General features: G+C 36.8%; 38 protein-coding genes (1 of these 38 only partly in view). 29 read left to right on the top strand and 9 right to left on the bottom strand.

Annotation, left to right across the window (positions count from 1 at the left end):
• The 6 genes from BMW36_RS07745 to BMW36_RS07770 form a co-directional block, all read left to right on the top strand.
• Positions 1–409: the final stretch of a protein adenylyltransferase SelO gene (locus BMW36_RS07745; RefSeq protein ID WP_089740295.1), read on the top strand. It extends 1,049 nt beyond the left edge of the window; the window shows 409 of its 1,458 coding nt (coding positions 1,050–1,458); the start codon falls outside the window, past its left edge; the stop codon is at positions 407–409.
• A 176-nt stretch (positions 410–585) separates the two neighbouring features.
• Positions 586–1,278 carry an ABC transporter ATP-binding protein gene (locus BMW36_RS07750; protein ID WP_089740296.1) on the top strand — a complete coding sequence of 231 codons (693 nt, stop codon included), beginning with the start codon at positions 586–588 and terminating at the stop codon, positions 1,276–1,278.
• A 61-nt stretch (positions 1,279–1,339) separates the two neighbouring features.
• Positions 1,340–2,284, top strand: a complete 945-nt coding sequence (locus BMW36_RS07755; RefSeq protein ID WP_175480379.1) for an efflux RND transporter periplasmic adaptor subunit — start codon at positions 1,340–1,342, stop codon at positions 2,282–2,284.
• A 20-nt stretch (positions 2,285–2,304) separates the two neighbouring features.
• Positions 2,305–5,121 (top strand): FtsX-like permease family protein, encoded by a 2,817-nt coding sequence (locus tag BMW36_RS07760; protein ID WP_089740298.1) that lies wholly within the window; start codon positions 2,305–2,307, stop codon positions 5,119–5,121.
• A gap of 16 nt (positions 5,122–5,137) precedes the next feature.
• Positions 5,138–6,019: an ABC transporter ATP-binding protein gene (locus BMW36_RS07765; RefSeq protein WP_089740299.1), complete on the top strand. Its 882-nt coding sequence runs from the start codon at positions 5,138–5,140 to the stop codon at positions 6,017–6,019.
• Positions 6,020–6,052: 33 nt separating this feature from the next.
• The gene (locus BMW36_RS07770) at positions 6,053–7,066 is read left to right on the top strand and encodes a LacI family DNA-binding transcriptional regulator (protein WP_089740300.1); all 1,014 of its coding nucleotides are present in this window, start codon (positions 6,053–6,055) and stop codon (positions 7,064–7,066) included.
• Between the two features lie 43 nt (positions 7,067–7,109).
• Here the strand turns inward: BMW36_RS07770 and BMW36_RS07775 are convergent, their stop codons facing one another.
• Positions 7,110–7,427 carry a hypothetical protein gene (locus BMW36_RS07775; protein WP_089740301.1) on the bottom strand — a complete coding sequence of 106 codons (318 nt, stop codon included), beginning with the start codon at positions 7,425–7,427 and terminating at the stop codon, positions 7,110–7,112.
• Between the two features lie 191 nt (positions 7,428–7,618).
• On the opposite strand from BMW36_RS07775, the gene BMW36_RS07780 reads away from it, so the two are divergent.
• The 5 genes from BMW36_RS07780 (at position 7,619) to BMW36_RS07800 (ending at position 12,767) form a co-directional block, all read left to right on the top strand.
• Positions 7,619–8,734: an ABC transporter ATP-binding protein gene (locus tag BMW36_RS07780; RefSeq protein WP_089740302.1), complete on the top strand. Its 1,116-nt coding sequence runs from the start codon at positions 7,619–7,621 to the stop codon at positions 8,732–8,734.
• Complete coding sequence (locus tag BMW36_RS07785) at positions 8,731–9,669, top strand: carbohydrate ABC transporter permease (RefSeq protein ID WP_089740303.1); 939 nt, start codon at positions 8,731–8,733, stop codon at positions 9,667–9,669. Before BMW36_RS07780 ends, BMW36_RS07785 begins: the two co-directional genes overlap by 4 nt.
• Positions 9,666–10,484, top strand: coding sequence for a carbohydrate ABC transporter permease (locus BMW36_RS07790; RefSeq protein WP_089740304.1), 819 nt, complete (start codon positions 9,666–9,668; stop codon positions 10,482–10,484). Before BMW36_RS07785 ends, BMW36_RS07790 begins: the two co-directional genes overlap by 4 nt.
• A gap of 28 nt (positions 10,485–10,512) precedes the next feature.
• The gene (locus BMW36_RS07795; RefSeq protein WP_425431928.1) at positions 10,513–11,901 is read left to right on the top strand and encodes an ABC transporter substrate-binding protein; all 1,389 of its coding nucleotides are present in this window, start codon (positions 10,513–10,515) and stop codon (positions 11,899–11,901) included.
• Positions 11,902–12,014: 113 nt separating this feature from the next.
• The gene (locus tag BMW36_RS07800) at positions 12,015–12,767 is read left to right on the top strand and encodes a glycerophosphodiester phosphodiesterase (protein WP_245711628.1); all 753 of its coding nucleotides are present in this window, start codon (positions 12,015–12,017) and stop codon (positions 12,765–12,767) included.
• A gap of 67 nt (positions 12,768–12,834) precedes the next feature.
• On the opposite strand, the gene BMW36_RS07805 is transcribed toward BMW36_RS07800, so the two are convergent.
• The gene (locus BMW36_RS07805; protein ID WP_089740305.1) at positions 12,835–14,373 is read right to left on the bottom strand and encodes an extracellular solute-binding protein; all 1,539 of its coding nucleotides are present in this window, start codon (positions 14,371–14,373) and stop codon (positions 12,835–12,837) included.
• 406 nt (positions 14,374–14,779) lie between these two features.
• On the opposite strand from BMW36_RS07805, the gene BMW36_RS07810 reads away from it, so the two are divergent.
• From BMW36_RS07810 to fabI, 3 genes are read left to right on the top strand one after another with little or no spacing between them, the layout of a single operon-like run.
• A complete protein-coding gene (locus tag BMW36_RS07810) occupies positions 14,780–16,255 on the top strand; it encodes a DUF1538 domain-containing protein (protein WP_089740306.1) in 1,476 nt (491 codons plus the stop codon).
• A 5-nt stretch (positions 16,256–16,260) separates the two neighbouring features.
• Complete coding sequence (locus BMW36_RS07815) at positions 16,261–16,926, top strand: P-II family nitrogen regulator (RefSeq protein ID WP_089740307.1); 666 nt, start codon at positions 16,261–16,263, stop codon at positions 16,924–16,926.
• Between the two features lie 15 nt (positions 16,927–16,941).
• The gene (gene fabI / locus BMW36_RS07820; protein WP_089740308.1) at positions 16,942–17,724 is read left to right on the top strand and encodes an enoyl-ACP reductase FabI; all 783 of its coding nucleotides are present in this window, start codon (positions 16,942–16,944) and stop codon (positions 17,722–17,724) included.
• A 74-nt stretch (positions 17,725–17,798) separates the two neighbouring features.
• On the opposite strand, the gene BMW36_RS07825 is transcribed toward fabI, so the two are convergent.
• The 3 genes from BMW36_RS07825 to BMW36_RS07835 all read right to left on the bottom strand — a co-directional run bounded on the left by BMW36_RS07825 (position 17,799) and on the right by BMW36_RS07835 (position 23,362).
• Positions 17,799–18,779, bottom strand: coding sequence for an alpha/beta fold hydrolase (locus BMW36_RS07825; RefSeq protein ID WP_089740309.1), 981 nt, complete (start codon positions 18,777–18,779; stop codon positions 17,799–17,801).
• A gap of 49 nt (positions 18,780–18,828) precedes the next feature.
• Positions 18,829–21,870: an efflux RND transporter permease subunit gene (locus BMW36_RS07830; protein ID WP_089740310.1), complete on the bottom strand. Its 3,042-nt coding sequence runs from the start codon at positions 21,868–21,870 to the stop codon at positions 18,829–18,831.
• 166 nt (positions 21,871–22,036) lie between these two features.
• Complete coding sequence (locus BMW36_RS07835; protein WP_089740410.1) at positions 22,037–23,362, bottom strand: multi antimicrobial extrusion protein MatE; 1,326 nt, start codon at positions 23,360–23,362, stop codon at positions 22,037–22,039.
• A 269-nt stretch (positions 23,363–23,631) separates the two neighbouring features.
• On the opposite strand from BMW36_RS07835, the gene BMW36_RS07840 reads away from it, so the two are divergent.
• The 13 genes from BMW36_RS07840 to BMW36_RS07900 all read left to right on the top strand — a co-directional run bounded on the left by BMW36_RS07840 (position 23,632) and on the right by BMW36_RS07900 (position 36,297).
• Entirely contained in the window at positions 23,632–23,961 is a 330-nt protein-coding gene (locus BMW36_RS07840; protein WP_089740311.1) for a PadR family transcriptional regulator, read from the top strand.
• Positions 23,948–24,505 (top strand): HAAS signaling domain-containing protein, encoded by a 558-nt coding sequence (locus BMW36_RS07845; RefSeq protein WP_089740312.1) that lies wholly within the window; start codon positions 23,948–23,950, stop codon positions 24,503–24,505. Before BMW36_RS07840 ends, BMW36_RS07845 begins: the two co-directional genes overlap by 14 nt.
• Entirely contained in the window at positions 24,502–25,356 is an 855-nt protein-coding gene (locus BMW36_RS07850) for a DUF4097 family beta strand repeat-containing protein (protein WP_089740313.1), read from the top strand. Before BMW36_RS07845 ends, BMW36_RS07850 begins: the two co-directional genes overlap by 4 nt.
• Before the next feature lie 281 nt (positions 25,357–25,637).
• Positions 25,638–26,675, top strand: a complete 1,038-nt coding sequence (locus tag BMW36_RS07855) for a PstS family phosphate ABC transporter substrate-binding protein (protein ID WP_089740314.1) — start codon at positions 25,638–25,640, stop codon at positions 26,673–26,675.
• 92 nt (positions 26,676–26,767) lie between these two features.
• Positions 26,768–27,730, top strand: coding sequence for a phosphate ABC transporter permease subunit PstC (pstC, locus tag BMW36_RS07860; RefSeq protein ID WP_089740315.1), 963 nt, complete (start codon positions 26,768–26,770; stop codon positions 27,728–27,730).
• Positions 27,730–28,614 carry a phosphate ABC transporter permease PstA gene (gene pstA, locus BMW36_RS07865; protein ID WP_089740316.1) on the top strand — a complete coding sequence of 295 codons (885 nt, stop codon included), beginning with the start codon at positions 27,730–27,732 and terminating at the stop codon, positions 28,612–28,614. Before pstC ends, pstA begins: the two co-directional genes overlap by 1 nt.
• 39 nt (positions 28,615–28,653) lie before the next feature.
• Entirely contained in the window at positions 28,654–29,505 is an 852-nt protein-coding gene (pstB, locus tag BMW36_RS07870; RefSeq protein ID WP_089740317.1) for a phosphate ABC transporter ATP-binding protein PstB, read from the top strand.
• An 86-nt stretch (positions 29,506–29,591) separates the two neighbouring features.
• Positions 29,592–30,251: a phosphate signaling complex protein PhoU gene (gene phoU, locus BMW36_RS07875; RefSeq protein WP_089740318.1), complete on the top strand. Its 660-nt coding sequence runs from the start codon at positions 29,592–29,594 to the stop codon at positions 30,249–30,251.
• Positions 30,252–30,582: 331 nt separating this feature from the next.
• Positions 30,583–31,689 (top strand): ABC transporter ATP-binding protein, encoded by a 1,107-nt coding sequence (locus tag BMW36_RS07880; protein ID WP_089740319.1) that lies wholly within the window; start codon positions 30,583–30,585, stop codon positions 31,687–31,689.
• Entirely contained in the window at positions 31,655–32,548 is an 894-nt protein-coding gene (locus BMW36_RS07885) for a carbohydrate ABC transporter permease (RefSeq protein ID WP_089740320.1), read from the top strand. Before BMW36_RS07880 ends, BMW36_RS07885 begins: the two co-directional genes overlap by 35 nt.
• Before the next feature lie 16 nt (positions 32,549–32,564).
• On the top strand, positions 32,565–33,389 hold the full coding sequence (locus tag BMW36_RS07890) for a carbohydrate ABC transporter permease (protein WP_245711630.1): 825 nt from the start codon (positions 32,565–32,567) through the stop codon (positions 33,387–33,389).
• A 124-nt stretch (positions 33,390–33,513) separates the two neighbouring features.
• Positions 33,514–34,860 (top strand): ABC transporter substrate-binding protein, encoded by a 1,347-nt coding sequence (locus BMW36_RS07895; protein WP_245711631.1) that lies wholly within the window; start codon positions 33,514–33,516, stop codon positions 34,858–34,860.
• 75 nt (positions 34,861–34,935) lie between these two features.
• Complete coding sequence (locus BMW36_RS07900) at positions 34,936–36,297, top strand: MBL fold metallo-hydrolase (RefSeq protein WP_089740322.1); 1,362 nt, start codon at positions 34,936–34,938, stop codon at positions 36,295–36,297.
• Between the two features lie 68 nt (positions 36,298–36,365).
• On the opposite strand, the gene BMW36_RS07905 is transcribed toward BMW36_RS07900, so the two are convergent.
• The 4 genes from BMW36_RS07905 to BMW36_RS07920 all read right to left on the bottom strand — a co-directional run bounded on the left by BMW36_RS07905 (position 36,366) and on the right by BMW36_RS07920 (position 41,999).
• Positions 36,366–37,043: a serine/threonine protein kinase gene (locus BMW36_RS07905; RefSeq protein WP_089740323.1), complete on the bottom strand. Its 678-nt coding sequence runs from the start codon at positions 37,041–37,043 to the stop codon at positions 36,366–36,368.
• 54 nt (positions 37,044–37,097) lie between these two features.
• Positions 37,098–38,819: an ABC transporter ATP-binding protein gene (locus BMW36_RS07910; RefSeq protein WP_089740324.1), complete on the bottom strand. Its 1,722-nt coding sequence runs from the start codon at positions 38,817–38,819 to the stop codon at positions 37,098–37,100.
• A 123-nt stretch (positions 38,820–38,942) separates the two neighbouring features.
• Positions 38,943–41,381 carry a bifunctional diguanylate cyclase/phosphodiesterase gene (locus BMW36_RS07915; protein ID WP_089740325.1) on the bottom strand — a complete coding sequence of 813 codons (2,439 nt, stop codon included), beginning with the start codon at positions 41,379–41,381 and terminating at the stop codon, positions 38,943–38,945.
• 33 nt (positions 41,382–41,414) lie between these two features.
• Complete coding sequence (locus BMW36_RS07920) at positions 41,415–41,999, bottom strand: TetR/AcrR family transcriptional regulator (RefSeq protein WP_089740326.1); 585 nt, start codon at positions 41,997–41,999, stop codon at positions 41,415–41,417.
• A gap of 191 nt (positions 42,000–42,190) precedes the next feature.
• Here BMW36_RS07920 and BMW36_RS07925 point away from each other — a divergent pair, with 191 nt between their 5' ends.
• A complete protein-coding gene (locus BMW36_RS07925) occupies positions 42,191–43,069 on the top strand; it encodes an ABC transporter ATP-binding protein (protein WP_089740327.1) in 879 nt (292 codons plus the stop codon).
• Between the two features lie 16 nt (positions 43,070–43,085).
• Positions 43,086–44,681 (top strand): ABC transporter permease, encoded by a 1,596-nt coding sequence (locus BMW36_RS07930; RefSeq protein WP_089740328.1) that lies wholly within the window; start codon positions 43,086–43,088, stop codon positions 44,679–44,681.
• Positions 44,682–44,813 lie beyond the last annotated feature (132 nt).

Genomic DNA, 44,813 nt, shown 5'->3' on the forward strand with positions numbered 1-44,813 from the left:
ATCAGATGAAGAGCTTATTAAGGAGCTGCTCGAATTAATGAGCCAATTCGAAGCAGACTTTACCAATACCTTTAGAGCCCTGACTTTTGAAGATAGAAAAAGTCTTGTAATGTTTGGTACAGAACCTTTTCAATTATGGGAGAATAAATGGCAAGAGCGTCTGAAGCGGCAGAAAGAATCAATGAGTCAGTCTGTGGATTTGATGAAAGATAACAACCCGGCAATTATCCCAAGAAACCATCGTGTAGAAGAAGCGATAAATGCGGCAGTGATGGATGATGACTATTCTAAATTGTTTCAATTGCTTAACGTCTTATTTAAACCTTATGCACATTCAAGTGATCAATTGGAGTACGCTTCATTACCACCTAAATCGGAAAGACCGCAACAGACGTTTTGCGGAACATAATTTGAAGGAAGAGATTAATGACAAGTTAATCTCTTTCTTTTTTTGTTAGAAATAATCAATAATCATTATATTAGTTTTTGCAAACGTTTCCGAAAATTCCTTTACATCATAAAATGGATAATTTATACTTTTTACTGTAAGTGCTTACATTAATAAGAAAATTAGGAGGGGGAAAATTGGATACAGAAAATGCACCAATATTAATATCAGAACAGGTTAGCAGGGATTATGGCTCTGGCAAAAATATAGTCCGTGCGCTAAGGGACGCATCCATTAAAGTTGACCAGGGACAATTAGTAATACTAAGGGGTAGATCAGGTTCCGGAAAAACAACTTTACTAAATATTCTCGCAGGTCTGGATCAGCCAACTTCCGGAAAAGTTATATTTAATCATAAGGATCTCTACGCATTATCCTCAGAACAACGTGATGAATTTAGACAGAAAGATATAAGTATAATTTTTCAGTCACATGCTCTTATTCCATTCATGTCAGCATATGAAAATGTTGAATTTGGATTGAGGATTGCGAAGATACCTGTACAGGAAAGAAGAAAATATGCAGAGGAAGCTCTCACTTTTGTTGGATTAAAAGAACGGATGCACCATCGTCCAGATGAAATGTCGGGTGGTGAACAACAGAGAACATCCATTGCAAGGGCAATTGCCTGCAAGCCTAAAGTCATTCTCGCAGATGAACCAACAGCAGAACTTGACACCAAAATGGGGCTGCAAATAATGAAGTTATTTAAAGATTTAATAGAAAAAGAACAAGTTGGAATTATTATGACGAGTCACGACCCGGCAATGCTTGATATTGCTGATCAAGTTTATACCTTAGAGGATGGTGAAATTATTGAAGCGGTCTAATAAAATTTTCATGTACAGTTTCAGTGGGATACTACTCTCACTATTAATGGGATGTTCTCTTTTGCCCAAAGAAGAATCAACATTAGCACCACCTCTGGAAAAACCAGCAAGTGAAGAGATAGCGACAGTAGAGGCAAGTGTTGGAACAATTGAAAGAAGCTTATCAGGGAATGGAATATTCGAGTCAACAGAAATGGCTTATCATCAGTTTACCCAGACATCTGGAAGAGTGGAAGAGGTTTATTTTACAGCTGGAGACACAGTAAAGAAAGGTGATGTTCTTTTGCAGCTGGAAAGCAATGGAGAAGATCTTGAGGTATTAAAAAAAGAACTGGAATTGGAAAAGAAACAATTAGCACTTGATGAAGCAAAATATTCCGGGAATTCAAAAAAAATCCGTATTGCACAACTAGAAAGGGACATTGCCCAAAAGGAATATGATGCAGTCAACAATGAGCTGACAGACAAAGCTTTAAAAGCAAAAATGGATGGAGTGATTGTATTCGATGGAGGCATCAAAGCTGGAGATACAATCGAATCATACCAGATGCTTTATACGGTGGCGAATCCTGCGGAGGCACGATTAGCGTTCAGTGGTACATCTGATGCTTATTTAAAAGAAGTCACTGTTGGTATGTCTGCTGATGTTATTTTCAGAAACAAGACATATAAAGGGAAAGTTGTGCAGACACCTGCTACTGCCCCATCTGTTGAGGATGAAGAATTAAAAGAGAAGTACAGTCAGCAATTATATATCGAATTACCTGAAGCACCTGAAGATATTCAAATCGGCGAAAAGGCAACAGTGAAAATTGTCTTGGATAAAAAAGAAAACGTTGTTATTGTTCCTAAAAATGCCATACGTGAGATGTTAAACGAACAGTATATCCATGTACTGGAAGACGGTGTGCGTATAGAGAAGAATGTGGAAGTGGGAATTAGTAATACAACAGAAACTGAAATAATAAGAGGAATAGAAGCCGGTGATCAGGTGATTGTAAAGTGATCAATAGGAGGATCTGACAAATGACCATCTTTATGATGTTATTTAGAAAAATGAATAAAAATCGCTGGCTTGTTATTAGCTTGTTAAGCGGCATGATGATAAGCACGATGCTAACAAGCAGTCTTCCCATTTACAAAGAATCCATTCTTCAAAGAATGTTAATCAAAGAATTAGATCAGTTCTATATGGATACATGGAAATACCCTGGCAGCTTATCAGCAAAGTTATCTTTAAGTTTACATGATGACGAAGAGGTTACAAGGTATGAACTGCTGCAGCAATTAGATGAGTACTGGGAGCAGCAAATTATAGAGGAGAGAAGCTTTGAAATCCACGAATTTATCAGGGAACGAAGCACAAGACATTTTAGTGTCCGGCCGGTTACTGACAAGGAAAGTAATTCAGATAGTCACCAGGTAGATATGGTGATGCGGACAAATATTGAGGAGCATGTCGATCTGGTTGAAGGCAAATACCCTTCAGCTGCCCCGGTAGACGGTGTATATGAAGGAATGGTTACAGAAGCCTTACTTGTCCAGTATGACATGGAACTCGGCGATACGTTTATAAGTGAAAATAGTATTGCAGATGGTGTGAAGGTGAAAATAGTCGGCATAATAGAACAGAAAGATCTAAATGACCGGTATTGGACTGAACCGCTAAGCGAGTACAGCAAATCTATTATTATAAATGAACAGTTATTTAATGAGATTGTACAACAGGAAATTATTCCCCTTAGTTCCGCAAGCTGGCTGGCAAACGTTGATTACACCAAGTTATCAGTTGCATCAGCCGATTTATTTCTGCAGAAGAAACAGCAAATAGACAATTATTACAAACAAACAATTCAGGGTTTCACACCAACTTTATTAGCAGCAATGGATATATTTTCACAGTATAAAGAGAAAGAAGAAAGACTCAGCCTGTTATTACTGTCTTTAAATATTCCTTTATTAGTTTTAGTAATATTCTATGTTTACATGGTGTCAGGTTTATTAGTAGAAAGACAGTTACCTGAAATGGCTGTTCTCCGAAGCAGAGGAGCATCCAGAAAACAAATATTTTTATTATATTTAATAGAATCTGTGATACTGGCTTGTATTGCTTTTACCACTGGTCCATTCTTAGGAGCTTTTGTGACCAAAATATTAGGTTCGAGTGACAGTTTTCTAAGTTTTGTGAACAGAGGGGATTTAAATGTTTCCTTAAGTTTCACCAGTTTTGCGTATTCAGGGATTGCAGCTGTTTTTGTTATCATTGTTAATCTTGTTCCAATGCTTCTCTCTATGCGGGTAAGTATTGTAGATCAGAAGCGTGATAAAGCCAGGGAAAGAAAGTTATCGTTCTGGTTCCGTTATGGAATTGACTTTATACTGCTGGGACTTGGTTGCTATGGCCTTTATCACCTTAACAGAAAACTTGAAACACTGCTTGCTTTAGAAACAGAAGGGTTGGAAATGAACATTGACCCGATTTTGTTTGTTATACCGTTTGTATTCATTACAGGTCTGGGCCTAGTTCTTTTGAGGTTGTATCCATATGCGCTTCATTTAGTTTACCGAATCGGAAAAAATGCCTGGACACCGCCTTTTTATTCTTCATTATTACAGGTAAGCAGACGAACTAAGCAATATCAATTACTCATGTTATTTCTAATCTTAACAGTAGCCATTGGTATATTCAGTACAAGTGCTGCCAGAACATTAAATGATAATATGGAAGAACAAATCTGGTATCGTAATGGCAGTGAGATTGTACTGAGCCAGCAATGGACGGTTGATCCTGCAAGCCTTCAGGATGAAGAAGAACAAGTACGCTATATTGAACCACCCTATGAAACATTCAGTAAGCTGGAGGGAATTGACAGCAGTGCTCGCGTGTTTTCTAAGGAAGATGCTTACTTCTGGGCTGAAGAAGGTAATGGGAGAGCAGAACTGATGGGGATTGTTACAGATGAATTTGGCAGGACTTCATGGATGAAGGATGGTTTGCTACCACATCATTTTTATGAATATCTGAATGTAATGGCGACAGATCCTTATGCTGTTCTGATTTCCGATACGCTGGCGAAAAGTTTAAATGTCTCTGAAGGTGATAAGATTGAAGTAGGTTGGGTAGGTACGGAGAAATTGCAAGTAACTGTCTACGGTATTTTGGACTATTTTCCGTCTTTTAACCCGAATATCCCTAACCCATCACAGGAAAATGCAGATTCTATGCTTATTGTTGGGCATTTAGAAACTATACAAAATGAATTAGGTTTAGAACCTTATGATGTATGGGTTAAACTTAATAAAGGTATGAATAAGCAAGCTTTTATTGACCAGCTTACAGAAAAAGATATTCATTTAGTTGGCTATAAAGATACAGCAGCAGAAATCATTCAAAGCCGTAATGATCCATTCCGGTTGGCGATGAATGGTGTGATGAGTTTCGGTTTTATATTATCATTATGTGTTACATTCTTCGGGTTTTTATTATATTGGATATTGTCATTACAGCGTCGCATCTTACAATTTGGCATTCTGAGGGCGATGGGAATTACATTCAGACAAATGATTGCAATGTTAACTTTAGAACAATTACTGACATCAGGTGTTGGTATTTTTGTTGGAATGATCACTGGTGCTGTTACAAGTTTTCTTTTTGTACCAATGTTTCAAACAGTATTTAACCCGAGTCAGATAGTGCCTCCATTTGAAGTTATGATTAAAGGAATGGATATATTGATTCTCTCTATATTCATATTATTAATGATGATGATTGCGCTATTAACACTAGGTTATTATTTAAAACGAATTAAGATCCACCAGGCGCTTCGTCTTGGTGAGGACTAATCAGGAGGTGTAGATATTGATCCAATGTGAAAACTTAGTAAAAATCTATCAGGCCTCAGGTTTAGAAGTAGTAGCATTGCAAGGTTTAGACTTAATGATAGAAAAAGGAGAGTTTACAGCTATTATCGGAAACTCAGGAAGCGGCAAATCTACATTATTAAATATGTTGGGCGGGCTTGACCGTCCTTCGGCAGGCAAGTTGTTTATTGATGGAAAGGATATGCTAAAATTCAATGAAAAAGAATTAACAGAATATAAACGTGATACAGTTGGATTTATCTGGCAGAATAATGCTCGCAATCTGATTCCGTATTTAACTGCTGTAGAAAATATAGAAATACCGATGTTGCTGAATAAACGGCTGCGGAGGGAACGGGCTTTGGAATTACTGGATGCTGTCGGTCTCTACCATCGTAAAGACAATTTATTGCACCAACTCTCAGGTGGTGAACAGCAGCGAGTGGCGATAGGGATAGCACTAGCTAATCAGCCGAAATTACTGTTGGCAGATGAACCAACAGGTGCTGTCGATACGAAAACTGCAGACCAGATTATGCAATTATTTAATCGTCTGAATAGAGAACTAGGCTTAACTGTTGTAATAGTGACACATGATCAGCGTTTAGCCAAGAGAGTAGACCGGGTAATTGCGATAAGAGACGGGAGAACATCTTCGGAAATGATTAGAAGGAAATCTTATGCAGAAGAAATGGCAGTGCTTGAAGAATCACTTGATCTGGAAGAGGATTCACATGATGAATATGTTGTAATGGATCAGTCGGGAAGAATTCAGATTCCCTCAAACTATTTAGAAGAATTGGAATTAGCAGGCTTAAACAAATTGCAACTGCATCTGGAAGGTAAGGAGATCGTAATTCGGGCTCCATCAGATGATTAGTTTTATCATTAAGAGCAGAAAGGATGTACACAAGTGAAAGTGACAATAAAGGATATCGCAAAAGAATTAGGGCTGGCTGTAAGTACTGTATCACGTGCCTTAAACGGGAGTTATGGTGTACATCCAAATACGATCGAACAAGTGAAGAAGAAGGCAAAAGAATTGGGGTATATTCCTAACCTCGGAGCACAGCAAATGGCAGGAAAATCAAGTCAATTAATAGGTATCTTCTTTCCTGAATTTGATATAGAAGGAGTAAACCCTGATTTTTTTGAACTGTTACCATCCATTCAGGAGGTTCTCAGAGAAGGCGGGAAGGATGTCATCATTTTTCCGGTAAAATTAGCAGATTACAGGAATAATCTTTTAACAGAGTGGGTAAGAAAGCGTAACTTGGAGGGATGTATTTTCTTACCAGGAATCACGAGAGAAGATAATATTCTTAGGGAAGCTCAGTCAATTAATATTCCTGCTGTAAACTTTGGCAAGGTTGTTGGCGATAAGTGTTCGGCAATCGGGTCCAATAGTCGTGAAGGCGGGAGAATGATTACAGAACTTTTAATTAGAAATGGTCATAAAATAATTGGTTTTATTAACGGACCAGATCATTTATTCATCTGTAAGGAACGCTATGCAGGGTTTTATGAAGTATTACAGGAAAATGGTATCACCCATAATACCTCTCAAGTCATCCATGGAAATTTTAATGGGAAAAGCGGGGAAGATGCTGCCATCCGGTTAATCAACGAAAATCCTGATCTAACAGCAATTGTCTGTGCCAACGACTTAATGGCAATGGGGGCCATTTCTGCATTAGCCGGAAAAGGGGCCAAGGTACCAGCCGACGTATCTGTTACTGGTTTTGACGGGCTATATTATACAGCATATATGAATCCACCATTAACAACGGTTAACCATTCAAGTGAGAGAATTGGGACAAAGGCTGCCGAAATGCTGTTAGAGCTATTGAATGATAGACATGGCTATCATCATACGGTTACTCCCATCCTCATAGAAAGGAAATCTGTTTCAGACATAAGACAATAAAAATAAGATAAAAAAACTCAAGTAGCCACTTGAGTTTTTTTGATTACCAGTATCCAGGATACGCAGGATATGGTGGAAAGAGAAATGGATACAGCAAAAGTCCGCTTAATAAACCTAACGGGTATCTATATGGATAATAACGACGGTAAAATCTGCGTGGGTACCCATATCCAAATTGACGCTGTTCCTCATCTGCCTCAATATTTTCCGGTACCAGCATTGTTACACTGTTTTGATCAACACTTTGAATGATTCCTTCAATTTTTTCTCCATTTGTTAATTCACCAACTACATAATAATTCTGATATTGCTCACAAAGATTTTTCATTTGATGACCCTGATAAGAATTTTGATGATGCATTTTCAATCCCTCCTCTTTTTTAGGTTATTCACCCAGTTAACAGAATGTGACGGAGTAAAATATTAATTTTGTTAATAGATTGTTAGATTTGTTATTAGTATTTATAAAAACGGTTTAATTATTGTAAAAAATGTCAATTGCAATGAAAAATATGATTTAATGTCTGTAGTCTCAGTAGGGAGGTAGTCAAATTGCAACATGTGGAAATGATAGATCTTGAAAAATCTTATGATAATCAAAAGAATGTCCTCAATGGGATAAATCTAGCAATTGAAGAAGGCGAATTTTTTGTATTAGTAGGCCCTTCGGGATCTGGAAAAAGTACTCTGCTTAGAATGATTGCGGGACTTGAAGATATAACGGGAGGAATATTGAAAATTAATGACAAAGTCGTTAATCATTTAAGGCCTAAGGACCGTAACCTGTCAATGGTTTTTCAAAACTATGCCTTATACCCGCACTTAACGGTGGAACAGAATATTTTATTTGGTCTTCATGCAAAAAAAGTAGAGAAGAAAGAGCAGCAAAAGCGGTTAATAGAAACAGCTGAGATGATGGGGCTGACTGAATTATTAAAGCGTAAACCAAAGCAGCTGTCTGGAGGGCAGAGACAGCGAGTTGCCTTAGCGAGGTCGGTTGTAAGTCATGCTCCATTATGTTTAATGGATGAGCCGTTATCTAACTTAGATGCAAAACTGCGTGCCCATATGAGAATCGAAATTAGAAGGCTTCAGAAAAAATTAGGGTTAACAATGATCTATGTGACACATGACCAGGTGGAAGCAATGACGATGGGTGATCGAATTATGGTCTTAAATGATGGAAAGATTCAGCAGGTTGGTGATCCGATTACTCTCTATAATGAACCAGCTAATTTGTTTGTTGCTTCATTTATTGGTTCACCTAAGATTAACCTAGGCACAGCAGTGATAAGGGATCATCACTTGATTATTGAAGACTCGATACATATCCCGATCACTACTTCTGATATCGGTAATATTATCCAAAAAGATGATTTAACAATTGGAATACGTGCAGAGCATATTTTTCATGGTGAGGAAGATAAGAAGACACATGAACTAGAAGTCATCAATGTCGAACATTTAGGAAATGAAACATTGTTAACTTTTGAGATTGGAAAAGAACTTTGGACAGCGAAATGGCTTGGGCAATGGAGAGCTCGGGTTGGAGATAAAGTTCCTGTGAAAATTTCTGTTGAGCATATGAGCTTTTTTGACTCAAAAACTACAGAATTGATCAAACCGGCAAGTAATACAGCAAAAGAACAAGAGGTAGTTGCGATATGAGTGATTTATTAATTGAAGCGGAAAAAGATTACACAGGTGAATTTTTGAAGGCAAAAAAAGTACAAAGAACGAAATCTTTTTTGAAAGGTGTCTTATTCTTACTGCCTTCAATCATTCTATTTAGTGTTTTCTTATTTTATCCATTGTTTAAAACAATTTATTTAAGTTTCTTTTTAACTGACAGTAGTGGAGCAACAACCGTATTTGTGGGAATGAACAATTTTAAGGCCATATTTACTTCTCCATTATTTTTAAAAAGTTTAGAGGTAACTTTTTTATTTGTTTTATACACGGTGCCTGGAACTGTAATTGTTAGTCTTTTTTTAGCAGTACTTGCTAATGAAAAATTGAGAGGTATTGGTATATTCCGAACAATCTTCTCTTCAACAATGGGAATATCAGTCGCAGCAGCTTCCGTATTCTGGATGTTTCTATTCCATCCTACTATCGGCTGGCTTAATCAAATATTGGAGTTATTCGGTGTAGAGGCGATTGGATGGTTAACAGACCCGGACTGGGCCCTGATTTCCGTATCGTTATCAACCATATGGATGAATGTAGGTTTTACTTTTCTGATTTTATTGGGCGGATTACAATCAATAGATTCCTATTTATATGAAAGTGCTGATATAGATGGTGCCAGTTATTTTTATAAGCTTAGAAGAATTACCATACCTATGCTGTCTCCAACTTTATTCTTTGTAATTACAGTATCTTTTATCAACGCATTCCAAACTTTTGGGCAGGTTGACATGCTAACACGCGGGGGACCGCAAAATGAAACAAATGTGATTGTTTATTCGATCTATCAGGAAGCATTTATGAATTATCAGCATGGTGCAGCAAGTGCACAGGCGATTATATTATTTGTCATCATATTATTGTTGACACTTGTCCAATTTAAGCTTGGAGAAAGGAAGGTGCATTATCAATGACAGTACCAGCATACCAGAAAATTGTATTTTATTTATTATTGACTGTATCATCTGTATTAATATTTGCACCAGCCATTATTGCATTCTCCATGAGTTTTATGTCAAACCAGGATATTATGACAGGAAAAATAATTCCGACTTCTTTCACGTTAGATAACTATGTCCAGGTATTTGATCGATTTCCATTATTTAATTTTCTGTTAAATAGTTTAATAGTATCGATTGTCATTATGATTGGCCAGCTTGTTTTATCCAGTTTAGCTGCATATGCTTTTGTGTTCCTGGAATTTAAAGGAAGAGACATCTTGTTTTTTGTTTTTATCGCAACAATGATGGTACCTTTTGAAGCCTCCATCATTCCTAACTTTCAAACGATTCGTGATATGGGATGGATAAACACTTATACAGGTTTAACATTGCCTTTCTTTGCAATGGCGTTTGGGACATTTCTGCTTAGACAAAGCTTTAAGCAAATACCGAAAGAACTAAAGGAAGCAAGTGAAATTGCAGGAATTGGAGATTTTAAGTTTTATTTAACTGTTGTCCTGCCAATGGCTAGAACGAGTCTTGTTACATTAGGTGTATACGGATTTTTAACTTCATGGAACATGTATTTATGGCCATTGCTTTCAACAACAGATGATACAACCCGGACAGTACAGATTGGTTTGCGCCAACTGCAATCCCAGGAGCAATTAAATGAATGGGGGGTCATTATGGCAGGAGCGATTATTGTTGTTTTACCGACACTAATTCTTCTGTTCCTTGGACAAAAAAAGCTTCAAAAAGGACTGGCAGAAGGTGCACTAAAATAAAATATTTAAATAAAGAGGAGTGTTCACATTGAGAAAATGGTTACTAGGTTTGATAATTATGATGGTTGTGTTCATTGCTGCAGGGTGTAATTCAAATGATGCAGATGCAAGTGGAGGCGAAGATGCGTCAAATGAAGAAAATACTAGCAATGATTCAAACGCTGAGGAAAGTGAAGCAGATGATGAGAAACAGGTAGTAACTTTCTGGCATGCAATGGGTGGAGCAGCACAAGAAGCATTAAACAAAATAGTTGAGGATTATAACAATTCCCAGGATAAAATTCAGGTAAATGCGGAATACCAGGGTACATATGATGAAGCATTAACTAAGTTCCATACAGTTGCAGGTACAGACAGTGCCCCGACTATGATCCAGGTATTTGAAATTGGAACAATGTCTATGATTAACAGTGGTCATATTGAGCCAATCCAAAATTATGTAGATAAAGATGATTATGATATGTCAGGGTTGGAAGAAAATATTATCAACTATTATAAAATTGATGATAAATTTTATTCAATGCCTTTCAACTCTTCTACACCTGTAATGTATTATAATAAAGATGCTTTTGAAGCAGCAGGACTAGACCCGGAAAACCCGCCGGCAACTTATGAGGAAGTTGAAGAAGCAGGAAAAGCTATCGCTGAAAGTAATCCGGAAATGAAAGGTTTCGCCCTTCAGGCATATGGCTGGTTATTTGAGCAATTATTAGCAAATCAAGGTGCACTTTTAATGAATAATGACAATGGACGTTCAGATACACCAACGGAAATTGGTTTTACAGAAGAGCAGGGTAAATCAATCTTTAATTGGGTACAGAACATGATAGATGATGGCACTTTTGCTAACTATGGTACCAATGGGGACAACATGGTATCAGGTTTCTTAGCGGAAGATGTTGCAATGTTTATGCAGTCCTCTGCAAGTGCACGCAACGTAATAGATAATGCACCGTTTGAAGTAGGAGTGGCTTTTATCCCGCATCCGGAAAACACGGAGCGTGAAGGTGTTGTTATTGGTGGTGCAAGCCTATGGATGGTAGATGGGAAGAATCAGGCTGAAAAGGATGCAGCATGGGAGTTTATGAAGTATCTGCAAACACCAGAAGTTCAGGCAGAATGGCATGTTGGGACAGGATACTTCGCAATCAATCCGGATGCATATGATGAGCAGGTAGTACAGGATGCATATGAAACAATGCCTCAATTACGTGTAACGGTTGACCAATTGCAGTCAACAACATCTTCTTTCGCAACACAAGGTGCGATTATGGACATGATTCCGGAAGGTCGCCGAATTGTAGAAACGGCATTAGAAACCGTTTATAATGGGGGCGGTGTAGAGGAAGCATACCAGACAGCTGTAGATCAATTAAACCAGTCGATTAAAAATGCAAACACAGCTCGAGGTGAATAATTGTTTAATGATCAAGACCAGTGGGGAAACTCTCCCCGCTGGTTAGATTTTTCTTTTTAAACAGTGGTGAATAAGGAATTAATGAGTATAGTAAATTATATTGGTGAGGGGATGTGATTCCATTGACAAAAATTTATGGTCACAGGGGAAGTAAGGGGAATTATCCGGAGAATACTTTATTAAGTTTTCAAGCGGCAATAGATGAAGGGGTAGACGGTTTAGAGTTGGATGTCCATATGACCAGAGATGGTGAAATAGTTGTTATTCATGATGAAACGTTAGAAAGAACAACAGATGGCAATGGCAATATAAAAGATCTGACACTGGATGAAATAAAACAATACAGTGCAGGAATTAAATTTCAGCATTTCCCGAATTATCACCCGTATTGGCAGCAGGAAAGGGTACCAACATTAGAAGAGGTTTTACAGCTTTTAGAGGGAACTGATATTGAATTAAATATTGAGTTAAAGACATATATCAACATATATCCAGGGATAGAAGAAAAATTATTATTTACAATGAGACAGTTCGGCGGTAACCGGAAAACTGTATATTCTTCTTTTCATTTACCATCATTAATCAGACTGAAACAATTAGATAAAGATACGAATATAGCATGGTTATTACACAGTCCGATATCAAATCCTTCTGATTATATGCAGGTATTTGATCTGGAAAGTTTTCATTTAGCAAAAGATTTAGTATCAAACGATATGTTTCCGGATTATCAGGAAATGCTCCCAAATGTAAGAGTCTGGACAGTAAATGATGAAATAGAATTGAAAAAAATGCTTGATATAGGGGTAAAGGCTGTAATTACTGACTATCCTGAGAAAGCCATTCACTTAAGAGTAAGAAACTAAATTAATACGCCTATATGGAAATACCATATAGGCGACTTTCAACAAACTGCTTTTTGGAAAAAGTAACTTACTGTTGTGCTTTCCATTGTTCATTATATTCTTCAATTACCTGCGCTCCGCCAGCTTCTTTCCACTTCTCAATTGCCTGGTCAAAGCCATCACTATCAATTTGCCCTAAGAAATATTGATACGTAGCGTCTTCCATAATTTGAGTCAGTGTTTCGGACGTATTAGCCCATGTTGCAGAGTCTAATGCTGCAGTTGGGTCAGCAACTAAATAATTATTATTATCTTCATATAATTCTTCCGCTTTTGCCCTCGGTTCATATTCAAAGTGACCTGTATAACGGCCGTTTGTTGCTGGTTCACCAATTTCCAACGGTGTATATGGCAGGATTTCGCGGTCAAATTTTTCTTTATTCTCTTCAATCACTTGTGCTTTACCATCAATTACTTCGTGATGCTCTCCTTCAACACCCCAAATAAGCAAGTTTGACCCTTCAGGTGACATTAAATAGTCAAAGAAACTTAAGACACCGCGAAGTTCTTCCTCATCTTCTATTGCTGCTTTAGGGAAAATGAGCATACTTCCATATCCAGGTATGGATCTTGTGCGGTATTCACCGTCAGGTCCTTCAATATAGTTATGAACATCAAGAACAACATCAGGATTAATCGCTACAGCATCTTTATACATACCTTCTACATCACCCATTGTTCCGATATAAACTCCTGCTGTACCATTTTTTAATAATTCCTGCTGATCAGTTTTACTTGTAACAGGGGCATCTTTATTAATATATCCATTATCGAATAAGCTTTTAAAATAATCCATTGCTTCGCGATATTCCGGGAACATGAATTGTGGTAATAATTCACCATCTTTTTCACCCCAATTATTTGGCGCGCCATGCCATGTTGCAAAGTTTTCGAAAGTCCCGAGAATCTCCCTGTCTGTTAAACCAATTGTATCATCTTTCCCATTGCCATCTGGATCATCTTCAGTAAATGCACGCATCATTTCATATAATTCATCAAGATTAGTAGGTGTATCCAGTCCTAAATTATCAGCCCAGTCTTTTCGGTAAATAAGACCTTGGCGTGACAATGGACGGCCAGCATATAGGGTATAAATCTTGCCATCGATTGAGGTATTCTTTAATATATCCGGATTCAGTTTACTTAAATTTGGAAATTCTTCAAGGTATGGACCTATTTCCCAATACTGTCCGTCCCTGACTGCTTCTTTCTGCTGGTCTAATGTAACATCTTTTAATAGGAAGACATCTGGAAGGTTATTTGTTGCGATCGCTGTATTCAGATTCTCTGCATAATTGTTATCAGGTACCCAGCGAATATCTAATTTTGTATTTGTGGCTTCTTCTAACATCTCTTCTAAACGCTTATCAGGTACTTCCGGTACGTGTAAGTTAAACATCATAGAGATTTCCTGTGGTTCGTTATTAGTGGAGGAGTTTTCTGTGTCTGTTTCAGAACTGGATTCCGCTCCATTATTTGAAGCATTTTCATCATTATTGCATGCAAATAATATGGCTGACATAGTCACAAGAAGAAATAACAATAAAGCATTTTTAAACTTTCTCATTATTACCCGCCCCTTTTATAAATAATGTTTCATCCACTTAAATAACCGCTAATGATGAAATGTGAACACACCTCCCTGCAAAATGAAAACGTTGTTAAAATAAAGCGCTTTCATTTGTGTAGTATTATTTTACAATGGATGACTATAAATGTAAATAACATTTTTTTGCAAGCAGATGAATGTTAGAAATAAACCTTGACCTTTGTAGTGAAAAATTCAAATATGCTATAATTATATGAAGTTAAATATCCTCGGAATTTTTCTTTATCAAGTTGCTTATTGGTGTAAACTCATTCTGTTTGTGGAATAACAGATGTGGAGGCCATAATTAGTCTTACTTTATCTTCATTTTTAAAATATTCAAATAACAATAATGCTAATTAATATAGAGAGGATTGTGTTTAATTTGAGCGTTCTCTGGTCGAAACTGTTAGAAGTGATATTAGCTGTAATGCCTATAACCATTATTGTTGTCATACTAAATTTCACCTTAACAACTCTGGATTCATCGCTGATAATCAGATTTCTAATTGGAGCTGTTTTTATTATTATTGGACTGTCAGTTTTTCTTTTAGGGGTGGATATAGGAATAACCCCGATTGGTAAGCATATGGGGAAGGCAATTGCAAAGACAAATAAATTAGCAATTGTTATACTGGCTGGTCTCTTTCTAGGCTTTATAATTTCTATTGCTGAACCAGACTTGCATATATTAGCTGGGCAGGTGGAAATGGTAACTTCAGGGGCAATACCGAAATTTCTGATTGTTATGGTTGTATCTGTCGGGATTGCTGTTTTGCTGGCTTTAGGACTTGTAAGGATTGTTTATAACCTTCCATTATATAAAATATTAACAATGCTGTATGCAATTGTACTGGTTCTGGCACTGTTGACTTCGCGTGAATTTCTAGCAATTTCTTTTGATGCTTCCGGAGCTACTACAGGTGCAATGACAGTGCCATTTATCCTGGCTTTATCAATCGGTATTTCCGTTCTCAAAAAAGACAGTAAAGCTTCGGAGAAAGATAGTTTCGGTCTTGTAGCAATTGCATCTGTCGGGGCCATTATAACGGTGATGATCATGAGCATCATTTCTCAGGCAGATGAGCTAAAAGGCGGCATAGAACCATCTCACCACGAATCTGCTTCCATACTCGGGCCTTTTGTTACAGAAGCTGGTCACATAATGCAGGAAGTATTTATTGCATTACTACCTATTATTCTTATATTTCTTATCTTTCAGAAAGTTTCTTTTAAGTTATCTAAAACAAATTTCCGGAAAATTCTGATTGGACTCACTTTTACTTTCATTGGGTTAGTCCTGTTCCTTGTCGGTGTTAATGCAGGTTTTATGGATTTAGGGACGGAATTAGGATATAGCCTTGCAATGTTAGAAAATAAAGCATATATTGTGATTGTTGGATTTATTTTAGGAATTGTCACAATATTAGCAGAGCCAGCAGTATATGTTCTCACAAACCAGGTTGAAGATGTCACAAGTGGATATGTTAAAAGAAAAGTAGTGTTAACCACATTGGCAATAGGAGTGGGGATAGCAATCGCTTTATCCATGTTAAGAATATTAATCCCCGAACTTCAGCTCTGGCATTACCTGTTACCAGGATATATAATTGCTATTGCCTTAACATATATCGCACCGAAGTTATTTGTTGGTATTGCATTTGATTCGGGCGGGGTCGCATCAGGCCCAATGACTGCAACATTTATTTTGGCATTTACCCAGGGGGCAGCAGATGCTATTGAAGGAGCCGATGTGATAGTTGACGGTTTCGGGATGATAGCGATGGTAGCTTTAACTCCTCTCATAACATTGCAAATACTCGGTTTAATTTTTAAGCTAAAATCCAAAAAGGAGGTTTAATAGATATGGCTCAAGTTAGTGGTATACCACAATTTTCATTAATATATGTTATTGTAAAGTTCGGATTAGGCAGCAAAATAATTAAAGAAGCCAAAAAATGTGGTATATCAGGTGGGACTGTCATGCTGGGCAAAGGTACCGTGCATAACAAGATTTTAAATCTGTTAGCAATATCTGATGTAAGAAAAGAAGTAGTAATGATGATAGCAAATAAGAAAGCAACCTTTTCAGCATTGGAACATTTAAATAAAGTATTTCATTTTGAAAAGCCTAACCATGGAATTGCTTTTACGACAGGCTTAACCGATCTGGTAGGGACGAGGAGCTGTACAATAAATGATCAGATAGAAAGTGAGGAAGATAAATCAATGTTCCAGAATATTGTGGTCATAGTGGATAAAGGAAACGCAGGAGACGTAATGGACGCTGCTACATCTGCCGGTTCAAAAGGGGGTACAGTTATTAACGCACGAGGATCAGGTATTCATGAAACTAGTAAGTTATTTTCCATGAACATTGAACCGGAAAAAGAAATAGTGATGATTTTAGCTGATGAAAATACAACACCGGCTATTGTGGAAAAAATCAGACAAGACTTAAAAATAGATGACCCGGGTAATGGTATCATCTTTGTACAGGATGTAAATAAAACTTATGGTATTTATGAGTGAATTCAGGAGGAAAAGATGGAAGATTTATTACAACTAAAAGGAAAAAATATTGTAATTATGGGTGTAGCGAATGAAAGAAGTATTGCATGGGGGGTAGCTGAATCCTTAGCAAAAGCAGGGGCTAACCTTATTTTCACATACCGCAAAGAACGCTCCCTAAAAAAATTAACGAAACTACTTGATGAATCAGATATAACAGCAAAATCTGTTATGCAGTGTGATGTTAATGAAGATGACAGCATAACAGAAACATTTGCAAAAATTGGAGCTGAATATGGAATTATCCACGGGATTGTCCACTCAATTGCATTCGCTCATTCAGAGGATTTAAAAGGGAACTTTGTGGAAACATCACGTGACGGATTTTCCTTTGCTCAGGATACGAGTGCTTTTTCCTTAATAGCTGTAGCTAAAGCGGCTAAGGCTTATATGACAGAAGGTGGTACGATTATCGCAATGAGCTATTTAGGAGCAGAGCGTGTAGTTAGAGGTTATAATGTAATGGGTGTTGCTAAGGCTTCCCTGGAAGCGACAGTGAAATATTTAGCTGCTGATCTGGGTGAAACAAATATTCGTGTTAATGCCATTTCTGCGGGTGCCATTCGTACATTAGCCGCAAAAGGTGTACCTTCATTTAATGAAGTATTAAATAAAATTGAAGAAAATGCACCATTAAAGCGGAATGTAACGAAAGAAGAAGTTGGTGACATGACAATGGCAATGATGAGCCATTTATCAAGAGGAGTAACTGGCGAGATAATATATGTTGATTCAGGGTATAATATTTTAGGAATTTAATGTGTAGAAGGCTGGGACTAAAATTAATTCTCTAATACAGACGCATATCGTTTTGTCCCAGCCTTTCTTAGATGCTATTCAGTTTCAGGATCTTTTGTTAGTGAGAAAACTTTTTTACTTATTTCTTTATAACGAGTCCAATGAAGATAATGGTGTCCTTCCAGTATTATGACCTCACTGGCAGGATTATTGTTTAAATGTAATTGATAAAAATCTTTTCTTGCCCGAGCATCCTCATCGCTCTCCATGTCATTTGCCGTGAAAATTATGACAGGTTTATCGTCTGGAAAGGTCATCTCTTTAGTCTGATCAAGGTTGTAACTAATTAATTTCATTTCTTCCACTATATTTCGATTATATCCGCGCCAAGATGAAATAGCTTTCGTTTTCTGTATATTTTCCTCTGAGTACGTTCCAGCTTCTGCAATGGGAAGGTAGTCTTTTTGATTAATTGATATTATTAATCTCGCAATTCCTGATGGGGCTGCATATTGCATATAACCAGGCATTGTCGGGACAGACTCATTGAAATATTCAAATGAAAGTGGCAGAGTCGGATCAATACCTATAATTGCTTTTACTTCTTCAGGATATTTATTGGCGTAATACATACTGTATACGCCAGAAATTGAGTGTGGCATTAATGTATATGGCCCCTCTATACCGGCTTTTTTTAAGCCCATTCTAATTTCTTTCACAATATTTTCGACAGTACGTCCCTCATTAGTTAAATCGCTGAACCCGTAACCAAAAATTTCAACTGCAACTACTTTATGATTTTTTGCCAAGTCATTTATTAATGGTGCAAAGTCCAGATGGGGTGCAGCGGTTCCTAAGCCACTCAATAAAACGATTGTGTCTTTACCATCTCCCTTTGTATATATGTGCATGTTTTTGCCGTTCACTTCTACTAATCGGCCAGGTGGTGTGTACTTATCCTTTTCATAGAAGGTGATAAGCTGGTGTGATAAAAACAATACAAGGAATAAAACGGTGAGTAAAAAAATAATATTCCTTAAAAATATAAATATTTTGTTCTTTTGCTTATTTACCATTTTTCCCCTTCTCTCATTTTATCTAAAATATACATGCGTTGCTTACAGGCTAAATGACGCTTTTTGAATCTTCGATTATCTCCGTAGTATTATCTTTCTGACTATTTCTTTCTTTTTTAGAGAATAAACGGTATACTGCAGGAATCAGGAACAATGTTATCAATGTTGCAAATAGTAAACCTGATATGATCGCTGTTGCCATTGGTGCTTGATAGTCACTTCCAGCTCCTCCAATGACAGCTAACGGCAGCATACCCCCAACTGTGGTAAAAGCAGTCATAAAAATTGGGCGCATTCTGTTTCTTCCTGCTTCGACTAATGCGTCAGGGACTGACATTCCAGTCTTACGTAACTGTTTCGTCCTGTCAATAAGAAGTATCGCATTGTTAAGTACTATACCAATCAGCATAATAATCCCCATGCCTGACATGATACTTAATTCCTGTTGAGTCAGGAGAAGTCCTAAAATGACTCCGACAAGTGTCATGGGAATTACAGACATTACGATCAAAGGATGGAATAAATGATTGAACTGGACTGCCATTACCAGATACACTAGAAAGATAGCAATACCTAAAATAAATAACATATCCTGCATCAATTTCTGCTGTTCATCTAAGTCTCCTGCCAATTCAATGTTGTAACCGTCTGGTGTTTCCACATTAGAAATAATCTGCTGTACTTCACGATTAATTGAACCTAAATCACGTCCGCCGGTAGTTGCGGTAATCATCGCATATCGTGTTCCATCAGTATGACTTATTTGATTCGGTGCCTCTTCCTCCGTTATTGTAATAAAGTCAGATAATGGCTGACTTCCGTTTATCGTTGTTACAGGTAAATCTAATAATTCATCCTTAGTTGTCAGAGGCTCTTTCCATGAAGCTGTTAGAGGGAAAGTGGCTGATTCTATTGCCAACTCACCGAAAGGCATATTCAGGAAGGCTTGCTCGGTAATTTGCTTCACCTGGGCAGCTGTTAAACCGGCATCAAGTAGATTAGAGTCATTCACTGTTATCTTTTCCTGCTTGGAAGTTCGTTCCATTGAACTGGAAACTTCAACAACACCATTTAGATTCTCCAGTTCTTTCATAAGAAGGGAAGAAACACTTTGTATCTCCTCAAATTTTTCTCCTTTCACCAGTAATTCGATTGTGGATACACCACTTACGGAAGTTGCACTCTCTACACTGGTAACAGGCAAGGTATCTTTTAACTTATTCAGGGATCGTATAATCTCTTCATTTACTTCAGCCTGACTTCTTGTCACGTTCTCCCCCTTAGTCATATTTATAATACTGTATATGACACCACCCTCATCGAGTACATAATTATTTTCTACATCCTCAATAGAATTCAATGATTGATCAACAGCATTTATAATTTTTTCTTTGTCATTTTTCGTAAGACCGGGTTCTAATTCAATCATTACTTCAGCATAGCGGTTATATACATCAGGCATAATAGTCATCGGAATTTTTGTAATCAATAATAATGAGCTAATAAAAATTATCGTAAAAGTAGTAATTAGTATGAGGCTGTTTCTCTTTTTACGCACGATCCAGGAAACACTTTGTCTATAGACAGTTACCAGCATATTATCTTTCTCTTTTTGTTTTTTGAGAGAATTTACGAGTAATTTATCTGCAAGAGCAGGAATAATGGTAAAGGCGACAATAACAGAACTAATTAAGGTAATTGCTACAACTATCGCTAAAATAATCATAAAGCTGCCCATATCACCACTTAGTAAACTGACAGGGACAAACACTGCGATCGTTGTTAAGACAGAAGCAATAACCGCTGTAGAAACTTCCTTAGTTCCTTGAATAACTGCTTTTTTATGAGATAGACCCTGTTCTTTCTTTCGTATAATGGATTCCAGAATAACAATCGAAGAATCAACCATCATACCTATACCTAATCCGAGGGCAATTAATGACAGGATATTAAAACTGTAATCCAATAACCACATTGAAATAAATGTTAATAAAATAGATGTTGGAATGGAAACCCCAATAATAATGGTTGCACGTAAATTCCGCCAAAACATAAGGAGTATAATAATTGATAAGATTCCGCCAATCAATACATTACTGGTTACGCCGTTCAGCGCCTCTTCCACATAATCAGCCTGAGCTACTACTTCGTTTAAATCATATCCATCCAGTAATTTTTCTTCCCGCATTTTTTCAATTTCTGACCGGACTGCGTTTGCCATTTCGACTTGTGTTGCTTCAGGGGAACGGCCAATTTGTATAAAGATAAAATCATTCGATCCGTTTTTCCATACATAGGAGGCTGTGTCTTGAGGTTCTATTGTTACATCGGCTATATCTTTAAGCTGGACTAATCCATTGTTTGAACTTATTCTCGTTTGTTCAATGTCTTTTACGGATTGGGATGCGGCATTCCAACGGAGCAATTGAGTAGTACTTTCATCAGTAAACTCACCGAGTGTTGTTTCTGTATTCTCTTCCCTGATAGTGCTGATAGCCTGAATTGGATCTATACCTGAGTTTTGAATTTTTTCATAATCGAACCGAATCATGATTTCTTCTTCCAGCGCTCCCTGCAGTGCTACATCTCCAACTTCAGGCAGCTCCTCCAGTCTTGGTTCCAGTATATCCTCTGCAAAGGCGGTTACATCAGACATATCACTACCAGACAAATCATAATAAAACTCGTAGGCTGAACTTGTGCTATATTGCCCTGTCATTATTTCCTGAACGTTCGGGTCATTTGACAATACGGAATGAATCAGTGATTCCAGTTCGGGATAAATCTTTTCGCCAAGTCCTTCTTCCCATGTTATTTCCATCGTACTTCGTCCAATTGCAGAAGTAGAATGGATATTTTTAATGCCATCTAATCCTGCTACTGCTTTTTCAACTGGTTCAGTAATCGAACTTTCTACTTCTGTCGCTGCTAAATCTCCTGCAATTACATCAACATAAGCACCATCCATCTTGACTGGCGGAAGCAACTCCTGATCCAGTCTGTAAATCGCAAATAAACCAATGATTAATACGAGTACTGTAATCAGTCCAACTAAAATTTTTCTCTCCAGAATAAATTTCAATAGTCCCATTATAAAAAAATCCCCCTATAACCTTTTTGAAAAGGAAATCTTCTTCCTTCACAAATAGATTGTAATAGATAAGGAATTTTTTAACATTCACCCCTGGTTGTATTTCACCTAAGACTGAAGCCTTAGAAAGAACAAAAAAGCAGCTGTAAATCTCAATAAGACATTTTCAGCTGCTGATCTTTTTTAACAATCTTCCCGGATTGGATTTATCTAAGGCTTTTAAGAAATAGAACAAGATAACTAATTCGGTAAAAAATCCAATTGATTGGGCCAATGAACCAATTGCTCCTCCACCGCTCGGAAATGTGAAAATTAAAATAAGTAAAGCGATAACTGTTGCAATGACATTACCAATTTGCGAGAATGACATCACTTTTGTCTGTCCTCTGATCATAAGGATTCCATTAGAGAAATCGATCCATGGAAAGCAAAGGGTAAAAAGAACAAAGAATCGCAAGGCAAGTATACTTTGCTCAAGTAATTCACCTGAAACACCAATTATATTCTCCAGTCCCCATATCCCGACAGGAGTGTAACCTAATACCAACAACAGAATAGTTGGAATTAAGCTGACCATAATAGTGAAACGTAAAACAGTTTGTTTATCTTTTTTATAAAAATTAATAACAATTTGATGAATATAGGAAGTTATACTATTTAATAAGTGCACTACAGAAATTGCGACAGCATATGAAGCAATCGCCACTTCAGCTTTTGTACTCCAGCCTAATACGGCATTAATTGTTGGTGTAATGCTGACTGCTATAAGTGATGCGATCATTAATGGATTATAAAATCGAAAAATTTGTGATTGCTTTGTAACAGCATGGCTCTCCATTTTATCTGGCAGCTTTTTTGCAATAAGTCTGCCTTCTAAGCTGCTAACCAATGCTTCTACAGCCATCCCGGATAAGAAGATAACCGCCCCAATATAGCCGTGCTTAACCAAGTCATTCGCGAGTAAAAACCATGAGATAAGCGCCATAACCGCAAGACGTATAATCATCCCGATTGTCAGCCATTTTGTTTTCATATTGGATATAATAATTCCCTGATATAAACAGCGTATGCCGGAAAAAAGCGTCACGAACATTAATACTCTGTAGGCATCAATAGTTGGCTGAAGTGTATGATCACTTACTCCTAATAAATAAGAAAAAAACCACTCTCCCAATGGTGAATACGCTATCAATAAACTCAAAAGAAAAATGACTGACAGGACGTATGTAGTGGCATTCCGCATCAGCTTATAGGAAACTTGATCTCTTACTAAAGTAGAACATGTCTGGCGCAATATAACAGCACATCTTTCCAAAAGGGCAAATAAACTCATAGCAATGGAATAACTGGCAATGACGATTGCAGGGTCTGGAGCACGTGCTAATGTACTATTAATAATAACATGGGAAATAGTTACTAAACTCGCTGAAAGGCCAAGTGGAATAAAGAAAAAAAGTAGTGCACGAAAACTGATATGATTTGCTGTTTTCATTGAGTCATCTTCCATATGATGTTCACTTCCTCTGGTTTGTAGTCTGTCTAAATTGATATGATAAATCATATTTTATGGGATTTCCTGTACATTTGCAAACTTATGCAACCAGTCCGGATTATAACAGATTCCAATTTTTTCGATTTTTTCACAATCAGTACCTTGCATTATACAATAGTATATGGTATATTTTGTTTGTGGCTTGGTAATATTTATACACAGGTACTGTTTATAGTATAGTACCTAATTAAAGATTGTAGGTGAGAAGAATGAACGTCCAATTTAAAAAAGGTGCACTAGAATTATGCGTTCTTGCGCTGCTGGATAAAAAAGACCGCTACGGGTACGAACTTGTCCAAAATATTTCCAGTAAAATAGCGATATCTGAGGGATCCGTTTATCCATTATTGCGCCGATTGACAAAAGAAGAATATTTCACAACATATCTTCAGGAATCACAGGAAGGACCTTCACGTAAATATTATCAATTGACCGAGAAAGGGAGAAGTCATTTATACGAATTGAGAGATGAATGGCAGCAATTTACGAAAGGTGTTAATGAAATAATTAAGGAGGGTGTAGGTTATGACAAGGGATAAGTTTATAAACAAACTGGACAGAGCACTAATTAGTGTTCCGTATGAGGAACGAAAAGATATTATTCAGGATTTTGAAGAGCATTTTGCCATGGGGGAAAATGAGGGAAAGTCAGAAGAGGAGATTGCTGAATCACTTGGTGCCCCGAATCAGATAGCGAAAGAGGTATTAGCTTCCTATTACTTAGGGAAAGTAGAAAAAAGCTCGTCGACTGGTAATGTAATGCGAGCAGTGTGGGCAGTGATTGGTCTGGGGTTTTTCAACCTGGTTATTGTGCTTGCTCCATTTGTTGCTATTGCAGGTTTCGTTTTAAGCGGCTGGATTGCTGGCGGTGCATTTATTGTTTCACCATTATTATTCATCATTAATATATTGCTATTTCCGGATTCATTTAATCTCATTGATATGTTTGCTTCCATAGCGTTATCAGGAGCAGGGATATTATTAATAATAGGAATGTATTACTTAACTAAACTAATCCGAACGGTCTTTATCCGGTATTTAAATTATAATGTTCGGTTGGTAAAAGGAGGAATGAAGGCTTGAAAAGATTAAGAATGTTAATTACTGTGGCCCTGTTGCTTATCGTAATTGGAGGAGTTGGCAGTATTTTTGCCTACCGTATGAGCGCCTCTGCAGAAACGATTATAACTGAAGAAGTGAACGGACAGAATATTTCTAGTATTGAGCTGGATGTGGAAAATGAACAAGTGGAGGTCATACCGACTGATGATGATACAATCCGCATTGAACTTGAAGAAAATCAAAATCAATCGAATGTTCAGCTCACTGTGGAAGAGGATGTCGATACATTAAAAATTGCAACAAGTGATAAAAATTTTAAGCTTTTCTCATTTGAGTTCTTCAACTGGAATAGAGACTTAAAAATATATGTCCCTGTGAAGAACTACCACTCACTTCATATAGAAATAGGTAATGGAAGTATCCAAATGAGTGATTTATCAGTAAATCAATTGTATGTAAATACTAGTAATGGCAAAATTGATTTAGCTGATTTGGAAACAGAGCAATCAGAAATTGGGACAAATAATGGAAAAATCAAGCTAAAGAATGTTATAACAGAAACTATTCAGGTAAGTGCTCATAATGGAAAAATCGAAATGGAACAAATATCAGGAGAGGTTACAGGGGAAACAAAAAACGGAGCAATATCCTTTATTACTGATGATTTAGACCGCCCTATTGATCTTCAGTCACATAATGGAAGTATTAGGGTAGAAACAGATAATAAACCGACAAATGTTACATTTAATACGAAGGCTCATAATGGGGAAATTACCATCTTTAATAATTCGGACACCTCCAATATCATTGGAAATGGTGAGAATTTAATAAATCTGAGTACACATAACGGAAGTATTACCGTATCGAAATAAGAGAAAGTTATCCCGGTAAAGCGGAATTTTCATCTTCTCGGATTTATAAAATGCAGAAAGAGTGCAAACAATTCAGCTGATTAGGAATTGAATTGTTTGCACTCTATTTTTTGTGTTAAAAGCTAGCAATTATAGATATACGCCACATTAAACCCCTTTCATCTCAAATTTACACTATCTTTACAATCAATTAATAATAGATTAATAATCATTCGTTATGATGAAATAGAAGTTTTGAGAAGGACTTCTAACTATACAAAGTTTATTAGGGGGAAGACAAAATGAACAAGCTTAAAATGTTGATGCTAGTTTTAATAGCTATCCTGACAGTAGGTCTATTAGCTGCATGCGGAAGTGAAGAAGAGACAAACAGCGAAGATGCCAATGCAAGCGAAGGCGAGAACACAACAGAAGATTCAGGAGAAGAGGAAGCAGCTGATACTAATGAAGAAGAAAATACAGAGGCTTCAGAGGAATTAGAAGGAAGTGTTGTAATTGATGGATCAGGAACTGTTTATCCATTAATGGCAAAATTAGCAGAAGAATATATGGTGAATGAACAACCAAACGTATCTGTTGAGGTTGGCCGTGCTGGTACTAGTGCAGGTTTCGAGAAATTCCTTGTTGAAGATGGAACAGATTTTAATGACGCATCACGTCTGATTAAAGATGAAGAGAAAGCAAAAGCAGAAGAGCTAGGAATTGAAGTGAAAGAAATGAAAGTAGCTTTAGATGGTTTAACAATCGTAATTAACCCGGAAAATGACTGGGCAACAGAATTAACTGCTGAGCAGGTTACCGATATTTTCTTAGGTAATGTTACAAAATGGTCTGATATTAATCCGGACTGGCCTGGTGAAGAAATTCAGACTTATGGTCCTAACGAAAACCATGGTACTTATGAGTTCTTCTACGAAAGTATCCTTGAGGAACAAGATCTTGTAGGAACTATTGACCTTCAACAGGAGTACTCTACTTTAGTAACTTTAGTAGCAGAAGATAAAAATGCAATTGGGTTCTTTGGTTTCGGTTATTATGACAATAACAAAGATAAAGTAAGTGCTGTAGGAATTGACTTCGGTGAAGGTGCAGTTGTTCCATCACTAGATACAATTGGTGAAGAAGGTCCATATGCTGATTATACTCGTCCAGTATTCACATACTTAAATGTGAACAACGCAAAAGAAAAACCACAAGTTTATGACTATGCTGTGTATGTAGCAGAAAGTGTAAATGACTATGCAGGGGAAACTGGATTTGCTCCACTTCCGGATGAAGAATTACAGGCACAACTGGAAGAGATTAAAGCTATTAAATAAAACTTAGATCTTAAAATATTTATTCACTCAGTAAGATGGGGGTATGATTACTCTCATCTTATTGTGAGTTTTAAAAAGGGGTGCGCAAAGAGATGGCAATAAACAGCGAAACAAATGCAAGAGCAAATAATGCTGTTAATGTCAGTGAATTGATAGCTCAAAATAAAAAGAAGAAGAGCATTAATAACTATATAGAGAGACTAGTACCAACTTTTCTATTTTTGTTAGCATCAATAACTGTATTAACTACTGCTGGAATACTCTACACATTAGTAAGTGAGGCTGTACATTTTTTTATGGAAGTTCCGATTTGGGATTTCTTTACAGGTACTGAATTAAAACCGCTTAGTCAGGATCCGCAATTTGGCATTTTGCCGCTTTTAAATGGTACTCTATTCTCTTCATTAATTGCCATTTTAGTAGCGGGCCCAATTGGATTAATGTCAGCTATTTATTTAAGTGAATATGCGTCAGATCGAGTAAGAAGAGTGCTAAAACCGATGTTAGAGGTATTAGCCGGTATTCCAACGATTGTTTACGGCTTCTTTGCTTTTACATTTGTTACACCATTAATTCGTTCAATTTGGCCAGGTGTTGAAGCAACAAATATATTAAGTCCAGGTTTAGTAATGGGAGTTATGATTATCCCGATGATCGCTTCATTATCGGAAGATGCAATGACATCAGTTCCTAACGGTATTCGGGAAGGATCGCTAGCTATGGGAACTACAAAACTTGAAACAACTTTTAAAGTAGTCATTCCTGCAGCATTCTCAGGGATTATGGCATCTTTTGTATTAGGAATTTCCCGTGCTATTGGGGAAACAATGATTGTAACGATTGCAAGTGGAAGTTCAAAGAATTTCACTTTTGATATTACAGAATCGATGCAAACAATGACTGCATATATTGTGGAAGTTTCAGGCGGAGAAGCTCCGGCCGGTTCCACTTTGCATTACAGTTTGTATGCAGTAGCTTTAACATTATTTGTTTTTACATTAATTATGAATTTACTTGCGAAATATGTCTCTCGTAAATTTAGGGAGGAATATTAATGGAAACCTTAGAAACACTGCATGAAAATAATAAAATGGAATCCCGTGTTCGCAAAAATAGTATTTGGAAATCAATTTTTTTCCTCTCCACTTTGTTTGGTTTAATAGTTTTAGCTGTCTTAATTTTTCGCGTAGTTTTTCAGGGTATTTCCTGGATAGATATGGACTTTATTACAGGACGATTATCAACAACTGCTGAGAATGCCGGGATTATGGGAGCAATACTTGGTACTTTGTGGGTTATGATTGTGGTTATTCCGGTTACTCTTATTATAGGTGTTGGAACAGCTATTTATTTAGAACTATATTCAAAAAAAGGCAAAGTCCAGTCTATGATTGAGACGAATATTGCTAACTTAGCTGGTGTACCCTCCATTGTATATGGTTTGCTCGGGTTAACTGTATTTGTAAGGCTGATGGATTTCGGTAATGTAGTGCTGGCAGGGGGGCTTACACTGGCTTTACTGGTATTACCTATTCTGATTGTATCATCACAGGAAGCATTGCGCGCAGTACCTGGCTTTTTGGCTGAGGCATCTTACGGGATGGGCGCAACAAAATGGCAAACTATAAGAAGGATTATACTACCTGCTGCTTTACCTAGTATTTTAACAGGTTCGATATTGTCCCTGTCACGCGCAATTGGAGAAACAGCACCGCTAACGGTGATTGGAATCCCGGCATTATTAATACCTTTTCCGGGTGGTTTGTTCGATACGTTTACAGCATTACCTATGCAGATTTACTATTGGACAATTGATTCATCATTAGTTGCTGAATATGCCAATTTAGCAGCAGCAACAATAATTGTCCTGCTATTAATCTTGTTCCTGTTAAATTCAGTGGCCATTTTTATACGGAATAAATACCAGCAAAGATACTAATATAAAAAACTAAGAATCATAGTTAAGGGGTGGAAAAACATGAGTGTTATTACAGAAAACAGAATAAATATCGACGTAAAAACAAATGATGTTAATGAGAGAAAAGCAGTAAATACCAATGTACAGAAGAAAGACCGCAGTATAATCTATGACACGAAAAATCTTAATTTGTGGTATTCACAGTCACATGCACTTAAAGATATTAATCTGGAAATCTTAAGGAATGAAGTTACGGCAATAATTGGACCATCAGGTTGTGGGAAATCAACTTATCTTAAAACATTAAATCGAATGGTAGAGCTTGTACCAGGAGTTAGTACAACCGGTTCAATTGCTTATAATGGCAATAATATATTGTCCAAGTCCATCCATGTAGAAGATTTAAGAACAAAAGTAGGGATGGTATTTCAGAAGCCTAATCCTTTTCCAAAATCAATCTATGAAAATGTAGCATATGGACCTAGAGTTCATGGAATAAAAAAGAAAGCCGTACTGGATGAAATTGTGGAAAAAAGTTTGCGGGGTGCAGCGATTTGGGATGAAGTTAAGGATCGCCTCAACCAGAATGCGTACGGTCTATCGGGAGGACAGCAGCAAAGAATCTGTATTGCCCGCTGTCTTGCAATTGAGCCAGACGTTATTTTAATGGATGAGCCAACTTCAGCGTTAGACCCGATTTCTACATTAAAAGTGGAAGAGCTGATTAAGGAATTAAAACAAAAATATACAATTATTATTGTAACTCATAATATGCAGCAGGCTGCTCGTATATCCGATAAAACTGTATTTATGTTGAATGGAGAAGTCATTGAGTTTTCAGAAACAGACCAGCTTTTTTCAAATCCCAAAGATAAAAGAACGGAAGACTATATTACGGGACGTTTCGGATAGATGAGTAAGAGAGTTGTAAAATTCGTATAATAATTTATCTTCCCGCATAGAAATTAGTAGTAATAACGTTTGAGAGGAAGTGCAGGATGGTCGGCAGAGAAAGTTTCCAGGGAGAATTACAACAGGTAGAACAATTAATTATAAGACTCGCAAAGAAAACGAAAGAGCAACTAACACTTGCTGTTGAATCATTGTACGATTCTGATGTGGAAAAGGCGGAACTAGTGATACAAAATGACGTGGATTTAGACAAGTTAGATTTGAAAATTAATGAAGAAGCTATTGTATTAATTGCCAGACAACAGCCGGTTGCAACAGATTTAAGGCGGTTAGTTGTTGCAATCAGGATATCTACTGATCTGGAAAGAATGGCTGATAATGCCAAGAATATAGCGAAATCAACTGTTCGCTTAGGCAAGGATCATGGCATGACAGTACATCCTTCCATAAAAGAAATGAAAAAAATCGCTATAGAAATGATTGATCTTGCTATAAAAGCATATGAAAATGAGGACATATCTTTAGCAAGAAAGCTCTCTGAGTTTGATGACATGGTTGACCATATGTATTCGACAATGCTTAGAGAATTATTAGAAGAAACTGCTACAGAGCCTCAAAAAATCCAGCATATTATGCAAATGGCTTTCAGTGGCAGATATGTTGAGCGGATTGGAGATCATGCAACAAATATTGGTGAGGATGTTACTTTCCTGGTTAAAGGTGAATCTCTCGATTTAAACTATTAATACGCTCATAATATAAATGAAAAACCTGAACCAAATTCGGATGTTTATCATCGAATTGGTTCAGGTTTTTTTATGTTCAGATATGTTTCAAAATCATACATTTCTAATGGTTTGTTTTTAATGTTCTATGGTTGTCGATAAATAACAAGTTACTTCATTTCACCAAGTACCTCGCTTAAAATGCTGCGATGATAAAAGGACACAGTGGCAAGATTATAACATAGCATATCATTTACAAAAAGTAAATATTGTAAATCGTTTTTATACATTAAATTAACAGTTAGTTAACAGTGGTTTGTTATGATCTCAATATAAAGAAGGAGGTAAGTGAATGGATGTCCGCATTGAAAATGTAACAATGGAGTTTCAGAATACTGTTGCCGTTAACAGCTTGTCCACTACAATCCGTAACGGAGAGATGGTCTCACTTCTTGGGCCGAGCGGCTGTGGGAAAAGTACAACATTAATGTTACTGGCAGGTTTGTATAAACCAACCTGTGGAAATATATATTTCGGTGAAAAGAACGTAACTAATATAGATGCTGAGAAAAGAGAGATTGGTATGGTTTTTCAGAATTACGCATTATACCCACATCTTTCTGTTTTGAAAAATATAATGTTTCCACTAAGGATGCAAAAGGTTCCCAAAAGAGAAGCAAAAGATAGAGCCATGGAAATGGCTAGACTAGTTCAGATCGGTCATCTGGTTGACCGGAAGCCCGGACAGCTATCAGGGGGACAGCAGCAGAGAGTGGCAATTGCGAGAGCATTGGTGAAAAAACCTAATTTATTATTACTTGATGAACCTCTGTCCAATCTGGATGCAAGGCTTAGACTTGAAATGAGAGAAGAGATTAGAAGAATTCAGCAGGAAGTGGGTATTACGGCAATCTTCGTCACACATGATCAAGAGGAAGCATTGAGCATATCTGACAGGGTAATGTTGATGAAAGACGGTGTATTGCAGCAGGATAGTATCCCTCAGGAGATGTACAGGAAGCCAATTAATTCTTTTGCAGCTGCTTTTATAGGCAATCCGCCAATTAACTTTCTGCTGGCAAGAAAGACCGAACAGGCAGGAAATTATGAGCTTGTGAACAGTTCGCAAATAATCAAGCTGCCTGGGTATTTAAATCAACAGAAGATCCAAATAGGCTTACGTCCTGAGAATTTATTTTTAACAGATAAAGACAATGCCTTATTGACTGGTGAAGTTATTCATTTAGAGACAATAGGCAGGGACACGCTAATCAGAGTACAAATAGAGGATGTTACGATCAGAGCGCTAATTGACCCATCAATACCAATTAATGTAGGAGATCAGTGCCACCTGGGAATTGAACAGGATCATGTGCATTATTTTGATACAGAAAATGGATCAAACCTTGAGAGGGGCAATTCTTATGATGGACAAGCCAACATGGAACAGTACGCTTAAGGCATTCCTTTATTTATTGCCAGCGCTTCTAATTTTAATTGTTTTTAATATTTATCCGATAATTAAATCCTTTTTAATGAGTTTTTATACAGAATATGACTTTTATAATGACATCGTTTATAAATACGGACTAAGTAACTTTAGTGATATTTTAAATGACCCAAATTTTATTAAAGCTGTAATAAATACAACTGTCTTTGTCATCGGTGTTGTTCCGATCTCCATTATCACATCATTGGCAATCGCCGTTATGCTTAATTCGAAAGTTAAAGGTTTAAGTTTTTTCAGGACAATTTACTTCCTGCCGTTTGTTACTTCAGTTGTTGCTGTTGCTATCGTGTGGAGTTGGATTTTCCATTCTGATTATGGCCTGCTGAACTATTTTCTAGGATGGTTCGGCATTGATCCAATTCAGTGGCTGACAGATCCGACATATTCCATGCCTGCACTAATTATTCTAAGTGTATGGAAGGGACTCGGATTTAATATCATTATTTTTCTGGCAGGTTTGCAGAATATTAACAGGCAATACTATCTTGCGGCACAAGTTGATGGAGCATCGGCATGGCACCGCTTTTTGTCTGTAACATTACCATTACTGTCACCAACAATGTTCTTTATATCGATTATTTCTATCATAAATGCATTTAAGGTTTTTGATGAAATATTCGCACTTTTCAATGGTACAGCAGGCCCCGCAAACAGCACGTTAACAGTAGTTTATTATGTATATCAGAAGTTTTATGAGGAATGGGAGTTCGGTTTAGCTTCTGCTGCTGCCTTTGTGCTGTTCATAATAGTGTTTCTTTTTACATTAATTCAATTGAGTCTTGGAAAGAAATTTGTACATTATCAATAATGGGAGGTTAGGAATTTTGGTCAGATCAGCTTTATCACGCACAACTGTTTATATTTTATTATCACTAGGTGCTGTTTTGATGCTCCTCCCATTTGTTTGGATGATAAGTACATCACTAAAAGCACCGAATGAAGTAATGGCAATGCCGCCAGTTTGGGTACCGACAGAATGGAAGTTTGAGAATTTCACAGAAGCAATGAAAGTAGCACCTTTTGACCGTTACTTTATTAATAGTGTCATTGTTACACTCGTTAGTACAATAGGTGAATTATTAACAACCATTCTGGCAGCCTACGCTTTTTCCAGACTGAATTTTTACGGAAGAGATATCGTATTTGCTATTTTGCTAGGTACAATGATGGTTCCAAGTGAAGTCCTGTTAATACCAAACTTTGTAACATTATCTAACCTCGGCTGGGTTGATACATATAGTGCACTCATTGTCCCATGGACAGCAAGTGTTTTCGCTATTTTCTTATTACGTCAGTATTTCTTAGGGATACCAAAGGAGTTGTCATTTGCGGCGAAAGTAGATGGCTGCAGTGAATTCAAGTTTCTCTGGTATGTCATGGCACCATTAGCTAAACCTGCATTAATTACAGTTGCATTATTAAAGGTGATCAATAGTTGGAATGCATTTTTATGGCCAATCATTGTAACGAACTCTCAGGAATTACGTACTCTTCCTGTTGGTTTGTCCGCATTCACGACAGAAGCTGGGATAAAGTATGAATTATTGATGGCTGCATCTTCGATGGTTATTTTCCCGATGCTTATACTATTTTTCATCATGCAAAAATACATTGTAGCAGGCGTAGCAAGGACAGGCTTAAAAGGATGAAATTTATTACCAGTGCTACTGATCAAAAATCTCACTTTATAGGAGGTGATATTTTCGTAAAGAAGTATGATTTATCATTTTCACTGATTTATTCAAAAATTAAAAAGTTATGGGGGAATTTGAGTTGAAGAAATTATCGTTACTTGGTATTGCTGGCTTATTTTTGGTATTGCTGCTTGCTGCATGTGGGGGAAATGAGGAGACGAACGAAGCGCAAGCAAATAGTGAAGATACAGAACAAGAAAATACAGAGTCTGCTGAAGAAAGTGCAGGAGAGGAAGCTTCCTCAGAACCTGTTGAGGTAGAATTTTGGCATGCAATGAGCGGTCCTCATGAAGAAGCAATCAAAGCATTTGTTGAACAATTTAATAATGAGCATGAAAATATAACAGTAAAACCGGTAAATCAGGGGAGTTATGATGATTTAGAGCAAAAAATTATGGCTGGTGCTAAAGCGAAGTTACTGCCAACATTAGCACAAGCTGTAACTAATGTTGTACCAGAGTATATTGGAAATGACTTTATCACTCCATTAAATGAATTTATCGAAGACGGAGAGATTGGTTTATCTGAAGAAGAATTAGCAGATTATGTAGACGTTTTTAAAGAGTCTAGCAGTTGGGATGGAACTTATTACAGTTTACCATTCAGTAAAAGTACAAGAATTCTATTCTATAATACTGGTTTACTGGAAGAGCACGGTTTAGAAGTTCCGGAAACTTGGGAAGATATTCGTACTATTGCGGAAACAGTGACTGGGGATGGAGTAGTTGGAATGGGCTTTGAAAATTCTTATGAATCAGAATTTCAGGCACTTCTAAAACAGTTAGGCGGAACATATATTGATGAAGCTTCCAATGAGGCGCAGTTTGCATCAGCGGAGGGAATTGAAGCAATGACAATGATAAAAGATATGATTGATGAAGGAATCGCTCGTACAGCCGGAGAAGATGATTATATGTCAAATCCATTTGGTCGCGGTGATGTGGCAATGTATATTGGTTCATCTGCAGGTATTCCGCATGTTGCTTCAGCCGCAGAAGGGAATATTGAGTGGAGTGCAACTACTTTGCCAACTCTGGATGGTGAGGCAGCAACTACATTTGCCGGAAATGACATAGTAATGTTTAACCAGGCGGAAGAAGCAGAACAAAAAGCGGCTTGGGAGTTTATCAAATTTTTAACAAGCCCTGAAGTGACCGCAGAATGGTCGATGAAATCCGGATATCTGCCTGTTCGCTATTCTGCTCAGGAAACTCCTGATTATAAGACATTTGTAGAAGAGAATCCTGAATATAAAGCAGGAACAGAGCAATTTGATGCAGGTTTCTTTATAGCTCGTGTTCAAGGCGGGGATGCAGTACGTAACATCGTGCTAGAAGAAACGGAACTCATATTGTTAGGTGAAAAAACAGTAGAAGAAGGTTTGCAGAGCGCGCAAGACCGGGCTAACGAAACATTACAGAAGTAATCGGAGACAGGGCTTGTCCCTGTCTTTTCTATATTATCTAACAGAATTATATCCATATTGGCTGGAGGAGTAAAAATGACTAGAACAACAATAATTTTCTGGAGTGGTCTTAAAACAATTGGCGGGAACATAGTTGAAATCTGTTATGGGAATGATCGTATTATTTTTGACTTTGGACTGGTATATGATCCAAAGAGTTCATTTTTAAATAGATCATCTATATCAGAAGAAAGCTATGTTGTAGATATGCTTAAATTAGGCGCAATCCCGGAAATTGATGAAATTTATTCAAAGGATGATCTTCAGCAATACGAAGAAGTTAAGCAGTATGATCCGGATGGTTCCAGAAATACGGCAGTTTTTATATCCCACTTACACTTAGATCATATAGGAGCAATTGATACTATCGCACCGTCAATTCCAATATATATGTCAAAAGATAGTGAAAAACTTTACCATGTATTTTGCAAAACAGATCGACCTCTATTTAGAGAACGTGAAATCATCGGAATGGATTATCAAAGCGAAGTTGAGATTGGTCAAATTAAAGTATCAGCTTTTCGAACAGATCACGATATATTTGGTTCAGCGGCCTTACATATTGAAACACCTGATCTAACCATACTTTATTCAGGGGATATAAGAATGCATGGTAAACATGCAGAGTATAACGAAAATATGCTGAATCATTTAAATGATAAGGATATTGATTTATTATTCATTGAGGGAACATCATTCCGACAGGGAGAGTCAGAAAAATCATTGGATAATGAAACAGATATCAAAAATCAAGTAGTTGAGAGATTAATAGAAAGTGACAGGTTAGCCTTTTTTAATTTATATCACACAAATCTTGACAGAATACAACAGTTTATCGATGCTGCAAATGAAAGTGGAAGGGAAATCGTTTTTGAAGTGGAGACTGCATATATTGCAGAACAATTCCTCGTATCAGATAATCTATCCATCTATTATAATAAGAGAATGGATGATAGTATGAAATGGAAACAAGAATTATTAAATAAATATCCAGTCATCACTAATGAAAATGTAAATGAGAACCCTGCTAAGTACCTTGTGCAATCAAGTTTCCGAAATGTTATGAATTTATTGGATTTAAATGTAACTGAAGCTGTCTATTTTCATTCAAATGGTATGCCGTTAGGCAGTTTTGATCCAGATTATGATCGGCTTCTTGCATTATTAAATCACTTAGGTATACTGTATCACCCGTTACATGTGTCAGGACATGCAACGAAAGAGGATCTATTAGAAATTATTGATAGAATTAAACCTAAGTTATTAATCCCATGGCACAGTCACTCTCCTGAATTAGTGGTACCTATGGATCCGAACCAAGCTGTATTCTTACCGAAAGTGAAAACGACTTATATTTTTGAAGATAATAAACTGAAAAAAATCCCGCAGAACGGTTAAAAAGCAACCTTTCAACGGGAAGAAGCATCTGTTATATGGTTGGCTATATACTAGTACTCTTGCACATTCTATTGCCAGAATTTAATTAACTTTGAGATGGTTTGTATAAAATCATCGATGTTTTCCTGAGTTACATTCTGATGGTAATACCACTTCCTTATTGTTTCAACAAAAAAGTGAGGCACTGATTTTCCTTCAATCAGGTGGTAGTAGTTAACATAAGCTTTCTTTAAATGCTCCCACCTGTAATCATTGCCTGTTGCTAAATATTCTGAAACGTCAATAATTTTTGCTCTTCCATTTTGCAATAAGATATTTTTCAGGTGTATATCGCGAGGATTTAACCCGCAATTCCTAGCATGATCTCTTGCGCAATCAACATCCTGGATTACTTGTTCCGGAATTTTTATCCCTCGCAATATACAATCATATAACGTAATCCCTTTTTCATATTTTAGAACGAGAAAATGTTTACTCTGTCCAAAGCATGTAGAGAAAAATTGCGATTCACCAATCATATGGTAAATTTTAGCCTCTTGTTCAATTTTATATTCCTTACCAGCTGCATAGATCTTAAACGCATAGTCAGGAAGATTGACAAATTGAAAAACAGCAGCATCTGTTCCGATGCCAATACATTTTAACTGGTCAAAATAACCTCGAATTGTAACTGGGTCATTATTGGAATTTGCTGCTATTTTTATTTGCTCTAAATATTTTTCTGCATCTTTCCATTGTTCGTTCATCTCGTAAGGTGCTCCTTTCAATAAGAGGAACCATTTGATCAAAAATCTCCATCACTACGTCAATTGCTGTTTTGCAAATTCATTATATAAAGGATGTTCTGCAACTAATTCACTGTGAGATCCTATACCTGTTACTTTTCCTTTTTCAATAAAAACTATCTTATCAGCATCAATAATGGTTGATAGGCGATGAGCAATGACCAGTGTTGTTCTGCCTTCCATTAAACGTGTTAAAGCCTTTTGAACAATAGCTTCCGACTGGCTGTCTAAACTGGCTGTCGCTTCATCCATCATTAATATTTTTGGATTACGCAAAAAGGCACGAGCTATGGCAATACGCTGTCGCTGTCCGCCGGATAACTTTACTCCGCGTTCACCAACTTCGGTATCCAGTCCATTTGGAAATTCCTTAATAAATTGATCCGCATATGCCATTTCAGCAACTTCCCATAAACGGTTATCTGAGATGGCTGCTTTTTCCTCTAAGCCATAACACAGATTTTCGCGAATAGTTCCTGCCATCATTGGACTATCCTGTGAGACATAACCAATCTGACTGCGCCATGAATGTAAGGAATGATCCTGAATGACTGTATCGCCTATCCTTATTTCCCCGGAACTAGGTTGATAGAATTGTTCAAGCAGTCCAAAAACTGTAGTTTTTCCTCCACCACTTGGCCCGGCGAAGGCAACCATTGTACCTGGTTGTACATCAAAAGTGACATTATCTAATACTTGTTCAGATTCATCATAACTAAATGATACATGGTCAAAATAAACGGTTTTATTAGATATGTCCTTCTCTATTCCGTTTTGTGCTTCCTCATTTAGACTAAGAATGTCCATAATGCGTTCCGTTGCACCTCTTGCTTTTTGTAATTGGGTAAAGAACATAGCAAAAGAACCGATAGGCATTGTAATTTGTAAGAGATAAAGCAGAAATGCAACTAAGGAACCGGTAGACATAGTTCCTTGTGCTACTCTAATTCCGCCGTATGTAATGATCAAAACAACCATAAGCATGTTTGTTAGTTGCATGAGTGGCCTGATTAATGAGCTTACCGTAGCTTCCTTTAATCCAAATTTAAAAAGATTTTTAATGTTTTGATTTCCATTCTGCTGTTCCTCAGATTCAGCGTTTGATGCTTTCATCAATCGAATCTCTCCAAGTGTTTGCTGAATATCACCAGAAAAGTGTGCCGTCTCATCCTGAAGGTCACGTGAAATTTTCCACATTTTCCTGCCAAGTGGAATAATAATTGCACAAGCAATTGGGACAGCAATAAACATAAGAATCGTCATTTTCCAATCCATAATCAGCAGAATAATTACTGCTCCGATAATTGTAATAATTCCTGTAATAAACTGGGGAAAGTGTTGTGTAATTAAATCCTTAAGAATACTTGTATCATTAACTATCCTGCTCACAGATTCTCCGCTTTTGTGTTTGTCAAAATAACTGATTGGGAGCCGGATAAATTTGGACCACATTCTTTCTCTTAGCTTCGCAATAATCCGTTGTCCCACATAAGCTAGTGCATATGTAGACAGACCATCAAATAAAGCTTGTAACAGAAATACACCAATAATAATAAAGAGTAATGCTGTGTTGAATTCTGAGGGGTCAAAACCATCGACCAGTTCCTTTGTGATCAATGGAATAACAAGACCGACAAGAGTTGTCATTAGACTGCCTAATAAACCAAGCGATAAGGCTAATTTGGGGACTTTTGTGGATAGAATCAAGGTGAGAAACTGACTGTTTTCCTTTTTCATTTATTTGAACTCCTTTTCATATAATAAAAACATGACCGTTAAGATTCAGGACAGTGCTAAACGTAAGAATGCGTTCACTGAGCTAAAGTCTCATTATATTTACGGTCATGTTAGTTAAAAGTTTCACTGTTTTTTCCAATTATTCATCCAATTTTCAAAATCCTGTGCAGGTAGTGGTTTGCTAAAATAATAGCCTTGTAATACATTACAGTCGTGTTTGGTTAAAAATTCAACATGATCGATTGTTTCCACACCTTCTGCAATTGTTTTAATATGCAGATTATGGGCAAGCATAATAATGGTAGCAACAATATCTCTGTCATCCACATCTGCTGAAATATCTTTTACAAAAGACTGGTCAATCTTCAAATGGTCAATAGGGAATTTCTTTAAATTACTTAATGAACTATAACCAGTTCCGAAATCATCCATTGCAATTTTTACCCCTAAGTTTTTCAGGTCTTTTAATATTACCGAAGAAGTCTCTGAGTCCATTGCCATCGATTCTGTTATCTCTAACTCTAAAAATTGAGGGTCTAACCCGCTATCCTGAATAATTCTTTTAATCGTTTCTGTTAAGTCAGTCTGATAAAATTGACGAATCGACAAATTTACGGAGACAGGAAAACAGTTGAAGCCAGCATTCTGCCAAGCTATATTTTGTCTACAAGCTTCCTTTATTACCCACTCTCCAATTGGTACAATTAAACCAGTCTCTTCAGCTAGTGGAATAAATTCACCTGGTGACACCATACCCAGCTTCTCATTATGCCATCTGATTAACGCCTCAGCCCCATATATCCTATTAGTTTTTGTTTCAATTTGCGGTTGATAAAACAGAGAAAATTCATTTCTGTCAATGGCTTTACGTAATAATGATTCCATACCAATATTTCCGGTGATTTTGCTGTTTATTGAATCTCTGTAAAATTGATAGTTACTCTTACCCATTCGTTTGGCGAAGTACATGGCATTATCAGCTTTTTTCATCAATGTTTCCTGGTCTTTTCCGTCGGCAGGGTACATACTAATGCCTATGCTGGGAGTTGCAACGATATCCATTCCATCTAGCTCATATGGCTTGACTAACAGTTTCATTAACGCTTTCACATATTCTGTAACTTCTTCTTGCTTTGTATTTTCGGCTAAAATGATGAATTCATCTCCACCATACCGGAAGATTGATGCATTATCATCAGCAAAACTCTTTAATCTGTTTGCCACATTCTTTAACAATATATCTCCATAATCATGACCTAAAGAATCATTTATGATTTTAAATCGGTCCAAATCAATGAAAAAGATAGAGAACTGCGTGTTATTCTGTTTCGCTATTTTTATCGTTTCATTTAATTTGGAATGAAAGTAATATTGATTAGGCAATTGTGTCAAATAGTCATGATATGCCATATAGTTTAACTTTTCTTCAAACTGCTTACTTTCTGTTATATCTTTCCCGATGCAATGAACTCCGGTTATATCTCCTTCAACCATAATAGGGATGATTGTTACATGCAGGTAAACTCTCACTTTTTGCTTATTGAGCATGCATGTTTCATATTGATTGGCATTTCCGTTTAATACTTTATTATACTCATTAATTGTTCTTTCTTTTTCTTCCGGTACGATATAATCGATAAACGGCTTTCCTTTAAGTTCATCTTCGGTATACCCCATCATTTGCTCAGTAGCTTTATTGACATAAGTAAACCTCCCCTGCAGATCAAAGGATAATACGGCATCGATATTATTTTCCAGAAGTGAGCGATAACGCTGCTCGCTAATTTGCAGTTTTTCTTTTATTTTTCCTTCTTCCGTAATGTCACGTGCCACACCAATTACACCTTCCACCTCATTGTCGACAATAATCGGGACAGCTGTCAGGTCCAGTTGCAGCGTCTGGCTAAAATGATCAATAACTTTTAATTTTGTTTGGACGGTTTGTTTATTCAAAATGATGTTAAATTCCCTGTTTGTCCGTTCAAGATCATCTGCGTGGATAATATCAGTATAATTTTTTTGCAAAAGTTCATTAGAATTATATTTTAGAATTTTTTCACTGGCAGGATTGATGTTGATAAAATTTCCTTTTTGATCAAGCATAAAAATAATATCCGGATTATATATGAAAAGAGACTGTAGCTGCTGATCAGTTGTCTCTAATAGTGTCTGTATATCTTTTTTATCAGAGATATCGCGATAACTGTTAATGATGATTGTTCTGTTATTATCCAGTTCAACTAATTGGACATTGACTGAAACAGGTATTTTACTGCCATCTTTCTGAACGTGGACAGATTCTAATTTCAGAGATTTCTTATCCATTAATAAATCAATGTCATTTAGTTGATCCCATACTTTTTTATCAATGATATCTTCAGGTGTCATTCGCAATAATTCGTTTCTTGAGTATCCAGAATGGATGACAGCAGATCTGTTTGCACCAACAATAGTCATTGAACCGTCTGCATTTAATTCTGTTATTAATATAGGTTCAGGTATATAGTTGAACATTGTCATCCATTCATGGATGTTGAAGGATTGATGGTTTGCTGATGCCATGATTGTCACTCCTTTTACTCTATCCAATATAACTCAATTACTTTTGCCCATTATACCATAAAAGAATAAATGCATAACGTCTTCAGTGATTGGCACAAGGATGTCGGTCAGGTCTTTCTTTTGCATATAATCTTTAAACATGTGAATGAATAATAAAATAGCGTTTTCTGACAATTCATTTTTAATATATCCTGATTCTTTCCCTTCAGTAATTAGTTGATGAAAGAAAGGAATTGACTTTTCCTGATATATTTTGTCAAGGAATAATGATTGTTCTGCTGAACTGTTAAGAAAATAAGAATATATTTCTTCATGAATATTACTTGTTAGCTCCGTTTTTTGAAAGATCATTTGCTCAATTTTATCTGGAAACGGCATATTGGCATCAAGTATTTTCTGATAGTGATCAAATGATTTTTCCACATAATACTCCATAGTTTCTCTTAATAAATTCTCTTTACTCTCAAAGTAATTATAAATAGTAACCTGGGAAACATTTGCCTTCATCGCAATTTCAGCTATGGAGACTTTCTTTATTCCATTATTAGTAAACAGTTTTAATGCTGCTTCTAAAATATTGAGCCGTTTTTGATATGTTCTTTTTTCAAATCCGTCCATATTTATCACCTCATTCTATTATTTTAAGGAATTTTTTGAAATTTAACAAATAAAATATTTCAAAAAATGTTGCATACGATATTAAAAGTGTATATTATGAAATGTATATATGATTATATTTCAAAACCTTAACTACCTTAAATCTATCTAGCTAAATCACTGATTTTAAAATGTGGGGGAGGGAATGCTGGATGAGCATTGTTAATATGAATGCAGTGTCAAAGAAATTTGGTTCATTTGTTGCACTTAACAACATCGATTTACAATTGAATAAAGGGGAAGTGTTTGGGTTTATCGGTCCGAATGGTGCCGGTAAATCTACCACCATTCGGATCCTGTTAGGTATACTTCAGCCAACATCTGGTCATGCAGCCATTTTTGGCAAAGATGTATGGAAAGAAGCCGTAGCCATCCATGAGAAAGTCGCTTATGTGCCAGGTGATGTCAACCTTTGGGGAAACTTGACAGGTGGAGAGGTGATTGATATTTTTCTCGGTTTAAAAGGGAAAATCGATAAGCGAAAAAGAGATATGTTCATTGATCGATTTCAATTAGATATAAAGAAAAAATGCGGGTCCTATTCGAAAGGTAATCGCCAAAAGATCGCCCTTATTGCAGCTTTTGCTTCAAATGCAGATTTGTATATACTGGATGAACCGACATCAGGATTAGATCCGTTGATGGAACAGGTTTTTCAACAGTGTGTGGAAGAGGTGAAAAATGCAGGGAAAACCGTATTGTTGTCCAGTCATATTTTATCAGAAGTAGAAAAGTTATGTGATCGGGTCGGGATTATTCGAAAAGGTGAAATTATTGAGACAGGTTCGATAGATGAATTGCGCCATCTTACCAGAATGAATCTTGTTATTGCTACAACCTCTCCCATACTTGATTTAGAGAAATGGGAGGGAGTACATGACGTACAACAAAGCGAAGAAAGCTATCGTTTCCAGGTGGATGCTGACAAATTAACTGAAATTATGAAAAAGTTAAGCAGCTATGGTATAGAGAGACTGGAAAGTAAACCACCAACTTTAGAAGATTTATTTATGAGGCATTATCAGGAATAGAGAGGAGGAGGTACGTTTGTTATTTCATTCTGTTTCTCGTTTATTTTTCTTAAAATGGAAACTAAACAAAGTGAATTTTCTTACATGGGCATTTTCTGTAGTGCTCATTACAATACTTACAGCATCTGCATATGGCGGGCTGTATAAAACGGATCAAGAAAGGCAGGCGGTTGCTGAAACTATGGCTAATCCTGCTATGATTGCGATGGTTGGACCAGGTTTCGGGCTTGACCATTACACGAGTGGGGCGATGCTGTCACATCAGATGTTATTATTTACTTTAATAGTGATGGCTGTTATGAGCATATTGGTTGTCACTAAACAGACCAGAACAGAAGAAGATGATGGAATATTGGAAATAGTCCGTTCACTGCCTGTCGGAAGACTTACTCCATTAACTGCGTCTTTACTTTTTACCATGGTACTAAATATAACAATAGGTATATTGGTAGCCATCGGGCTGATTTTAATAAATATAGAAGGAATTGATGCTGAAGGTGCCTTATTATATGGAATGACTTTGACATGTGGAGGTTTGATATTTTCTGGTGTTGCTGCAATATCTGCTCAAATGGCTGAGACAGCAAGAGCAGCGACAGGTTATTCAATCACATTTCTAATGGCAGCCTATTTACTACGTGCAATAGGTGATGTAAGTAATGAGATGTGGAGTATGATATCCCCATTAGGCATTCTAATCAGGGGAGAAGTTTTTGTTAGTAATAAATACTTTCCTGTAATAATTGGTATCCTATTGTTTATGGTTTTTCTAGCTTTTGCGTTTTGGCTCAATGATCATAGGGATGTTGGGGCAGGATATATCCGGTCAAGAAATGGGAGAGAAAGGGCGGCCAAGTATTTAATGACCTCTCTGGGTATAGCTGTAAGAATACAACGCACGACTATCATTTCATGGTTCACTGCAATGTTCCTGCTCGGAATATCATATGGTTCCGTCTTTGGTGATTTAGAGGCATTTTTTGAGAATAATGAAGTGATACAGCAAATGTTGGGAAATAATCCTGACTATACATTAACGGAACAGTTTATTACGATGTTAATGGTTGTACTTGCGATTTTTTCTACAGTACCTGGATTGTTGTTCTTCTTAAAAATTAGGGGAGAGGAAAAGAAAGGGCGTCTCGAACATCTGTTAGTAAGAGGTACATCGAGAATAAAGATTGTCACGGTTTATGGAACGATTAGTGTTGGTGGTACAGTAATTTCCATGTTTCTGGCGGTCTTTGGTTTGTGGATTAGTTCATCTGCTGTTATGGAAGAAGCTATTCCTTTAATAAACTTATTACAAGCTGGAATGGCTTATTTACCCGCGATGTTATTATTAATTGGTGTAGCTTTATTCCTGTTTGGATGGTTGCCGAGAATAACCTCATTAGTTTGGTTTTATTTAATATTTTCTTTCATTGTTGTTTATATCGGCGGATTGCTTAATTTACCAGATTGGATTGTAAATATATCCAGCTTTGCTCATATCCCTCAACTGCCTGTCGAAGAATGGAATAATGGAAGATTAGCAATCCTGCTCACGGTTGATATTATAATTATATCAATTGGTATGATAGGGTACCGAAAAAGAGATGCAGCAGGATAGGAATAGTTAGGATGGGTAATGGAGATTTATCGATATTGAATAACTAGCTTTTTTCGCTTTCAGATTCTGTTGTTGAAAGCCATGGCGTCAGGAAAACCGAGAGCGAAGGAGTTCGGAAGGGTTCTGAAAGCC

It is taken from the genome of Gracilibacillus ureilyticus, from assembly GCF_900111195.1.
Lineage (GTDB): Bacteria > Bacillota > Bacilli > Bacillales > Amphibacillaceae > Gracilibacillus > Gracilibacillus ureilyticus.

Bases quoted from the DNA above. Each gene is read 5' to 3' on its own strand.
- BMW36_RS07920 (WP_089740326.1), bottom strand. From the start codon at position 41,999: ATGGACGGATTTGAAAAAAGAACATATCAAAAACGGCTCAATATTTTA.
- BMW36_RS07885 (WP_089740320.1), top strand. From the start codon at position 31,655: ATGATGGACAAGCCAACATGGAACAGTACGCTTAAGGCATTCCTTTAT.
- BMW36_RS07910 (WP_089740324.1), bottom strand. From the start codon at position 38,819: ATGAAAAAGGAAAACAGTCAGTTTCTCACCTTGATTCTATCCACAAAA.
- pstB (WP_089740317.1), top strand. From the start codon at position 28,654: ATGAGTGTTATTACAGAAAACAGAATAAATATCGACGTAAAAACAAAT.
- pstC (WP_089740315.1), top strand. From the start codon at position 26,768: ATGGCAATAAACAGCGAAACAAATGCAAGAGCAAATAATGCTGTTAAT.
- BMW36_RS07915 (WP_089740325.1), bottom strand. From the start codon at position 41,381: ATGGCATCAGCAAACCATCAATCCTTCAACATCCATGAATGGATGACA.
- fabI (WP_089740308.1), top strand. From the start codon at position 16,942: ATGGAAGATTTATTACAACTAAAAGGAAAAAATATTGTAATTATGGGT.
- BMW36_RS07840 (WP_089740311.1), top strand. From the start codon at position 23,632: ATGAACGTCCAATTTAAAAAAGGTGCACTAGAATTATGCGTTCTTGCG.
- BMW36_RS07790 (WP_089740304.1), top strand. From the start codon at position 9,666: ATGACAGTACCAGCATACCAGAAAATTGTATTTTATTTATTATTGACT.
- phoU (WP_089740318.1), top strand. From the start codon at position 29,592: ATGGTCGGCAGAGAAAGTTTCCAGGGAGAATTACAACAGGTAGAACAA.
- BMW36_RS07815 (WP_089740307.1), top strand. From the start codon at position 16,261: ATGGCTCAAGTTAGTGGTATACCACAATTTTCATTAATATATGTTATT.
- pstA (WP_089740316.1), top strand. From the start codon at position 27,730: ATGGAAACCTTAGAAACACTGCATGAAAATAATAAAATGGAATCCCGT.
- BMW36_RS07880 (WP_089740319.1), top strand. From the start codon at position 30,583: ATGGATGTCCGCATTGAAAATGTAACAATGGAGTTTCAGAATACTGTT.
- BMW36_RS07825 (WP_089740309.1), bottom strand. From the start codon at position 18,779: ATGGTAAATAAGCAAAAGAACAAAATATTTATATTTTTAAGGAATATT.
- BMW36_RS07785 (WP_089740303.1), top strand. From the start codon at position 8,731: ATGAGTGATTTATTAATTGAAGCGGAAAAAGATTACACAGGTGAATTT.
- BMW36_RS07925 (WP_089740327.1), top strand. From the start codon at position 42,191: ATGAGCATTGTTAATATGAATGCAGTGTCAAAGAAATTTGGTTCATTT.
- BMW36_RS07760 (WP_089740298.1), top strand. From the start codon at position 2,305: ATGACCATCTTTATGATGTTATTTAGAAAAATGAATAAAAATCGCTGG.
- BMW36_RS07905 (WP_089740323.1), bottom strand. From the start codon at position 37,043: ATGAACGAACAATGGAAAGATGCAGAAAAATATTTAGAGCAAATAAAA.
- BMW36_RS07835 (WP_089740410.1), bottom strand. From the start codon at position 23,362: ATGAAAACAGCAAATCATATCAGTTTTCGTGCACTACTTTTTTTCTTT.
- BMW36_RS07830 (WP_089740310.1), bottom strand. From the start codon at position 21,870: ATGGGACTATTGAAATTTATTCTGGAGAGAAAAATTTTAGTTGGACTG.
- BMW36_RS07775 (WP_089740301.1), bottom strand. From the start codon at position 7,427: ATGCATCATCAAAATTCTTATCAGGGTCATCAAATGAAAAATCTTTGT.
- BMW36_RS07845 (WP_089740312.1), top strand. From the start codon at position 23,948: ATGACAAGGGATAAGTTTATAAACAAACTGGACAGAGCACTAATTAGT.
- BMW36_RS07805 (WP_089740305.1), bottom strand. From the start codon at position 14,373: ATGAGAAAGTTTAAAAATGCTTTATTGTTATTTCTTCTTGTGACTATG.
- BMW36_RS07855 (WP_089740314.1), top strand. From the start codon at position 25,638: ATGAACAAGCTTAAAATGTTGATGCTAGTTTTAATAGCTATCCTGACA.
- BMW36_RS07900 (WP_089740322.1), top strand. From the start codon at position 34,936: ATGACTAGAACAACAATAATTTTCTGGAGTGGTCTTAAAACAATTGGC.